Origin of the sequence: Comamonas kerstersii, from assembly GCF_002056725.1 — a bacterium.
In the GTDB taxonomy this organism is placed as follows: Bacteria; Pseudomonadota; Gammaproteobacteria; order Burkholderiales; family Burkholderiaceae_C; genus Comamonas; species Comamonas kerstersii.
In genome coordinates this window covers 2,475,407-2,530,517 of sequence record NZ_CP020121.1, presented here as the reverse complement: position 1 = coordinate 2,530,517, position 55,111 = coordinate 2,475,407, and the positions used below count along the sequence as shown (strand labels likewise).

The following is a 55,111-nucleotide window of genomic DNA, read 5'->3' as shown; positions in this document are numbered from 1 at the left end:
GCCTGGGCGGCAGCGCATCTGTTCGCCTCCCTGCTGCTCACTATCACAGGCATCTACACCGTGCAGCAGGCACTGCGTTAATGGAAGGGCCCGCCCTCTTGCTGCCGTGCAAGCGCTGAAAGCTCGCTGCAATCTGCGAAGATCAGCACCTGTTTCCGTGAAAGTGCGACTGGATATCTATGGACTCAAAAACCTCTTTGCATGCGCGTTCTCTGGCTGAAGATCTGGCTCCCCTGAATGCACCTGCAGCGGTGCGTGACACCACCACGGCCGACCCTCTGCTGCCCGATGCCTACCGTCTGGCCTTTGCCGACCCCGAATTCATGGCTCGCCGTGAGGTACGCGGCATCCGCTTCCAGCTGGAACTGCTCAAGCCTGATCTGGGGCAGAAAGCCCTGGGCATTGAGCACACGGTTGTCGTCTATGGCAGCGCACGTTTTGTGGATGCACAGGCGGCTCAGGCTCGCCTTGCCGAGGCCCAGGCCAGCGGTGATCCTGCAAAGATCAAGGCCGCAGAGCGCGACATGCGCAATGCCACCCGCTATGAAAACGCCCGCGCCTTTGCACGCATGGTGGCCGAGTACAGCGAACGCCACCCCGAAGACCAGCGCCTGTATATCGCCACAGGTGGCGGCCCCGGCATCATGGAAGCTGCCAACCGCGGCGCCCACGAAGCAGGTGCCATGAACGTAGGCCTGAACATCCTGCTGCCGCACGAGCAGCAGGGCAACCCCTACATCACGCCTGAGCTGTGCTTCAAGTTCCACTACTTTGCACTGCGCAAGATGCACTTCATGATGCGTGCCAAGGCGCTGGTGGCCTTCCCCGGTGGCTTTGGCACCATGGACGAACTGTTCGAAGTGCTGACCCTGGTGCAGACCACCAAGGTCAAGGCCGTGCCCATCATCCTGTTTGACAGCCAGTTCTGGAAGCAGCTGTTCAACTTTGACCTGCTGGTCGAAGAAGGCATGATCTCGCCCCAGGACGTGAAGTTGTTCCACCTGGTAGACACGCCCGAAGCGGCATGGCAGGTCATCAAGGACTTCTACCAGCTGCCTGATTAATCCAGCAGCAAGCCCCCTCGCAAAACAGGCAGCCCAAGGCTGCCTGTTTTTATTTCTGTTTCTATTTCTGCTGCAACGCCTTGGCTGCCTGATGCTTGAGCGCCGGCAGATCCTGCTGTCCCAGCAGCCATGGCAGGCGCGAACAGGCGCCGACCACGCCGCCAACCGCCCAGAACAGAGCTCCCACACCGACGACAGTGCCAATAGAGCCAAACAGCATGGGCATGAGCACGCTGGAGCCGTTGATGGCCATCATGCGCAGGCCCAGTGCCTCGCCCTGGCGGTGCGCTGGCGTGACCATGTGGATCATGCTCATCACCATGGGCTGCACCGAGCCCAGCACAAAGCCCAGACACACCGAGCAGGCCATCATGGCCAGGGCGCTGGGCATCAGGGGATAGATGCAGAACAGCATGCAGGCGCCGATCATGGCAGTCATGACTACCTTCCACTCGGTGATGCGCTCAGACACAAAAGGAATCAGCAGGCGCACGGCAGCAGCAGCGATCGCAAATGCACCAAGGATGGAGCCAATCGCCGAGGCAGACAGACCGCGTTCATGCCCCAGAATCGGCACAACAAAGGTATGCACATCCCAGCATGAGGACAGCGCCCAGTTCATCAGCAGCAGGCGGCGAAAGCCCTGACTTTGCAGCATGTCCCAGGCTGTACTTTTCTTGCTGCCTGCAGGCTTGGGCTCTGGCTTGGTTTCCTGCAGGGTACGCACCCACAGCCAGGCACTCAGCGGCAGCAGTGCCAGCAGCAGAAAAGCTGCGCGAAAGCCCACATCGCTGGCTGCCTCACCGCCTGCATAGTCAATCAGCAAGCCAGCCAGAAACGGCCCCAGAAAGTTGGAGGCCGCTGGGCCAATGGCCAGCCAGCTGAACATCTTGCGCAGCATGACCTGGTCTTTGGCCTCGCGCCCCACATGGCGCTGCAGGGCGATCAGAGCCGAGCCAGAAGCTCCCCCGCTGCACAGCGCCGCAAAGCACAGCACGGGGTAGATAGGGAACATTACCGCCGCACCTGCGCCGATGCTGGCGACCGTGACGCTGATGGCCAGCGGCCGCTTGAGGCCGTGGCGGTCGGCATAGCGCCCGGCAGGCAGGGACAGAAACACCTGCGTCAGCGCAAACAGAGCCAGCAGAAAACCGACGGCCGCCGGGCTATAGCCTTCGCGCAGCGCCAGCAATGGCGTTGCCATGCGCATGCCCGTCATGCAGGCGTGCACGGAGATTTGCGCCAGGATCAGGCGCAGCAATGTCCAGGTCACTTGACTGTTACTCGTCGTCTAAATCAGCCGCTGCAGTTGGCGTATCGAGGCTGTGCAGCGGCAATGAGGAGGAATGGGCAACTGCATCCGGCAGCTCCTGTACGGTGCGCAGACGACGCTGGATGGCACGCGTGCGCACATCCACCTGCTCAAACTTGCGGGCCGCCGCATCAATCGACTTGCGCGTGGCCTCTACCACTTCACCAAACTTGGCAAACTCGGTCTTCACCTGGCCCAGCACGCCCCACACCTCGGAGGAACGCTTTTCAATGGCCAGCGTCTTGAAGCCCATCTGCAGACTGTTGAGCATGGCCGCCAGATTGGCAGGCCCCGTAATCACTACGCGGCTGTCATTTTGCACCGCTTCCACCAACCCTGGTCGCCGCAGCACTTCCGCAAACAGCCCTTCCGAAGGCAGGTACATGACGGCGAAATCGGTGGTGAATGGCGGGGACACGTACTTGGCAGCAATCTTTTTGGCCTCGTTGCGGATGGAACTTTCCAGCGCATTGCCCAGCGCCACCATGGCCACTTTGTCGCCCGCATCCCAGGCGTCCTGCAGGCGCTGGTAGTGCTCGACCGGGTATTTGGCATCGATCGGCAGCCACACGGGGTGCTCACCATCGCGCCCCGGCAGGCGAATGGCAAATTCCACGAGTTCATCACTGCCCGGCACGGTCTTGACGTTGCGTGCGTACTGCTCGGGCGTGAGCACGTTGTCAATGATGGCGCCCAGCTGCACTTCGCCCCAGGTGCCGCGCGACTTCACATTGGTCATCACGCGCTTCAAGTCGCCCACGCTGCTGGCTAGCGACTGCATCTCGCCCAGCCCCTTGTGCACCTGCTCGAGCCGGTCGCTGACCAGCTTGAAAGATTCGCCCAAGCGCTGCTCCAGCGTGGCGTGGAGTTTTTCGTCCACCGTGCGGCGCATTTCTTCGAGCTTGGCAGCGTTGTCCGACTGGATACTAGCCAGCCGCTCGTTCAAGGTGCCGCGCAGCTGCTCGGCCGTCTGGTGGTTGTCCTGGTTCAGACGCTGCAGCTGCTGGGCCAACGCCTGCTGCAGCGCCGTGAACTGCTGCTGCAGCTCCACGCGGCTTTGGCGTGCTTCACCCAGCTGGCGTACCATGTGGCTGTCCACCAGCTGGCGCAGGCTGTCTGCGGCGGTGGCCTGGTTCTGACTCAGGCTGTGCACCAGCCCCTGCACCTGCTGGCCCATGGCGACCAGCGCGCCATCGTTCTTGCTCAGCGCCATCTGTATGTGCTGCTGTGCGCGCTCGACCAGCTCCAGGCGCTCCAGCAGATCCAGATCGGCAGGCACGGGCCGGGGGCGCAGCCACATCAGAGCCAGCAGCGCCACCACCACCAGCAGCAGAACAAGCACTGCCCACAGTAAAACCTCCACAGCAACTCCTTGAACCATAGCTGCCAGCGCTTGCTATTGCTTGTTTTCAGATAGTTTTCTATCTGAAATGCTTATATATTCAGCGCTAGCAGCTATTGTTTTTATGCAACCCAGCGCACAGCGCGCGCCCTGCCATCCGGCGTATTGACCGGCGTGCGCGGTGCCTGCCCGCCCAGTACGGCAACCAGATTGTCTGCCGCCAGCTGTGCCATCCGGATGCGCGTAGGCACGGTGGCGCTGGCGATATGCGGGGTCAGCACCACATTGGGCACGGTCAGCAGATCGGGATGCACCTTGGGCTCGCCCTCGAACACATCCAGGCCTGCAGCGGCAATGCGCTGCGCCTTGAGGGCCTGCGCCAGCGCTGCATCGTCCACAATGCCGCCGCGTGCAATATTGATCAGCGTGGCCGTGGGCTTCATCAGCGCGATTTCTGCCGCTCCAATGGTGTGGTGGTTCTCTGGCGTGTAAGGCAGCACCAGCACCACATGGTCGGCCGTGCGCAGCAGCTCTTCCTTGCTCACATAGCGGGCCTTGCACTCGGCTTCCAGCTCGGGCGTAAGACGCGAGCGGTTGTGATAGATCACCTGCATGCCAAAGCCATGCGTGCCGCGCTTGGCAATCCCCTGGCCGATGCGGCCCATGCCGATGATGCCCAGCGTGCTGCCGTGTACTTCGCAGCCCGTGAACATGTCGTAGCTCCACTTGCTCCATTGGCCAGCGCGCAGGAAATGCTCGCTTTCCGTGATGCGCCGGGCTGTCGCCATCAGCAATGCAAAACCAAAGTCTGCCGTGGTTTCGGTCAGCACATCAGGCGCATTCGTGCCCTGCACGCCAGCGGCAGTCATGGCGGCGACATCAAAATTGTTGTAGCCCACCGCCATATTCGCCACCACTTTCAGCTGCGGGCAGGCAGCCAGCAGCTGCGCATCGATGCGCTCCGTGCCCGTGGTCAGTACACCATCCATGCCCTGCAGCCTGGCGATGAGTTCATCATGGCTCCAGACGGTATCGTCTTCATTCGTCTGCAGCACAAAGTGCTGCTGCAAAAATTGGAGCACCTGCGGTGGAATCGCACGTGCCACCAGCACACGGGGTTTGGAAGTTGTCATAGCGTCAGAACCAGATCAGCGTCATCACCACAAACAGCGGCAGCAAAATGCAGCCGGACCACAGCAGATAGCCAAAGAAGCTGGGCATGGCCACGCCACGGTCTTCGGCAATGGCCTTGACCATGAGGTTGGGCGCATTGCCGATATAGGAGTTCGCCCCCATGAACACAGCACCGGCGGAAATGGCAATCAGCGTGGGGGCCATGCTGCCCATCAGCGTCACAGGGTCACCGCCTGCGGTATTGAAGAACACCAGATAGGTGGGCGCGTTGTCCAGGAAGGAAGACAGCGCACCGGTGGCCCAGAAGTACATGGCGTTGTTGGGCGAACCATCGGGCTCAGTCACGGCACGCACAATGGCGGCAAACGGGCCATCCACCCCAGCCTTGAGCATGGCGATGACGGGAATGATCGTCAGGAAAATGCCCGCAAACAGCTTGGCCACTTCCTGCATGGGGCCCCAGCCGAACTGGTTGCTCTCATGCACCGCCTTGGGCGTGAGCGCCAGCGACACCAGCGCCACCACAATCAGGCCCACATCACGCACCAGTCCGGGCAGACCGACGGGCGTGCCTGCCACGTCAAACACCACGTCCGACTTCCACATGCCGCTGAGCAGCACCAGGCCCACCACGGCGCCCAGCAGGATGAAGTTGAACTTGCCATCAAAACCCAGGGCCTCGCGGGCCTGATCGCTCACAGGCTCTGGCAGCTTGTTGTCGTCATGGCGGCTGATCCAGGTGTCCAGCACAAAGAACATCAGCAGCAGCACACCGACCAGAAACAAGGCATGGGGCCAGATGTGCAGCAGCGTCCAGCTGAAGTCCACACCCTTCAGAAAGCCCAGGAACAGCGGAGGATCACCCAGCGGCGTGAGCGAGCCACCGGCGTTGGAGACGATGAAGATGAAGAACACCACAATGTGCACCACCTTGCTGCGGTGTGCATTGGCGCGAATCAGCGGGCGAATCAGGAGCATGGAGGCACCCGTGGTGCCCATGAAGCTGGCCAGCACTGCACCAAGTGCCAGAATGCCGGTGTTCAGCAATGGCGTGCCCGTGAGCGAGCCGCGAATGTAAATGCCGCCTGCCACCACATACAGCGCGGTGAGCAAAATCACAAATGGCAGGTATTCGGCCAGCAGCGCATGCACAAAGTTCACGGCTGCCGCACCCGCGCCATGCGTGATGACCAGCGGAATCAGAAAAGCCAGCGACCATGCGGCCGTTACCTTGCCAAAGTGGTGGTGCCAGAAATTGGGCAGCAGCAAAGGCATCAGCGCAATCGACAGCAGCAAGCCCGCAAAAGGCACGGCCCACAGCACGCTCAGGCTGGCGCCATCGAGCTCGGCCGCCTGCGCCAGCGCGGGCAGTGCCATACACAAAACTGCTGCAGCAGCAGATCGCACACACTTCATTCGTTGGTCTCCTCTGGAATCTCAAACACCTGGCGCAGATAGGCCAGGTACTTCTGGTCGTCACACATGCTCTTGCCGGGTGTATCCGACAATTTGGCCACGGGCTGACCATTGCAGCGCGTCATCTTGATGACGACCTGCAGCGGCTCATAACCCAGGTCATTGGTCAGGTTGGTACCAATGCCAAAGGCCAGCTGGCAGCGCCCATGAAAGCGCTGGTACAGCTCAATGGTGCGGGGAATGGTCAGCGCATCGCTGAAGATCAGCGTCTTGTTCAGCGGATCGACGCGGTTTTTGCGGTAGTGCTCCAGCATGCGCTCACCCCAGACAAAGGGGTCGCCGCTGTCATGGCGCGCACCGTCAAACAGCTTGCAGAAATACAGGTCAAAGTCGCGCAGAAAGGCTTCCATGCCATAGACATCCGACAGCGCAATGCCCAGATCGCCCCGGTACTCCTTGGCCCAAGCTTCCAGTCCGAAGATCTGGCTGTCACGCAGCCGGGGGCCCAGCGCCTGGCAGGCCTGCAGAAACTCATGTGCCATGGTGCCCAGCGGCGTAATGCCCAGACGCATGGCATACAGCACATTGCTGGTGCCGGCAAACTGCCCCGGTCCGTGGCCCGGCTCCGGGCGCTGAGCACCCGTGCCCAGCTTGGCGCACAGCACGCGCAGCACTTCTTCATGCCAGGCTCGGCTGAAGCGCCGGCGCGTGCCGTAGTCGGCAATTTTCAGGCCTTCCAGACCTTCACCGCGCAGCAGCGCGATTTTCTCGTCCAGCCGCCTGCGCCCTTCCATGAAGTCGGGCACGGGCTGGGTATTACGGAAATACACCTCGTTGACGATGGCCAGCACCGGAATCTCAAACGGGATCACGTGCAGCCAGGGGCCCTTAATGGAAATATCAATCTCGCCGTTATCCAGCGGTGTGATCGTGATGTATTTCTCGTTGAGCCGGAACAGGCTCAGAAAGTCCACAAAGTCGCTTTTGACAAAGCGCAGCGAACGCAGATAGGCCAGCTCCGCTTCCTGAAACTGCAGCTGGCACAGCGCGCGCACCTCGTCACGGATTTCCTGCACATAGGGCGCAAGCTGCACGCCGGGATTGCGGCATTTGAACTTGTATTCCACCTGCGCGCCCGGAAACTGGTGCAGCACCGCCTGCATCATGGTGAACTTGTACAGGTCGGTATCGAGCAGACTGGTAATGATCATGGGTGTGCGCGAAAACGAAAGGCACAGTGTAGGTCAAAGCACAGGCGCCCCAGGGTTTGCTGCCTGTGCCAACCAAGCCGTTGCCCCCTGCGAACATCGCAAGGGGTTCTGATGAAGAACGTCTAGTCTGCCTTGGTGGCCACGCCAGCCGAGGCAAAGCTGGCCATCTCGCGCAGGATGGCGCAGGCCGAAGGCAGCAGCGGCCAGGCAGTGGCAGCGCCCGAGCCTTCACCCAGACGCAGCTGCCAGTCCAGCAGGGGCTGGGCGTTCAGTGCCTTGAGCATCAGATCATGCCCGGGTTCGCCCGAGCGGTGGGCATAGACACAGCGCTGCAGCACCGCTGGCTGCAGGCGGCTGGCCACCAGCACGGCCGATGTGGTGATAAAGCCATCGACCACAATCACGCGGCGCTCGGCCGCGGCCTGCAGCACAGCGCCGACCATGGTGGCAACTTCCAGCCCGCCCATGGCGGCCAGCACTTGCAGCGGTTCGGTCACATCCGCATGCTTGGCCAGCACTGCTTCCAGCACAGCAATCTTGCGCTGCACGCCTTCGGCATTCAGGCCCGTGCCCATGCCGGTCACCTGCGCCACAGGAATGCCACACAGCCTGGACAGCAGCAGCGAAGCTGTCGAGGTATTGCCAATGCCCATTTCACCGAGCAGCAGCGCATTGCCGGGCAACTGTTTGACCAGCTCCACACCATTGCGAATGGCCAGCGCGCATTCCTGCGCCGTCATGGCGGGCCCCTGGCTGCAGTCCTGCGTGCCATAGGCCACCTTGCGGCGCCACAGGCGGGGCTGTCCAGCCTTGGGCAGCTTGTCGTGCGGGTCCTGTTCACGCACGGCAAAGTCGCGTGCCACACCGCAGTCCACCACGTTCAGCGCCACCCCATGCTGGCGTGCCAGCACGCTCACGGCCGCACCTCCAGCCATGAAGTTTTCCACCATCTGCCAGGTCACATCCACGGGATAGGCCGACACACCGCGCGCCGCCAGGCCATGGTCTGCCGCAAACACCACCATCTGCGGCTGCTGCAGCACGGGCTGGTCCGTGCCCAGAATGCAGGCGATGCGGTGGGCCAGCTGCTCCAGCACGCCGAGCGATCCGACTGGCTTGGTTTTCTCATCAAGCAGGGTCTGCACATGGGCAGCAAAACCAGCATCGTGGATGCAAGCAACTTCAGGGATCACGCAGGACATATCAACACACCTCATACAAACAAAATGGCGCCACGGCGCCCAGACTGAAGTATGCAACTTGCAAGCCAGGTCTGAAGCACGGCAGCTCAAAACCCACGCACAAAAAAACCCGGCCATGCCGGGTTGCGCAGGTGCAGCACGCCATCAGCGGGCAGGTTTTTCCGGGTGATGTGCCTTGTGCGGCGCATGGGCAGGAGCATGGGCAGGAGCATGCCCCGGTGCATGGTGGTGGCCTGCCGCTGGCGCTGTCTCTGTGTACTTGCGCAGCACACCACCGCCTTCCACGCTGCCTGTCACCTGTGCATGGTGCACACGTGCCACACAGGAGCGGCGATCTTCTTCGGTCTTGAACACATCGCAGCGCTTGAGGGCATTGCGCTGGTACTGGTCCATGCTTTCTCCATGGCCTGCACCACGGCGGCGCTCAGCCGCAACGGCTGCTGCTTCGTGCTTTTTCGGGCTGGCGTACTTGTTCGAGCCCTTGTGCTTGGTGCCGTGCTTAGGTCCGTGCTTGTGCATCTGCTTGGCCGGGTGGTGTGGCTGCGCATGTGCGGCTGCAGGTGGCGGCGGTTCCGGGGCAGGCTGTGCCTGTGCCAAGGCCAGCGAAGCGCCCATCACAGCCAGGGCACCCAGCGACCAGCGAAAAGCGGTATTCCATTGCTGCTTCATGGGTCAGTACTCCTTGAACATGAGAGATGGGACGAGCATCCTGCACTGCCATGAAAGCATGTATCGGTGCAAGACCTCAGTGGCTGAAGTCTGCAACCTACACAAAAAGCATGTGCTTACCTTTTGTAAGCAAACCAGTCTTCAACCCCCAAAGCCATGCGCGCAAACACCTGATCCAGCGACGGTGCCTGCGCCCCCCACAGCGCCTGCAGCATGGCCGCGTTTTCCAACATGCCATGCCAGTACGTACCCCAGACATTGCCCTGCGCACTTTGCCAGACCATGCCGGGCACGGGTTCATCAGCACGCTGTGCCTGGCCCGCCTCCATGTCCGCACGCAGCTGGGTCTGGCCGTGGTGAATTTCATAGACCTGCAGCTGCAGCCCATTCAGCGCCGACCACACCCCGCGCAGCGGTGGCAGCTGCACCTTTACACGGCGCACGGTTTTCTCCGGCGCAAACAGCGTCACCAGCGGCAGCAGGCCCAGGCCAGCGGCATTGCCATCCACGCCGTGCAGGTCAATCAGCGCCTCGCCCAGCATCTGCAGGCCGCCGCAAATGCCCAGCACGCGCCGCCCGGCATGTGCATGGGCCACCACGGCCGCATCCAGCCCCTGATGGCGCATCCAGGCCAGGTCGGCCGCCGTGGCCTTGCTGCCAGGCAGAATCACCCAGTCGGCACCCGCCAGATCTGCCGGGCTGCGCGCCCAGACCACGCGCACGCCAGGTACGCTGCGCAGCGGCTGGAATTCGTCATGGTTGCTCATGCGCGGATAGGCCACGATGGCCACCGTCGTGTGAATGGAGCCCTGCCCCGTGCTGCGTGCATCGAACACCCCATCTTCCTCAGGCAGGCCGTGGCCACACTGCATGGGAATCGTGGCCACCGTGGGCACGCCCGTGCGTTCCTGCAGCATCTGCGGCGCGGGAGCCAGCAGGCCTGGGTCACCCCGGAACTTGTTGAGCACAAAGCCACGGATCAGCGCCTGCTCCTGCGGTGGCAGCAGTGCCCAGGTGCCGTACAAATGGGCAAAGGCTCCGCCTCGGTCGATATCCGCCACCAGCAGGCAGTGCGCATCGCAATGCCGCGCTACACGCATGTTGACGATGTCGCTGTCGTGCAGATTGATTTCTGCTGGCGAGCCTGCGCCCTCGATCACCACCACCTCATATTCCGCACGCAGGCTGTCCAGCGCTGCGGTGATATGCGGCCACACCTGCGCACTGCGCGCACGCCAGGGCAGCGCTGAGAGCTGGGCATTCACCTGCCCCATCAGCACCACCTGGCTGCGCGTATCCGCCTCTGGCTTGAGCAGCAGCGGGTTCATGCGCACATCGGGCTCCACACCACAGGCCAGTGCCTGCAGGTATTGCGCTGTGCCGATCTCGCCCCACTGTCCATCAGGCGTAGCCACCACACGTGCGTTGTTGCTCATGTTCTGGGCCTTGAAGGGCGCCACCTTGTAGCCCTGGGCGCGATACCAGGCACACAGCGCCGTGCTGACCCAGCTCTTGCCTGCATTGCTGCTGGTGCCCAGCACCATGACGCACAAGGCCTGGCGCTGGCCCGGTTGGGGCAGAGGGAGTGTCGTCATATTGATTCCTTTAGGACCAGTTCCTGCCACGCCTGCTCCAGCACCCGCTGCGATGCAGGGGGCAGCACAGCTAGGCGCACGCAGCCCGGCAAACCAAAACTGGTAGCATCCCGCAGCTTGATGCTCTGCGCGCGCAAGGCGGCCAGCCACTGCGGCATGGCAGTGTGCAAATGCTCTGGCCAGCGCGCGACAAAATAGTTGGCCTGGCTACCCGGCAGCACCTGCCAACCCAGCCGTTTGCACAGCTGCAACTGCTGGCTTTTCCAGTCTCGCAGCTGCACCAGACTGGCTTGCAGCCATTGCTGCACCTCGGGTTGCGTCCAGGCCTGCAGCATGGCCACGCCATGCGCCCCCACCACCCAGGAAGGGGCCAGCAGGCGCAGCGCAGTCAGCTCCTGCTCCGTCACATGCTCCGGCGCAATCGCATAGGCGGCACGCACGCCCGTCATGCCCAGCGCCTTGTTCGGCGTCCACATCTGCCAGAGCTGGTCCAGCCCTGGCAGCGCTGGCGCGGAGTCCAGACGCAGCGGTGCATAGGCGCAGTCCAGTACACGCCAGGTGCCGGGCGTTGCAGGATGCGCTGCCCACTGGGCCAGCACTGCATCTTCTTGCCCCAGCGGGCTGGACGGCGCGCAGGCCCAGTGCAACCCTGTGCCGAGGCGCTGCGCTGCACGATCTGCCAGCTGCAAGCCCCAGACCTGAGCGGCCTGTGGATAGTCGCCATAGTGGTGGGCCGGAAAACTCACGCAGGATGCGCCCTGGCGCAGCGCATGCATGGTGATGCGGTGGATGAATTCGCTGGCGCTGCCCGCCATCACCACGCGCCGCGGCTCCACGCCATGGAACTGCGCCAGCTGCTCGCGCAGCGCGGTATAGGTGGGGTCCGGGTACTGTGCTCTGTGCGCGGCCTGCAAGGCTTCTACGGCCAGCGGGCAGGGTCCACAGGCATTGCGGTTGGTCGAAAAATCATGCGCCGGGATGCCCAGTGCATCCGTGCCGCCATGCACGCCTATCTCAGCCATAGACCACCCCGCCTGCAGCCAGCAGCACCACCGCGCTGCACACGGCCATCACAAGCACCACACGCCCAGCCAGCTGCACACTGCGCTGCAGCTGCGCCGTCTGCGGCACCTGCCCTGCGGGGTTGAGCACATAGACCCCGGGCTTGCCCAGCCGCACACCCAGCGCCTGCGCCATTGCGCCCATGGGCCAGCCGCCATTGGGCGATGGGGTCACAGCCGCATCGCGGCGCAGCGCAGCCCAGGACACACCACGCGCCACCAGCGCCAGCAGCAAGGCTGTGAAGCGCGCAGGGATCCAGTTCAGCACATCGTCCGTGCGCGCCACCCATTTGCCCGCCCATTGCCAGTGGCGGCGCTGCGCACCCTGCCCGCGCCAGCCGGGGTAGCCCCACATGGCATCGGCCGTGTTGGTGAGGCGATAGACCGCCGCCCCCGGCAGGCCCAGCAACGCAAACCAGAACAAGGGGGCGATCACGGAGTCCGAGAGGTTTTCGGCCAGCGTTTCGATGGCGCTTTCGCGCACCACGCCTGCATCCAGCTGCGCGGTGTCACGGCTGACCAGCCAGGACAGGCGCTCACGCCCTGCTGCCAGCGACTGTTGCAGTGCGGCTTCCACGGCCAGCACTTCGTCGCACAGCATGCGCCAGGACAGCAGCGGCTTGAGCAGCACACCCAGCACCACGCCTTGCATCCACCACGCCGTAAACAGGAACAGCCATTGCAGCGCGGCATAAACTACAAAAAAGAGAGCTGCTAGCGCAAGCCATGCAAGCATTCCAGATAGAAAAGACTTGCAATCCCTTGATTTATCGGCGCTAGGCGCTATGCATTTACCAATTCCACCCAGCAGCTTGCCCATGAGCACCACGGGGTGCAGCCACACGGGCGGCTCACCCCAGAGGCGATCCAGCAGCAGTGCCACCAGCACGGCCAGTGCGGCCACCATCAGCTGCTGCGCACCCCAGGCCTGCCAGATGCTTTCCGTGCTCCACAACTGGCACAGCCATGCCACAGGGCTGATGGCCTGCACCAGCGCCCCGATGCCATCGAACCAGCTCATGGCTGCGCAGGCGGATTGTTGGTGACGGCGGGCTGGCCCCAGCGCTCGTCAAACAGCATGTCTTCCAGCGGTGCGCGTGCGGCCCATTTTTCCTGCTGCAGCATGGGCTCGGCGTAGTAGGCCTGCACGGGGCCCAGGCACAGCACGGCCAGCGGGTAGCTGCCTGCGGGCATTTCCAGCAGCTGGGCGAGCGCCACGGGGTCGTAGATCGACACCCAGCCCATGCCCAGCCCTTCGGCCCGCGCGGCCAGCCACATGTTCTGGATGGCGCAGGCGGCAGAGGCCATGTCCATCTCGGGCATGGTGCGGCGGCCAAACACATGGGCTTCGCGCCCCGGCGGCAGGCTGACGATCAGCACCTCGGCCGCGTCCAGCACGCCCTGCACCTTGAGCTGCATGAAGTCTTCTTCACGCTCTCCCAGCGCCTTGGCGGTGAGCACGCGCTCCTGCTCAACCAGCGCATGAATACCTTCGCGCATGGCACGCGAGCGAATGCGGATAAAGCGCCAGGGCTGCATGAAGCCGACGCTGGGCGCATGGTGCGCGGCACGCAGCAGACGCAGCAGCACCTCGTCCGGCACCGTGCCCGGCACAAAGTGGCGCATGTCGCGCCGCTCGTAGATGGCGCGGTACACGGCCGCTCGCTCGGCCGACGAAAACGGTGTGGCCGCAATGGTGGCGTACTGGTCCAGATCGTGGGTCTCGCTCATCCCGTTCCCCTTTCAGTCTTCAATGCCGCGTTGCGCAGGAATGCCTGCCTGAAAGGCGTGCTTGATCATCTGCATCTCGGTCACCGTGTCCGCGATGGCGATGAGCTCCTGCGGGCAGCGGCGGCCCGTGAGGCACACATGCACGTCTTTCGGTCGTGCCTGCAGGGTATCGAGGACTTCCTGCAGCGGCAACCAGCCATAGATCAGGGGATAGGTCACCTCATCGAGCACGACGAGGAAATACGCGCCCGAGAGAATGGCCGCCTTGGCCTTGTCCCAGCCCTCACGCGCCAACTGCGCGGAGTGGTCCAGGTCCTTGCTCTTCCAGCTGAAGCCGTCGCCCAGCCCTTCCACGGGCAGGCCCACGCGCTCTGCCAGGCGGTGCTCGCCAAAACGTGCCGTGGGCACTTTCATGAACTGGAAAACCTTGACCGCCTTGCCCCGGCCCAGCGCACGGAACGCCAGCCCGAAGGCGGCCGTGCTCTTGCCCTTGCCGTCACCGGTGTTGACGATGACCAGGCCGCGGCGTTCGCCCTCGGCCTTGTCGTAGGGCTTTTCGCTCGGTGGTGTTTCAATTTGCATAGCTGTCTGCGCTTTTAGCATCGGCCTTAGCGGCCATTTTTGTTCTTCATCGATGGGGCATGGCCTGCCGTGGGCAGCGCCATCCACATGCCGTCGATCTCGCGGATGCGGATGCGGTGCTCGAACACCGCCTCCAGCGCCGCATGGGTGGCTGCATCCTGCGTCGCACCCTGGTGCAGCACACGCCCGGCCTGCATGACCACCATGTGGTCGGACTGCAGCGCAATGCCCAGCTCATGCAGCACGCTGACCACGGTGTGGCCGCTGGCAACCTGGGCCTGCACAGTGTCCATCCAGGCGCTCTGGTGCGGCGGATCCAGATTGGCCAGCGGCTCGTCCATCAGCAGCACCTGCGCCTGCACGGCCAGCGCACGCGCCAGCAGCACGCGCTGGCGCTCACCGCCGGAAAGCTCCGCCAGCGACCGATGTCGCCAGTCCCAGGCCTGCGTCATCTGCAGGCATTGCTGCACCACAGTGTGGTCCTCAGCATTGGGGGCAGCCAGCCAGCTCTGGTGTGGCAGGCGGCCCAGCATGACCACGTCATAGCTGCACACATCCTGCGTGGTGTTTTCGTTTTGCCCCATCCACGACAGCATGCGTGCGCGCTCGCGGCGTGGCCAGTCCTGCAATGCGCGACCCATCAGCTCTATCTGCCCCTGCCACGCGCTGCGCGGCAGCAGCCCGGCCAGCGCCCGCAGCAGCGTGGACTTACCCGCCCCATTGGGGCCCACAATGGCCGTCCACTGCTGTGCAGGCAGCTGTACATCCAGGCCATGCAGCAAGCGCTGGCGACCGGCTGATACCTGCAGCTGCCGGGCCTGCAGTGCCACAGGCAAAGCGCTCTTCATGTGCCCCTCCCCTGCCGCGCAGCGTGGCCACGGTGCATGAGCCACAGCAGATAGCTGCCACCCAGCAATGCGGTCAGCACGCCTACGGGCAATTCCTCTGGCGCCATGACCCAGCGCGCCAGAATGTCGGCCAGCAGCAGCAATACGCCGCCCATCAGACTGCTGAGCAGGCAGCTGCGTGCCTGCCCTGCGCTGACCATGCTGCGCACCAGATGCGGCGCAGCCAGCCCCACAAAGGCAATCAAGCCAGCCTGTGCCACAGCCGTGCCCGTGGCCAGTGCCATCACCACAATCAGCCCTGCACGCATGGGTGCCAGCGGCAGGCCCAGACTGGCTGCTGTGGATTCGCCCAGGCTCAGCCCATCGAGCACCCGCGCCAGTCCCCAAGCCGCCAGCAGGCACACCAGCAGCGCCCCCAGCATCAGACCGCAGGACTGCCAGCCTATAAAGGCGGTACTACCCAGACCAAAAGCTTTCATGGGCTGCAGGATGTCCGGATAGCGCAGCTCCAGCATGTCACGCATGGCGCTGAGCACCACGCCCACCACCACCCCGGCCAGCAAAAGGCGCAGACTGTTTTGCACGCCCTGCGCCAGCATCAGCGCCAGCAGCACGGCAATGCCAGCACCCACAAAGGCCATGCCCGTCATGCCCAGGCGCTGCATCCATTCCATGCCCATGGCGGTCGAGCCGCCCAGCACCATGGCGACCGCACCGCCCAGCGAAGCGCCCGAGGCGCTGCCCAGCAGATAAGGATCGGCCAGCGGGTTGCGAAACAGCCCCTGCGCCACCGCACCTGCCAGCCCCAGCAATGCGCCCGCCAGCCAGGCGCCCAGCGTGCGCGGCAGGCGAATGTCCCAGACGATCTGCCAGGCCACAGGGTCCTGCTGCATGTGCCACACGCTTTCCCAGCCGGTGCTGCCCACACTGGCACCGATGCCCATGGCGCCCACACTCAGCAGCAGCAGGCCCAGCGCCAGCCAGGCACTGCGCCGTTTTTCACGAAACAAGCTGCTGTTTTCTTGAAACAAGCTGCTGTTTTCTTGAAACAAGCTGCTGTTTTCTTGAAACAAGCTGGTGTTTTCACGCGACATGGCACTGTTATTCATGGCCACGGCGAGGTGCTTTCTCACGCACGCAGCGTGCAATCAGTGCGGCGGCTTCGTCCATGCGCGGCCCGGGGCGCACGATCACATCGGACTCTCTTGCATCAAAAGTACAGATGCGCTGCTGCTTCACAGCCTCCAGCGACTGCCAGCCCGGGTAGGACGAGGCAGCCTGCATGCTGTGGTTGACCATCAAAATCACATCAGGCCGCGCACGCACGATGAACTCCGGGTTCACGCGCGGAAACGGCCCCATCTCCTGCGGCACCACATTGCCCAGTTGCATGCGGCTGAGCATTTCCCCGATAAAAGACGATGGCCCCGCCACATACGGCCCACGGCTGACTTCAAAGTACACGCGCGCACCCTGCACTTCTGGTGGCAGGGACTGCGCCGCTGCCTGCACCCCGTTCTGCATACGCTGCCACACGGCCTGCACCTGCTGCGGTGGCTGGCCCAGCACCACGCCCACGGAATGCATCACGCGCAGCACATCGGCCGACGTACGGGGCTCCAATGCCACCGTGCGCAGGCCCAGCGCCTCCAGACGCTCGCCCACGCGCGCCGAACTGGACAGCAGCACCACATCGGGCTTGAGCGCCACAATGGCTTCCACATTCGGGTCCAGCCCACCGCCCACCACGGGCAGCTTGCGCTGCAAGTCTTCAGGCCAGTTGGAATAGCGGTCCACCCCGACCAGCTTGTCGCAGGCCCCCAGCGCGCACACGGTCTCAGTCAGCGAAGGCAGCAGGCTCACAATGCGCTGTGGTGGCTGACTCAGCACCACGCTACGGCCGCGCTCATCCTTGAGCGCCTCAGGCGGCACATCGGCAGCCTGCACACTGCCCAGCAGGCCCAGCCAGCAGGCTGCCAGCAGGCTGCAGCGTCGTATATAGCGCTTCATTTGAGCTGCAGTGGCAGGCCAGCTGCCATCAAAGTCACGCGACTGCATGCCTGCGCCACGTCCTGGTTCAGGCGGCCCAGTGCATCTACAAAGGCACGTACCTCACGCCCCATGGGAATCACGCCCATGCCAATCTCATTGCCCACCAGCACCACCGGCCCGGGGCACCGAGGAAACACTTCCAGAAAAAGAGCACGCTGCGCGCTCCAGTCCTGCGTCAGCGGCTGGTTTGGCTCAAATTCCACGCCTTCCATGGGCATCATCCAGTTGGTGAGCCACAGCGTCAGGCAATCCACCACCACCAGCGTCTGCGCATTGCTGTGCTGCTGCAGCGCCTGGGCCAGCAGACGTGGCGCTTCCACCGTCTGCATGCCTGGCACGCGCTGTGCACGGTCTGTCTGGTGGCGTGCGATGCGCACGCGCATTTCCTCATCCCAGGCCTGACCCGTAGCCAGATACACGGCGCGGCGACCAGCACTGCCTGCGATCCAGTCGCGCGCGGCCAGCTCTGCACGGCGCGTCTTGCCGCTTTTCTGGCCGCCCAGAATCAGTTCCTGCCAGGGCCCGTGATTCACAATATTCATAGAAATGGCTGTCTGAGCGCACATACCATGGCTTCAACTGCTGCGTCAGCAGTCTGCGGACCCGCTGAAAACATCCAGAGCCGATGAAAGTGCATGCACATCGTGTAGAAGATCACCCGCGCCAGCCTCCCCGCCAGCCATGGGCAAAACAATAGCCGCCTGCGCGTGCTACACCTGATGTTGGCCGGTATCCGGGCTGGTTCGTCAAGACCATCGCCTTCCCAAATGCTTGTTCAAGGCATTCAGTGGCTGCGTGGATGGCTGGGTGCCAGATCTGACACCAGGAACTCACCGTTGCGGGGGCAGCGCAGGCTAGATGTACGCGAAGGATTCGCCGCATCGCCCTGCTTCCCGTTGAACTGCACACTTGTGAACCAAGTTGCGAGCACCAACATTGAATCCGCTGATTTTAGCGGTCCACACCACTCCCCCACTGGATACACAAAGTTACACCCCAATGAAAAACCAAGGCAAGCTGCGTACAAAGCCATGCAAGTTCGCAGATATGCTCACCGATCTCACCTAGTTTTGCATTCTCGCGAAGAGTGGAGTCCTACAATTAGAGCAATCCATGACGACACCATCGATCCTTGCCCCCATTACCGAGCGTGTAGAGCTGCTGCTGGCCAAGCACGAAGCGCTGGAGCACGCCAATCGCCTGCTCACCGAAGAGATTCAAGCCCTGCAAAAAGAGCGCGACTCGCTGAGGTCACGCCTGAAGGCCGCGCGTGCACGTGTGGATGAGTTGATCGAGCGTCTGCCAGAAAACCGGGAGGCACGATGAGCAAGCTGGACGTCACGATTCTGCATCAGGACTATGTACTGACCTGCCCTGACGGACAGGAAGCACAGCTCCTGGAGGCCGTAGAGCGCGTGGATCAGCAGTTCCAGAAAATGCGTGACTCCAGCAAGCTGCGTGCCCGCGAGCATGTGGCGGTGCTGCTGGCTGTCAATCTGGCGTTTGAAAATCTGAAACTGCGCGAACAGCTGCTCGACCTGCAGCAGCAGCTGTCTTCTCAGCTGAGCAATGAAGATGGCGAACGCCTGCAGACGCTGGAAGCACTGCTTGCGCAGGAGCAGGCACAGGCCGAACAGCTGCTGCAGCGCCTGGATCAAGCACTGGGGACTGAGCCCAGTTCTGCTGACGAAGCACAGGCACAACCTTCTCTAGACAATGACAATGGTGTGGAATTGCCTGCAGCACCACAAGAACCGCAGTAAAATTGCACCCGTCTGCAACCCGCCGGGCTTTATATTGCCTTGAACCAATGCTCATTGAGCACGGGCTTGATACATTGCCTAGCAAGCGTGATCGTCTCGCGTCAGATGAACCCAACGTTAGGTTGCTCTCGCCCACCTGAACCCCCGGTTCAGGTTGACGGCCCGGTGGCTTTGCAGACACCTTCATCGGCAGTTCCGCCAACCTCCCCCCCCCCGCTTCTTTAGCTTTAGCTTTCGATCTGGCCTAACGGCACCACAGTGATGGCTTGTAAATCAGATCCATCCACAGTGCCCACAACGACACCAGCACCAGCATGCCACCTGCTGCACGCGTGCCCCACGCACTGCGAAAACGGCTGACACGGCCACTGAGCCAGCGCCATGCATAAGGCGCAGCCAGCAGCCACAGCGCCCCACCCAGACCAAAAGCCACCATACTCAAGCCCCCCGCCAGTGGCGAAGCGCTCAGCGCCGCCACCAAAATGGCGGAATACAGCAAGCCGCAGGGCATCAAGGCCCAGCACATCCCCGCCAGCACCACACCGCCTCGCATGGCCAGTACAGGCTGGACCTTGCTCCAGGCCATGCGCCCGGCACGCTCCAGCCACAGCGGCTGCTGCCCCTGAAACAGCATCAGAAGGCCCCAGGCCAGAATGGCCAGGTGCATCATCACCCACACAGGATGCAGCATGGAGGTGCGGTCTGAAAACCAGGCCACCTGCTCCATGGCAAACGCAGCCACTGCTCCCAGCACGCCATAGCCCAGCAAGCGACCTGCGTGAAACTGCGTGGCACTCCATACAGGCCATGCAGCAGGTTGAGGCAACGTCGCATGCATCTGCACCGCCTTGCCATGCCCTTGAATCACGGCATGGCAGGGTGCTGCGCACATAGCAAGACAATGGGGCCCACCCACGAGCCCCATGAAAAATGCAGTCCACAAAAACGAAAGTGTCATAAAGATCAGATGATCCGCGAGAATCTCGCGCGATCACGTGCTTCTTGCAAATAGCGGTCAAACACCAATGCTACGCCACGCACGAAGAACCAGCCCTTGGCCGTCACGCGGATGCAGTCGTCCAGAATCTCCACCAGACCTTCTTCTTCCTGCGTCCTCAGTGCCTCAATCTCGGCAGCGAAATACTTGCGAAAGTCAATGAGCCATGCACTGTTGATGGACTCATACTGCACCTCGCCCTGACACATGATGGCCATGATCACCGCACGGCGCAGCATGTCATCACGCGAAAGCGCCAGGCCACGCACGATGGGCAGACGCCCCTGATCGAGCAGGTCGTAATACTCTTCCAGCGTCTTGGCATTCTGGCTGTAGGTGGCCCCTACGCGACCAATGGCCGAAACACCCAGTGCAATCAGATCGCAGTCAGGCTGTGTGCTGTAGCCCTGGAAGTTGCGATGCAGGCGACCCTGGCGCTTGGCTACGGCCAGTGAATCTTCAGGCAGGGCAAAGTGGTCCATGCCCACGTACACATAACCAGCCTCCATGAAACTGTCCAGCGCCGCAGCCAGCATATTGACCTTGTCCGCTGCTGCAGGCAGATCCGCCTGAAGAATGCGACGCTGAGGCTTGAAGCGCTCGGGCAGATGTGCATAGGCATACAGCGCAATACGATCAGGGCGCAGCTCGGCCACTTGCTGCAGCGTTCTAGCGAAGGACTTTTCATTTTGCTTGGGCAGGCCGTAGATCAAGTCCACATTGATCGACTCAAAGCCCAGCTCACGTGAAGCGGCCACCAGATCAAACACCTGCTCGGCAGGCTGCTCACGGTGCACCGCTTTTTGTACATCCGGGTCAAAGTCCTGCACCCCAAAGCTCAGGCGGTTAAAGCCCATGGCCTTGAGGGCGGCCAGACGCTCACGTGTCACAGTACGTGGGTCAACTTCAATGGAGTACTCACCCGCTTCATCAAAGACAAAGCGCTGGCGCAGCATGTCCCACATCTGCACCAGTTGCTCGTCCGAAAGAAATGTCGGCGTTCCACCACCTATGTGAAGCTGGCTGACCAGCTGACCTCTTCCACAATGGGCCAGATGCAGATCCAGCTCCCGCTCAAGATACTGTAGGTACGTGACCGCACGCTCGTGGTGCTTGGTGATGATCTTGTTGCATGCACAGTAGTAACACAAAGAGTTACAAAATGGGATGTGCACATACAGCGACATTGGCGACTTGGCCGCTGCAGAAATTTTGCGTTGCTTTAATGCCAAGATATAGTCGCTATCACCAAATGCCTCAACGAACCTGTCCGCAGTAGGATAAGAGGTGTAACGAGGTCCTGGCACGTCATAGCGACGCAAGAGTTCCGGGGTGACTGCAGTCATGTTTTCTTCCTTAATGCTGCAACTGTGCAGCAAGATGGCATGCACACTCTTGACATGAATCAAGCACTCACCATAAGGGAAGTGTCAGAATTTGACTGAAATCATTCGAGATACATAGCAAGCGCCCGATAGTCCCCGTTTATTGACATCCAACTTTTAATTCTGGCCTTTACACCCGTGTCTACCTCGTGTTCAGGCCTTGCGTACATGACTCCACCAACCATCAAAGTAACCTGCTCCAATTGCAACCTGCGTGAACTGTGCATGCCCGTCGGTTTAAATGACCAGCAGCTGCAGCGCATCGACGACATTGTGGCTACGCGCCGCAAAGTCAAGCGCGGGATGACACTGTTCCGCAACGGAGAGCCTTTCACGTCGCTGTATGCCATCCGCACGGGCTTTTTCAAGACATGCGTAGCCACCGAAGACGGACGCGATCAGGTCACAGGTTTCCAGATGGCGGGAGAGATCATCGGGCTCGATGGCATCGTCAATGACCACCACACCTGCGATGCAATCGCACTGGAAGATGCCGAAGTCTGCGTGATGCCCTTTGACAGCCTCGAAGAGATCTCGCGCGAGGTTACAGCCCTGCAGACGCACGTACACAAAGTGATGAGCCGCGAAATCGTGCGCGAGCACAGCGTCATGCTGCTGCTGGGCAGCATGCGCGCCGAAGAGCGTCTGGCGGCCTTTATTCTGAATCTGGTGCAGCGCCTGCATGCACGCGGCTTCTCCTCGTCAGAACTCATTTTGCGTATGACCCGCGAGGAAATTGGCAGCTATCTGGGTCTGAAGCTGGAAACCGTCAGCCGCACTTTCTCCAAGTTTGTGGATGAAGGCTGGGTCGAAGTGAAGCAGCGCCACGTTCGAATTCTGGACACTGCCGCCCTGCAGCGCCTGGTCAACAGCCAGCACGACTGCAACAAGCAGCTGTAAACTCAGCCAGCCTGCGCTCTCACACACCCAAACGCCCACTGCATGCTGTGGGCGTTTGCTTTGGGTGCGATGCCAGAGCATCTACACCGCATAAAAAATAGCGGCTAGCGCTTGATTTATCAGTATTTCAGATACAAAAGTATCTCAAACACCCATAAAACAAGCGCTAGCCGCTCCTCTTTTTAAGAAGCTGCAAGTATCACTTGGGTGTCAGATCAGGCAAATCTTCATCAGGTGTAACAACATGGTTGCGCACGGCGCCTGCAGGCGCCAGGCTTTTTTCCAGCTTCTGGTTGATATTCAGCCCCTCCTGGTAGTAGTTCGGATCCACCACAGGGTCAGCGCCATCCATGGCAATCATGGCCGTCACAACGCCTGCCACCACGACGATGGCAGGGCCTGCCAGCACCATCCATACATGGCCATACTTCCACCACGGACCGGATGCTGACTCCACTTGTTTTCCTAGCTGGGACATTTCGAACACTCTCTTCCTTCAACAGAAAGTGTGCACAGCAACGCCATGCACACTACAGGATCATTTTTAGCGCGGCACGAGGAAGACAGATTTCTCCGTCACATGCCCTTGGCCACTTTGCGCTGCGATATCAAACTCAATGGCGTGTGAGCCAGCGCTGGCCGCACCGTAAGGAATCTGCACTCGCACCGCTACGCCGCGCGTCTGTGCAGGATCAACCTTGACGGTCTGCCCTTCCACCAGCTCAATGCCTTGAATACCCTGCACCGACACCTTATAGGTCTGCGCTTGCTCGGTCGCGTTCATCACCTGCAGACGATACACATTTTCGAGCTTGCCGCCTGCAACAATGCGTGCCAGTGAAGCGCGGTCACGGATGACGTCCACCTTCAGCGGTTCTCTGATGGCCAGACTGATGGCCATGGCCGCTGCCAGTGCCAGCAAAATGCTCGAATAAATCAGCACCCGTGGACGTGCAATGCGTTGCCAGATCTGTGCGCTCTTCCAGCCTTGGTTCACCGCATTCTGGGTGGTCAAGCGCACCAAGCCACGTGGATAGTGCATGTTATCCATCACGCTGTTGCATGCATCGATGCACAGGCCGCAGCCAATGCACTCGTACTGCAGGCCGTTGCGGATATCAATACCCACAGGGCAGACCTGTACACACAGCTTGCAGTCAATGCAGTCACCCAGTCCTTGCGCCTTGTAGTCCACATCTTTCTTGCGGGGGCCGCGCTGTTCACCACGCTGTGCGTCGTAGCTCACAATCAGCGTGTCCTTGTCGAACATGGCACTCTGAAAACGCGCATAGGGGCACATGTACTTGCAGATTTGCTCGCGCAGATAACCAGCATTGCCGTAGGTGGCAAAGCCATAGAACAGCACCCAGAAAATCTGCCAGCCGCCTTGCAGCGCCAGCAGTTCACTGCCCAGCGTACGAATGGGAACGAAATAACCCACGAAGGTAAAACCCGTCCACAGGGCAAAGGCAATCCACAAAAACTGCTTGAGCGATTTTTTCCAGATCTTCTCGAAGCCCCATCCACCTTGGTCCAGGCGAATACGTGCACTGCGGTCACCTTCGACCTTGTGCTCTATCCACATGAAAATTTCGGTGTAGACCGACTGCGGGCATGTAAAACCGCACCACAGACGCCCGGCAACAGCTGTAAACAGAAACAGTGACAGCGCGCTAATGATCAGCAGGCCTGTCAAATAGATAAAGTCCTGCGGATACAGCACATACCCAAACAGGTAAAAGCGCCGCGCCCCAAGGTCAAACAGCACCATCTGGCGCTCGCCCCAGTTCATCCAGGGCAGCCCATAGAAGATCAACTGCGTCAGCCACACCATGACCCAGCGCCAACTCATAAATGTTCCACGGATGGAGCGCGGGTATATCTTTTTATGCGCTTCAAAAAAAGACACCATTTTTTCCTGGCTTTCCGCTTTGATAGGTATCGTTTTATGCGGTTTTTTTTGCTCGGAACTCATGAGCTGCACTCCCTATATCGCACCATAGAAAAAGGCGGCACACCGTGCCGCCTTCCATACTCTCTCACAGATTAATTACCTGCTGTAGCGGGTTTGTTCGACAGTCCCCAGACATAAGCTGCCAGCACATCGATCTGTGCAGGTGTCAGCTTATTACTCTGGGCAGGCATTTCATTCATCTTGCCATTGGTAATGATGTCGATGATGGCCTGCTCGCCCCAGCCATGCAGCCAGACGTCGTCTGTCAGGTTGGGGGCACCCAGCATGGTGTTGCCCTTGCCGTCCATGCCGTGGCATGCTGCACAGATGGTGAACTTGGACTTGCCTTCTGTAGCTCTCAGTGCGTCGTGGGGGCTGCCAGACAGGCTCAGCACATAGTGCGCCAAATTGCGAACATCTTCCGCTGTACCGATGGCTTCTGCCTGGGGAGGCATCATGCCGATGCGGCCGTTGGCAATGGTTTCCTTGATGTTCTCAGGTGCACCGCCATGCAGCCAGTCGCCATCCACCAGATTGGGGAAGCCCTTGCTGCCGCGTGCATCCGAGCCGTGGCACTGCGCACAGTTGTTCATGAACAGGCGCTCGCCAATGGCCATGGCCTGTGCATCACCCACCATCTCCTCAGGAGTCATGGCGGTAAAGCGTGCATACAAAGGCTCCAGCTGGGCATTGGCCTTTGCCATCTCGGCTTCATAGGCACGATTCTGGCTCCACTGCAACTGACCGCCATAAGAGCCCAGTCCGGGATAGGCAAACAGATACAGCAGCCCAAACACGATGGTGATCACGAACATCCAGACCCACCAGCGGGGCATGGGGTTGTTCAACTCGCGCAGGTCCTCGTCCCACACGTGGCCAGTGGTATTGTCACTGTCAGACACTACTTTCTTACGAGCAGTGATGATCAGCAAAATGAGGCAAGCCAGAATGCCTGCAACAGTAATGCCTGCGACGTAGACCGACCAGAAGTTATTTACGAAATCGCTCATGGGATATTCTCGTTCTGGTGAATAGATCAGTCTTGTTGAAATGGCAGCTGGGCCGCTTCATCAAAACGCGCCTGGTTGCGGCGGGCGTATGCCCACCACCAGATGCCAATGAAGCACACCAAAGAAACCAGCGTTGCCACAATGCGCATGGTGGTGATATCCATAAGACCCATCCTTCCTACTTAATCGCAGTACCAAGACCTTGCAGGTAGGCGATCAGAGCCTCCATCTCGGTCTTGCCCTTGACCTGTTCAGCCGCACCGGCGATTTGCTCATCGGTATAGGGCACGCCCACCTTGCGCAAGGCGCTCATACGCTGCGCCACCACGGTGTGGTCCACCATGTTTTCGGCCAGCCATGGGTACTCAGGCATGTTGGACTCGGGCACTACGTCACGTGGATTCATCAGGTGAACACGGTGCCATTCATCGCTGTACTTGCCGCCCACACGCTGCAGGTCAGGACCTGTACGCTTGGAGCCCCACTGGAAGGGGTGGTCGTACACGAACTCACCCGCCACCGAGTAGTGGCCGTAGCGCATGGTCTCGGCACGGAAGGGACGGATCATCTGCGAGTGGCAGTTGTAGCAGCCCTCACGGATGTAGACGTCACGGCCCATGAGTCGCAGAGGCTCGTAAGGCTCAACGCCCTGCACCGCTTCCGTCGTGGACTTCTGGAAGAACAGTGGAACGATTTCCACCAATCCACCCACGGCGACCACCAACAAGGTCAAGACAATCAGCAAGAAGTTGTTGGTTTCGACCTTCTCGTGGGTGAAGCCTTTGTTGTTTGCAGACATTATTCTGGCTCCTCGTACTTAGGCGTGAGCGGGGTTAACGGCAGGCACTTCGACCTTGACGGAGCGACCCGAAGCCACAGTCTTCGCCACGTTCCAAGCCATGATCAGCATACCGATCAGGTACAGCAGACCACCCACCGTACGGATCACGTAGAAGGGATAGGACGCCTTCACGCTTTCCACAAAGGTGTATGTCAAAGTACCGTCTGGATTAATGGCGCGCCACATCAGGCCCTGCATCACGCCGGAGATCCACATCGCAGCGATGTACAGCACGATACCGATGGTGGCCATCCAGAAGTGCAGCTCAATCGCCGACTTGGAGTACATCTCTTTCTTGCCGAACAGACGGGGCACCAGGTAGTACAGAGAACCCATGGTGATCAGACCCACCCAGCCCAGAGCACCGGAGTGCACGTGACCCACAGTCCAGTCTGTGTAGTGCGACAGTGCGTTCACAGTCTTGATGGACATCATGGGGCCTTCAAACGTAGACATGCCGTAGAAGGACAGGGACACGATCAGGAAGCGCAGGATAGGATCTTCACGCAGCTTGTACCAGGCACCGGACAGGGTCATGATGCCGTTGATCATGCCGCCCCAGGAAGGAGCCAGCAGAATCAGGGAGAACACCATGCCCACAGACTGTGTCCAGTCGGGCAGCGCGGTGTAGTGCAGGTGGTGAGGACCAGCCCACATGTAGGTGAAGATCAGTGCCCAGAAGTGCACGATCGACAGGCGATACGAGTACACAGGGCGGCCTGCCTGCTTGGGCACGAAGTAGTACATCATGCCCAGGAAGCCTGCGGTCAGGAAGAAGCCCACCGCATTGTGGCCGTACCACCATTGCACCATGGCATCCTGCACACCAGCGTAGGCCGAGTAGCTCTTCATCCAGCCTGCAGGAATTTCTGCACTGTTGACGATGTGTAGCAAGGCGACCGCAATGATGAAAGCACCAAAGAACCAGTTGGCCACATAGATGTGCTTGACCTTGCGAATGCCGATCGTGCCGAAGAACACAATGGCATAGCTCACCCAGACCACAGCGATCAGGATGTCAATAGGCCACTCCAGCTCCGCATATTCCTTGCCGGTGGTGTAACCCAGTGGCAAGGAAATGGCTGCCGCCACAATCACCAGCTGCCAACCCCAGAAGGTGAAAGCAGCAAGCTTTGGCAAGAACAACGTGGTCTGGCAGGTACGCTGCACCACGTAGTAACTGGTTGCAAACAAGGCGCTGCCGCCGAACGCAAAAATCACCGCATTGGTGTGCAATGGACGCAGGCGCCCAAAGCTAAGCCATGGAATGCCGAAGTTCAGCTCCGGCCAAGCCAGCTGGGCAGCGATAAAAACGCCAACCAGCATGCCGACCACCCCCCACACAACGGCCATGATTGAAAACTGCCGCACTACGGCGTCACTGTAGTATGCAGTACTGTTTTTTAGAGTATCCATCGGGCACCTCTTAATATGCAGTCGAGAGTGTTTACTGTTATGGTTTTCACGTTGTTGACAAACATCAATCGTCTCTAAGAATGCGTTCTGCCTCTTGGTCGACGCTTTCAAACTGCCCCCGGTATATCGCCCACCAAAGCCCTCCGGCAATGACGAGCACCAACACCACGGACAACGGAATCAAAAGATAAAGAATATCCACACCATCCCCTCTTCAAGCCGCCGCTGCTGCAGGCTCTGGCGTTTGCTGAGCCAGCGCTACTTGCGGCGAAGCAAGCTCCAGCTTCAAAGGCTTGGCCAGCCGCGCTGCATTGAGCACCACCAGCAAGGAGCTCAGCGCCATACCCAACCCTGCCAGCCAGGCTGGCATCCACCCAACCATGGCCAAAGGAATGCAGACAGCGTTGTACAAGGCTGAGCCCAGCAGATTCTGGCGAACAATGCGCACCGTCTTGCGAGAGAGCATGACGGTCTTTTGCACAAATTCCAGGTTGTCACTCACCACCACAAAATCCGCACGCGATTGCGCAAGTGGCACCGCTTTGCCAAACGCAAAAGACACGTCTGATCCAGCCAGCACAGGCCCGTCATTCAGACCATCTCCCACCATGCACAACTTGCGGCCTGCTCGCTGCGCAGACTGAATGGCATCTAGTTTCGCCTGAGGAGAGCATTCAGCGCGATAGTGGCTAATACCCAGTTGCTTTGCAATGGCCGCCACGGCCTGCTCACTGTCGCCGGAGAGCAGCTGCACCTCAACGCCTCGTGACTGCAGCAGACTGATCACACTGGCAGCTTCGCTGCGCACGCCTTCGTTAAGCTCAAAGAAAGCAAGCGACTGGATCTCACCACTTGCTTGCTCCCTGGCCAGATACACGGCTTGTCCATGGCTTTGCAAGGCCTGTGTGGATGCAAATCTGGCTGAACCCAAGCGCACTGTCCAGACCTCGTCAGAGGTCCCCTCGCCCACTGCCCGCACCTGGGCCTTCAGCCCCTGGCCACTGATTTCCTCGCATGCGAGCACTTCCCAACGCACTGCCCATGCCTGGCCAAAACCTGCCACTGCCCTGGACACTGGGTGGCGCGACTGGGCTGCAATGGCTGCAGCCAGCCCCTTGTAAGCCGGCATCAATGAGTCATCGAGCAGCTCCATGCGCGAGACCTGCATGCCGTCACGCGTCAAGGTGCCCGTCTTGTCAAAGACCAGCGTATCAATACCTGCGAGACTCTCGATGCCCTGCAGATTGCGTACCAGCACACCATGACGCGCCAAAGTACCCGCTGCTGTCAGCAAGGCCACGGGGGTTGCCAGCGACAAGGCACAAGGACAGGTCACAATCAGCACCGCTGCTGCAATCATCAGTGCCTGTCCGGGGTCGGTACTCCACCAGTACATGGCTGCGGCGCCCGCCAGCAGCAGGACCACCACCAGGAAAGGCGCGGCCACCTTATCCGCCAGCTGCGCCAGACGTGGCTTCTGTGTAGAAGCACTTTCCATCAGGTCCACGATCTGCGCAAATTTTGTCTCTGCACCCAGCTGCTCCACCTGCACTTCCACAGGCGCTGACAGGTTGTAGCTACCTGCGATGACCCGCTCACCCACAGCGCGAGAAACAGGGCGTGACTCGCCCGTCAACAGTGCTTCATCTGCCTGCGTGCGGCCGGAGAGGATGACACCATCAGCAGGAAAAGCTTCACCGGGCAGCACACGCACCACGTCTCCCACAGCAATGCGGCGCAGCGCAACCCGCTCGAACTTGCCATCCGCCCCACGCTTTTCGATACTGTCCGGCAGGCGATTCAGCACGGCATCCAGAGCCCCTGCGGTGCGATCACGCAAGCGAATCTCCAACCACCTGCCGATAAGCAGGAAGCAGACAAACATGGTCAGCGAGTCATAAAACACTTCCTGACCAAAAACGCCATAGGGGTCAAACGTGCCTATTGTGCTGACGACAAAAGTGATCAGCATGCCCAGTGCCACAGGCAGGTCCATGCTGACGCGGCGATGCTTCAGATCGCGCCATGCGCCGCTGAAGAAGGGGCCGCAGGCAAAAATCAGCATGGGAATGCAGATCACCCAGGACGCCCAGCGCAGCAGGCGCTCATATTCCATCACCAGGTCACCGGGCTGCGCTTCGTAGGCTGGCCACGCGTACATCATGACCTGCATCATGCAAAGCGCGGCAAGCAGCCAGCGCCACAAAGCCTTGCGGTGCTGCGCCATGCGAAGTTCTCGTGCCTGTGCGTCTCTGGCTGGCACTGCCTTGTAGCCAGCCTTGCCTACCGCAGCCATCCAGACCGATGGCTTGACCTGATCGGGTGCCCAGACCACCTTGGCACGGCGGGCAGCTGCGCTGACTTCAACCCGCAGCACACCGGGCACAGCACGCAAGGCATCTTCAATTGTGAGTGCACAGGTGGAGCAGTACATGCCCTCCAGCGCGATCTGTGAGTCCCAGACATTGGCGGTATCCATGTCCCCGGCCTCCGCTCCCACAGGCTTGCCAAAGCTCTCCCACTCCGCAGGATCATCCAGCAGGCTCAGCTCATTGTCAGATGTTGGGAGATTCGCATGCAATGCACGCTGCTCCGCCGCATGCAGGGCCTGTGAGGGGTCTTGGGACATGGGGCGAGATTATCTATGAATTCCCCGGAAAACTTTGACTTGAATCAAGACTAAACAGATCGTGCAATTTATGCTAAAAAACAAGTTTCGTCCGCATCAAATAAATTGGAGATACCTATGTACGAACGCATTCTGGTCGCCACCGACGGCTCGCCTTTATCTGAAAAAGCTGTGAGCCATGCAATGGATCTGGCCAAATTATCTGGTGCGACTGTGATCGCTGTAAAAGTGATTCCTCGCTATCCCCGCAGCTATCTGGAAGGTGGCGCGACCGTGGATTTATCGGAAATCAAGCGCATTGAAGCCCAATGGACTGAGCAAGCGCAGGCGGTGCTGAACAAAATCAAGGCTGAAGGCAAAGCGCAAGGCGTTACAGTGAAAACCAGCGTTGCCAAGTCGGATCTGATTGCCGAATCCATCATTGCAGCTGCTGAAAAGCAGAAAGCGGATTTGATTGTTATGGCTTCGCATGGCCGCAAAGGCATCAAGCGCCTGCTGCTGGGCAGCGAAACTCAGCACGTACTCACTCACTCCCAAGTCCCTGTTCTGGTGCTGCGTTAATGCCTTATTGCTGTCACAAACAGCGCTGAATAAAAAAGGATCCTTGCAGGATCCTTTTTTATTACCTATTAGATTTTTTAAAACCATTTGTTTTATTAAAAACGCGGTTTTCTTTTTTCCAGAAAAGCTGCAATACCCTCTCTGTGTTCGGCAGTGGCCGCGTAGCCATAGGGATCCGGCATGCCTGTACCCGCGGCACAATGCCGCATTGTCTGTTTGTTCAGGCGTGCTGCCTGCGGAGCCAGGCTGGCAATGCGCTGTGCGAGTTGCACAACGTATTGCTCCAGCAAGTCTTCAGCCACAGGGGCTGCACACCAGCCCAGCGCCGCCATCTCCTGCGCCGAAAAAACTGCAGCCTCCAGCAGCATGCGCTTGGCCGTGTGCTCCCCCACAGAACGTGCGACCAATGCCAGCTCCTTGGGAGCCATGGGAAAGCCGAGTTTCGCAATCGGTGCACCAAACTTGGAGTGCTCTGTCACCACGCGGATGTCGCTGCAGCATGCCATTTCCACGCCCGCGCCCATGCAGGCACCAGTGATAGCAGCCACAACAGGCACATCGCAGTCGAGCATGGCCTGCAAGCCACCCCAGACATCTTGCTCATGAAAGCCTGCAAGCTGCTGGGCATCAAACCGAAAGCCCGGGTATTCCGAAATATCGCCACCCGCACAAAAAGCCAGGCCCTGCCCCTTGAGCACTACGCAGCGCACATCCATGTTGTGCTGCAGCTGTAAAAACACCGTGCGCAGCTGTCGCCACATGCTGCGTGTCATGGCATTGCGTCTGTCGGGGTTCGCAATCTCCACCAGCCAGATGCCCGTGTGATCACCTTGTGCCGCCTGCCATGGCATTGCTGTCACTTGTACGCTCATGCTGCCCCTTCAGCCCTGTCACGTTGCAGGAAGTTCCCAATGCCCATGCCCTTGAGGCGCTGGGCCCAGTCCGAGGTGTCTTGCTGCACAAAGCTGGCAAATGCATCGCCGTAGACTCCCGACCATGCAATGCCCAGAGCTGCCAGATCAGCCTGCAACTGCGCATCCGCACCCACGCGGCGAAAGACCTGCTCCACAGCCTGCGCACGGGCTGACGAGAGCTGGCTCGGCGCAAACATGCCATGCCAGGTGCCACAATCCTGCAGGGCATGCACCCCCATCTCCTGCGCGCAAGGCACATCAGGCAAGACACTGACGCGCTCTGAGCCCGTCACGAGCAGCGCCTTGAGTCGCCCGGAGCGAATATGGGGCAAGCATGAAATCAGGCCGTCGATCATCGTATCCACCGTGCCATTGAGCAAATCCTGCAGCGCCGGACCTGACCCACGAAAGTGCACAAACTCAAAACGCAGGTCTTCCTGAAAACGCACAATTTCAGCCGCGATATGGCTGGAGGAACCCACGCCAGCCGTCCCCATACGGTACTGCTTGGACTTGCGCGACATGTCCACCAGCCACTCCATGATCGTGCGCGAGCGCAAGCGTGCCGGGTTCACCACCAGCACCTGCGGCACATCAGCGACCTTGACCAAGGGGCGCAAATCTTCAATCAGGTCAAAGTCATCGTCTTCCACCAGCGCACGGGCTGCTGCCAGGTGACTGCCGCCGATAAACAGATGCTGCCCATTGGCCTCTGCCTTGGCGGCAAAGCTCGCACCCTGCAGCCCACCTGCGCCCCCCAGATACTGCAGACGCAAGGGCTGGCCGGTAGTACGTTCAAAAGAGCGCGACAGCAGCTTGCCCAAAATGGCGCTGCTGCCCCCAGCCGGAAACGGCACCACCAGATGCACAGGCTCCGTAGGCCACGTTACACCTGAACGCTGCCCCACCTTGGTCTGTGCCCACACCGGTGAGGCCACTGCCAAAGCCGCTATCCACTGCAGATATGCACGCCGCTCCAACACCACTGTTTCCTTTACGCTTTGCTTGATGACCTATCGCCTCAGGCAATGGCCTGATTGCGTTTGCCTGCCCACAGCCATATGGCTGCACCACCCACAATCATGGGCACGCACAGCCACTGACCCATGCTCATGCCCAGCGACAGAATGCCCAGATAGGCATCAGGCTCACGGAAATACTCGGCAATAAAGCGGAACACGCCATACCCGAAGACAAAGGCTGCTGCAACCTGACCGGGCTTGCGCTCTTTTCTGGCATAGATCCACAGCAGCACGAACAGCAGCAGACCTTCCAGCAGAAACTGATAGATCTGCGAAGGGTGGCGCGGCAGCATGGAGCCGCTTTGCGGAAACACCATGGCCCAGGGCAGATCAGGGCTGGCAAAGCGCCCCCAGAGTTCACCATTGATGAAGTTGCCAATGCGTCCTGCTGCCAGCCCCGTAGCCACACAGGGCGCGACAAAATCCATCACCTGCAGCAAGGGGCGTTTGCGTGTGCTGGCAAAAAACACCATGGCCGCAATCACGCCCAGCAGGCCGCCGTGAAAACTCATGCCGCCTTCCCAGACGGCAAACACTTCCAGCGGGTGGCTCAGGTAATACGCAGGCTTGTAGAACAGGCAGTAGCCCAGACGGCCGCCCAGGATGACGCCCACCACGCCATAGAACAGCAGGTCTTCAATATCGCGCCGCACCCAGGCCTGCTCGCCCTGCAGGCGGTTGAACGGTGGGTGCTTGAGGCGGCGTGTACCCAGCCACAGAAACAAGCCGAACGCGGCTAGATAAGTCAGGCCATACCAGTGGATAGCAACAGGCCCCAACTGCAGGGCCACAGGATCAATGTGCGGGTACATCAGCATGGGCTGCATTGTGCCGCAGACAGGCAGCCCCCAGCAGAGCATGGGAGACACACGACGGCAGCAATCGCGAATGATTCTGCGTTTCGCATCCATGCAATTCGTATTGGAGGGCTTTGTGTGCCCCGCATTTGTCAGGCGGCAGCACATGCCCTGATACTGTGGTTGTTTTCACTTCTGCGACCAATACAACTATGCAAGGCCATCCTGAAGTCATCGCATGCCTGAATGAACTGCTGCGCGGCGAACTGGCTGCTCGTGACCAGTACTTCATCCACTCACGCCAATACGAAGACCAGGGCTTTATGCGTCTGTACGAACGCATCAACCACGAGATGGAAGAAGAAACACAGCACGCCGACGTCATCCTGCGCCGCGTGCTGTTCCTGGGTGGCAAGCCTGACATGCGCCCCCACGCCTTTACACCCGGCGATACAGTGGAAGACATGCTGCGCAAGGATCTGGCCGTGGAATACCAGGTGCGCGACAACCTGCGCGCGGCCATGGTGCTGTGCGAAAAGCACCAGGACTTTCAGTCCCGTGACCTGCTGCTGGCACAACTCAAGGACACGGAAGAAGACCATGCCTACTGGCTGGAAAAGCAGCTAAACCTGATTCAGATGCTGGGTCTGCCCAACTATCTGCAGGCACAAATGGGCACTGCAGCCTGAGGCTGCTGCCCCAAAAAACTGAAGCGCCCACATGGGCGCTTTTTTTATGACGGAAGCACAGGCGGCCTACTGTGCATCTGAGATACCCCGCGACTGCACCAGCTGCTGCACATGTGCTGCGGTCTGCTGCACCATGCGCTCCAGATCTGCGCCGCTGCCCCCCATGGGCGTGACACCCTGCCTGGCCAGCTGCGCCTGTAGCTGCGGTTGCTGCAGTGCGGCGTTGGCAGCCTGATTCAGGCGCTGCACGATGGCATCCGGCGTGCCAGCAGGCACTACCAGACCGAACCAGGTGATGGCCAGCTCGTTCAGCTGGGGGTAGCCCAGCTCTTTGAGCGTAGGCACCTGCGGCAAATCCGCCAGACGCTGCTGCGCCGCCACGGCAAATGGCTGCAGGCGCCCAGCCTGGATGTGCGGCGCTGAAGACGGATACTGGTCACTCAGCACCTGGGTCTGCCCGGCCAGCACACTTTGCACCACCGGCCCCATACCCTTGAAAGGAATGTGGCGCAGCTGCAGGCCCAGCTCCGCATTCAGGGCTTCCAGAATCACATGGCCAATGGAGCCTACGCCGGAGGAGCCCACCGTCCAGCTGTCACCAGCCTCACGTGCCTGCGCCACAAACTGCGCGAAGTCCTTCACCCCCATGCCTGGCACCATGGAAAACACGGAAGGGATGGACGCCAGAGGCAGCACCATCTTGAAGTCACGCAGCGGCTGCACACGCGCCGTGTTGAGCACCACAGGATTTACCGCCAGCGTGCTGATAGAGCCCAGCCCCAGCGTCAACCCGTCAGGCGTGGCATGGGCCACCGTTTCTGCACCGATCATGCCGCCTGCACCGGCTTTGTTCTCCACATACACGGTCTGGCCCAGCTGCTCCTGCAGGCCTTGCGCAAACAGGCGGGCGACGATGTCGGTGGAGCCGCCTGCCGCAAACGGCACCACCAGCCGCACAGGGCGCTGCGGATAGGCTGCAGTCTCTGCCATGACCCAGCTGGGGCAGATCAAGGCGCTGGCGGCCAGGGCACACCACGCACGACGACGGAACAGAGTTGGTAGCGTCACAAAACCTCCGGCACAAAACCATCAAAAAAGTGAGCTTTTAGCGCTTGATAAATAAGGATTTCAGATAGTTTTGTATTTGAAATCTTTACCTGACAAGCGCTAGCAGCTCTTAAAAAAAGCTGCAATATATGCCGCCTGACCCGGCCTGCTCCATGCACCATGAAAAAAGCCGCCTTTCAAGGCAGGCTTTTATACAGCTGGAGATGCTCAGTCGTCCAGCTTGGACAGATCGCGCACTGCGCCAGTGTCCGCCGACGTCACCAGTTTGGCATAGGCCTTGAGGGCTGCCGACACCTTGCGGGGACGTGGCTTGGCAGGCTTCCAGCCCTTGGCGTTTTGCTCCGCACGGCGGCGTGCCAGCTCTTCATCGCTGACCAGCACGTTGATGCTGCGGTTGGGAATATCGATGCGGATGCGGTCGCCGTTTTGCACCAGACCAATCGCACCACCAGCGGCAGCTTCGGGCGAGCAGTGGCCAATCGACAGGCCTGATGTACCGCCCGAGAAGCGACCATCGGTCAGCAGCGCGCAGGCCTTGCCCAGACCCTTGGACTTGATGTAGCTCGTGGGGTAGAGCATTTCCTGCATGCCGGGGCCACCCTTGGGGCCTTCGTAGCGCACGACCACCACATCACCGGCCTTGACCTTGTCGCCCAGAATGTTCTCTACGGCTTCGTCCTGCGACTCGACCACATGGGCGGGGCCTTCAAACACCAGGATGGATTCATCCACACCGGCCGACTTCACCACACAGCCCTTTTCGGCAATATTGCCAAACAGCACGGCCAGGCCACCTTCTTTGCTGAAGGCATGCTCGTAAGAGCGGATGCAGCCTTCGGCACGGTCCAGATCCAGGCTGGGCCAGCGGGTGTTCTGGCTGAATGCAGTCTGGGTAGGAATGCCAGCGGGGCCCGCCAGGTAGAAATGCTTGACGGCTTCGTCCTGGGTGACCATCACATCCCACTTGGCCAGCACTTCAGCCATGGTGCCGCCAGAGACAGTGGGCACATCGGTGTGCAGCTTGCCCGCACGCGCCAGCTCACCCAGGATGGCCATGATGCCGCCTGCGCGGTGTACGTCTTCGATGTGGTACTTCTGTGTATTGGGCGCCACCTTGCACAGCTGGGGCACCACACGCGAGAGGCGGTCAATGTCCGCCATGGTGAAGTCAATCTCCGCTTCCTGGGCAATCGCCAGCAGGTGCAGGATGGTGTTGGTGGAGCCACCCATGGCGATGTCCAGCGTCATGGCATTTTCAAACGCCTTGAAGCCCACGGAGCGTGGCAGCACGGATGCGTCATCCTGCTCGTAGTACTGGCGGGCCAGCTCCACGATGCGGCGACCGGCTTGCTTGAACAGCTGCTCGCGGTCGGCGTGCGTAGCGACCACCGTGCCGTTGCCCGGCAGGGACAGGCCCAGCGCCTCAGTCAGGCAGTTCATGGAGTTGGCCGTGAACATGCCCGAGCAAGAACCGCAGGTGGGACATGCCGAGCGTTCGACCTGCGCCACCTGTTCATCGCTGTAGTTCTTGTCAGCAGCAATCACCATGGCGTCCACCAGGTCCAGCTTCTTGAACTCAATGACGTTGGTGGAAGGATTTGCCAGCTTGGTTTTGCCCGCTTCCATGGGGCCGCCCGAGACAAAGATCACAGGGATGTTCAGGCGCATGGCGGCCATGAGCATGCCGGGGGTGATCTTGTCGCAGTTGGAGATGCACACCAGCGCATCGGCGCAGTGGGCGTTGACCATGTACTCGACCGAGTCCGCAATGATGTCGCGGCTGGGCAGCGAATACAGCATGCCGTCGTGGCCCATGGCAATGCCATCGTCTACGGCGATGGTGTTGAATTCCTTGGCCACACCGCCTGCGGCCTCGATCTCACGTGCAACCAGCTGCCCCAGGTCCTTCAGGTGGACGTGGCCGGGCACGAATTGTGTGAACGAATTGGCAATGGCAATGATGGGCTTGTCAAAGTCCCCATCTTTCATGCCGGTGGCGCGCCACAGGGCGCGGGCACCGGCCATGTTACGGCCGCCGGTAGAAGTCTTGGAGCGATATGCAGGCATGTGGGTGCGTGTTATGGGTTGCAGTGGTTGTCTCAGTCATCTGGGCGCCAGAGCGCTTGTCTTCATTATGAACCACCGCTCACGCCCCACAGCGGTGCGGCAACCAGCATGTAGCCTTCGCGGATTGCGAAGACTACAGCCGGGTTACGCCCTAACGCTTGCGCCGCGTGCCCAGTATCTCGCGCTGCTTTTCGATGCGCTGCTTGCGCTGGAGCTCCATGCGCTCCATGGCTTTGCGTGTGGTCAGCCCCGAGCGATCGGCATAGGTAAACCAGGCCGCGCACAGTGCATAGCCCCCCACAATCCACCACCAGGACATGGCAGAAATGCCCCAGACGTCCACCACCTCCAGATGCGCCAGCACCCGCAACAATGCCAGCAGTGTTACTGCACTCAACAGCCACATGATCTTCCCTCTCCTTGTGTCTTGGCTTTCAGGCTTACCGGGAACAGGGGCAAGCGTTCGCACCATGCATGTCTCTACAATGCAGGCTCCGTCGTCCCTGTCATGAGAAAAGTGTAGCGATGAAGCGTTCTTTAATCACTATTGCGCTGACCCTTGGCTGCGTAGCACCGGCCATGGCCGATATGGCACTGGCCAAGACCCGCAGCTGCATGGCCTGCCATGCCGTAGAGAAAAAACTGGTGGGCCCGTCTTTCAAAGACATCGCCAAGCGCTATGCGGGCCAAAGCGATGTAGCGCCCCAGCTTGCCAGCAAAATCGTCAAAGGTGGCAGCGGCGTATGGGGGCCAGTGCCCATGCCTGCCAACAACCAGGTCAGCGAAGCGGAATCGCACAAGCTGGCCGAATGGGTGCTGAGCTTCCAATAAGCATTGCGCTGTTGTTGCGCTGTTGATCTGCGCACACACGGGCTCCTACAAAAAATCCACCTTGCGGTGGATTTTTTTATAGCTGGCAGCGCTTGCTGCAACTGGTTTTCAGCATTAAACAACCTGCAAATACTGATAAATCAAACGCTAGCAGCTATGGATGCAATAGCACCCATAGCCATTCCAAGCTTACAGATCGCCAGAGCGGGATTCAGGGCGTGTCACACCCAGAGTATGGCTGCTGCGCAGTTGCTGCTCCAGCTGCCCCACATAGGCTGCGGTGGCGTTGTCGCTTTCCTGGGCACGAGACTGCAGATGAGACTCCAGCATGTCGATGCGCTCAATCAGCCTGCGCTCTTCCTCACGGTGCAGGTTTTCCATGGCAATGCGCAACTCCGTAAAGCGCGAGGCTTCGGCCTTGTCTGCCAGCTCACGCTGCGCCGCCATTTCCTTGGCATGGGCGCGCGACTCCAGCAGCCAGGTGCCCTGCATGGTCACGACATAAGCAATAAAGGCAGCAGCCATCAGCGCGGTCAGCACCAGCAAGATCAGCCCCAGCGGGCCTTCCACCGTGGTAAAGCCCAGCGACATGGGAACGCTCTGGGCCAGATAAGAAAAGTTGAAAAAAGCCAGCGCCCCGATCAACACGATGATCAGGACCAGCAGGGCAACACGAGACTTCATGGCAATTTCCTTCAATGCAATTGGCACATGTTGTACCTCAAAAAGATGGGCATCTTCGTCCGCAAGCAGCGCCAATCGCTGCAAATCAGTTTCCTACAAAGCAGCTGCTCTTGCGGGCCCCCAGAAAGCGGTGGTGTTCCCTGCCTAAAACGAGGCTAAAGCCAGCCTATGACGCATGCGCAAGGCCTTCACCTACAAGGCACCGTCAGCCTGACGTCAACACTACAACTTGTTTCAATTTGGAGGTGCGACCTTGCGCACACACCACTACCCCACCTGGCTTGCCGGTCTGGCATGCGGCCTGACGCTCTCTACCGCAGCTCTCGCACAGACGGCAGGCACTCCCCAGGCAGCACCTGCTGCTGCAACGGCAGCACAGCCCCAGCTGCCTGCGCCCAACCCCGAGGCGGCCCAGGCCGTACAACGCTCCATAGCAGCACTGGTCCAGGCAGCCAACACCCAAGGCCCTTTGCTCACGACCAAGGAGTTCACCGACAGCTTCAACGAAAAAATCTCTGCCGCACAGTTGCAGCAGGTGCTGAGCCAGATGCACCAGATCGTAGGCAACTGCAGCCTGGCCGGTCAGGTGCCAATTCCGGTGTCCATCGTGGGCAGCTACCTGCTCAACTGCGACAAGGCCTTTGTTCCGGTTGAGCTGGCTGTGGAAGAACAGCCCCCCTACCGCATCCATACGCTGCTGATTCGCCCCAGCTACAGCAAGCTCTGACCAGCGCTGATACAGCAAAACTCAGCACGTTGCACAAGTGTGTGAAGCGCTGATGCAAAAAAACAGCACCAGTCCCAGACTGCCCCCTACAATGCATCGCAACTTGGCACACATCATGCAAAGCCAAGGTTCTCACAACATTGGAGACTGGTATGGCAAAGAAACTTCTGGGTTTGGCTTTGTTGGCCGCTTGTGCATCTGCAGCACATGCTGCAGACCTCAAAGTCGCCATTGACCCCACCTACGAACCGTTCACCTACAAAACGGCAGACGGCACCCCCACGGGCTTTGACGTAGACATCGCCAACGCGGTGTGCAATGAAATCAAGCGCAAATGCGTGTTCGTGGAGCAGGTATGGGACAGCATGATTCCCGGCCTGCAGGCACGCAAGTACGACGTCATCGTCAGCTCGCTGTCAATTACCGATGAACGCAAGCGCGTGATCGACTTTTCTGACCGCTACTACAAGACACCGAGCGCCATCGTGGTGAAAAAGGGCACGGAATACACCGGCCCTGCATCGCTCAAGGGCAAGCGCATTGGCGTGCTCAAGGGCAGTACCCAGGAAAAATGGGCCATGGGTGAACTCAAGCCCGCAGGCGTGACCATTGTTCCCTACGAAGCCCAGGACCAGGTCTATCTGGACATCAATGCTGGCCGCCTGGATGGCACCGTGGCCGATAAGGTGGAAGTGCACGGCGGCTTCCTGCGCAAGCCCGAAGGCAAGGACTATGGCTATGTCGGCCCTGACCAGTACGACGAAAAGTACTACGGCGAAGGGATTGGCATCGGCATGCGCAAAGGCCAGAAAGAGCTGAAAGAGCAGATCAACCAGGCCATCAAGACCATTCGCAGCAATGGCACTTACGACACCATTGCCAAGAAGTACTTTGACTTTGACCCCTACGGCCACTGATCCTGCAACGCTGCACTGCCCACTGTCGGCCCTTCTGACAGTGGGCAGTGTTTTTTGGACACACATCGCGCATGAGCGACTATTTCCTCCTCATTCTCCAGGGAGCGCTGCTGACCGTGGCAGTGTCAGTGGCGTCCTTGCTGGTCTCCACCGTGCTGGGGCTGCTGGGTGCTACCGCCAAGCTCTCTGGCAAAAAACCACTGGTGTGGCTGGCCACGCTCTACACCACGGTGATACGCGGCATTCCCGAACTGGTGCTGATGCTGCTGATCTTTTATGGCGCAGCCATTGGTATCAACAACTTTTTTGAGTCCATAGGCTCGGACTTTGTGCTGGACCTCAACCCCTTTATTGCGGGTGTTGCCACGCTGGGCTTTATCTATGGCGCCTACATGACCGAGACCTTTCGCGGCGCCATCATGGCTATCCCCCGCGGTCAGATGGAAGCAGCCTGGGCCTTTGGCATGGGGGCTACGCAGACTTTTCTGCGTATTACCCTGCCGCAGATGGTGCGCTACGCCCTGCCCGGCTTTACCAACAACTGGCTGGTGCTGATCAAGGCCACGGCGCTGGTGAGCCTGATTGGTCTGCACGACATGACTTATCTGGCCAAGCAGGCCAGCGCTGCCACACGTGAGCCCTTTATCTTTTTGCTGTTTGCGGCAGGCCTGTATCTGGTGTTCACCAGCATCTCACTGTGGCTGCTCAAGCGCCTGAATGCACGCTACAGCCTGGGCACAGAGAAGGTGCAGTTATGAGCTGGGACATCATCTTCCAGGCCGACACACTGGCCATGTACGGCCGAGGCCTGATCGTCACCCTGTCGCTGCTGCTGTCCAGCCTGGCCACAGGTGGCATCCTGGCCTTGCTGTGTGCACTCGCATTGACCAGCGGCTATACCGTGCTGGAAAAAGTCGTCGGTGCCTTTACCTACTTTGTGCGCGGCACGCCACTGCTGATTCAGGTCTACCTGATCTACTACGGACTGGGGCAGCTGGAGTGGATTCAGGCCCGCTGGGACGAGGTCTGGCCCTGGACGCACTTCAAGGAGCCGTTCTTCTGCGCCCTGCTGGCCTTTGCGCTCAACACCGCAGGCTATACGGCTGAGATGCTGGCAGGTGCCATCCGCGAGACCAATCCCGGCGAGGTCGAAGCCGCCCGCGCCATGGGCATGAGCAGCTGGCAGATCCGCTGGCGCATTGTGCTGCCCAGCGCGCTGCGCCGCACACTGCCGCCCTACTGCAACGAGGCAGTGATGATGCTGCACTCCACCAGTCTGGCCAGCGTCGTGCCATCGCTGACCGATGTCACTGCCGTGGCCAGCCGCATCTACTCAGACTATTACTTGCCGTTCGAGGCCTATCTGACCGCTGCCGTCATTTATCTGTGCGTGACCTTTGCGCTGATTGGGTGCTTCCGTCTGCTCGAAAAACGCTACATGGCCTATCTGGCACCCCGTACGTACTAAGCCTTCATGACCTCTACTGCATACAAACTCCAAGCCGAAGACATTCACAAGCGCTATGGCAGCAACCAGGTGCTCAAAGGCGTATCGCTGACCGCCAGAGCCGGAGACGTGATCAGCCTGATTGGCAGCTCCGGCTCCGGCAAATCCACGCTGCTGCGCTGCATCAACTTGCTGGAAAAACCCCAGCAAGGCCGCATCGTGGTGGCCGGTGAAGAGTTGCAGCTCAAGCCCGGGCGCAATGGTGAACTGGAAGCCGTCAACCCCAAGCAGCTGCAGCTCATGCGCACCAAGCTGGCCATGGTGTTTCAGCACTTCAACCTCTGGGCACACAAGACCGTGCTGCAAAACATCATTGAAGCGCCCGTGCATGTGCTGGGCGTCCCCAAAGATGAAGCCATTGAACGCGCCCGCAAATACCTGCGTCTTGTGGGACTGGAAAACAAGGAAGACGCCTGGCCCAACCATATGAGTGGTGGCCAGCAGCAGCGCGTGGCCATTGCACGCGCACTGGCCGTTGAGCCAGAGGTGATGCTGTTTGATGAGCCCACCTCCGCCCTGGACCCCGAGCTGGTGGGCGAGGTGCTGCGCGTGATGCAGCTGCTGGCGCAGGAAGGGCGCACCATGGTGGTTGTCACCCACGAAATGGGCTTTGCACGCGAAGTCTCTAACCACGTGGTCTTTTTGCACCAAGGCGTGATCGAAGAGCAAGGGAATCCGCGCGAAGTGCTGCTGCATCCCAAGAGCGAACGCCTGGCTAAATTCCTGTCCGGCAACCTCAAGTGAGCGCAAATTTCAGGGTCTACCCGGAGACAACCAACATTTGCTCACAAATTTTCTTGATCTGGCACATCAAAAAACGGGAACATTTTCCGTTTTGTCACAATCGAAAAGTAGCATGTGCTTTGCATGACCAACTGGTTGTGCTTTTCACTGCTGAAGAAGAAGGGAGATAAATATGACAAACACACACACCCTCACCATCGACCGTTTCACCTTCGAGCCCAAGGCATTGCCCGAAGCCAATGGTCACTATCAGGCGCATCTGACCGTTGACAGCGGTAACGGCGTTGGCCGTACGTTGCGCTTTTTCACCTTCACGCCCTTGTTTCAGTCGGCAGACCGCGCTATCGCCTATGCCAAGCAGCAAGCGCATGAATGGATGAAGCAAAAGGCGCTGGCCTGAAACACCCCGCCAGCATTTCTCAACCCGGGCTCTCAGGCCCACAAAAACAAAGCGCTGTTCTCACAGCGCTTTTGCTTTTTGAGGGCGTCACACGAACACAGGTTCAGGCTCGAGCTGGATGCCAAAGCGCTCATAGACACTGGTCTGAATGGCGCGCGCCAAAGTCATGACCTCTCCCCCCGTCACGCTGTGGCTGCCAGTCCCTCGGTTGACCAGCACCAGCGCCTGTTTTTCATACACGCCCGCATTGCCCACCGTCTTGCCCTTCCAGCCACAGGCATCAATCATCCAGCCCGCAGCCAGCTTGATGGAGCCATCAGGCATGGGGTAGTGCACGATCTTGGGTTCGCGCGCGATGATGTCGCGGCACTGGTCTTCTGTCACCGTGGGGTTCTTGAAGAAGCTGCCCGCGTTGCCAATGACGGCAGGGTCTGGCAGCTTGGCACGGCGGATGGCACAGACCCAGTCAAAAATCTGCTGGGCCGTGGGGTGGGCCACGCCTTCTTCCTGCTGCTTGCGCTGCAGGTCCAGATAGCCCAGCTCAGGTTTCCACAACTTAGGGAGCGCAAAGCGCACATGGGTAATCACGGCGCGGCCTGCCAGCCCCATGCCCTGAGCCCTAGCCACCGGCGTGCCAGCTGGCGCTGCAGGGGCATGCTTGAAGACAGAGTCCCGATAACCAAATGCGCATTGCGCAGCATTGAGTGTGAAGCTGTCACCGCTGACCAGATCCACTGCATCCAGCTCATGAAAGCGGTCCTGCAGTTCTACGCCATAGGCACCGATGTTCTGCACCGGAGCTGCTCCCACCGTCCCCGGAACCAGTGCCAGATTTTCCAGACCACCGTAGCCCTGCTCTACCGTCCACTGCACCAGGTCGTGCCAGCGCACACCGGCACCCGCCTGCACAATCCAGCTGCGATCTGTCTCACCCACCAGCGCCATGCCGGGGATTTCCATCTTCAGGACGACGGCATCGACCACATCGCCCTTGAGCACAATATTGCTGCCACCGCCCAGCACAAAGACCTTGCGGCCCTGATAGTGTGTGCTGGCCATGAACGCCTGCACATCTGCACTGCTGCGAATGCGCACCAGCGTGTCTGCGCTGGCCACAATGCCAAAGGTGTTGCAGTCCTGCAGGGGGGTATTTTTCTCGACTAACATCCGGTCAATTGTCGCACTGCGCCTGCCAGCATGTCTGCAGCCGCATGCAACTGCCCTACTCGACCATTCTTTTGAGAAAGACTTTCTATGCCATCTTTTGACACCGTACTTGAAGCCGATTTCGTAGAAGTAAAAAACGCCGTTGAGAACGCTGCCAAGGAAATTGGCACCCGCTTTGACTTCAAGGGCACATCGGCCGCCATCGAACTCAAGGACAAGGAAATCACCATGTTCGGCGATGCCGAATTCCAGCTGCAGCAGGTGGAAGACATTCTGCGCAACAAGCTGACCAAGCGCAGCGTGGACGTTCGCTTCATGGATGTGCAGACACCCCAGAAGATTGGCGGTGACAAGCTCAAGCAGGCAGTGAAGATCAAGAACGGCATTGAGTCTGACCTGGCCAAGAAAATCCAGAAGCTCATCAAGGACAGCAAGATGAAGGTGCAGGCCGCCATCCAGGGTGATGCCGTGCGCGTCACAGGTGCCAAGCGCGATGACCTGCAGGCAGCCATGGCCCTGATCCGCAAGGAACTGCCTGATCACCCCCTGTCATTCAACAACTTCCGCGACTGACCATCGCTGCATGACACTGGCTGCGCCGGTATGGCCAGCCTTGTCGTGCACAGTGCTGCATAGGTAGACTGGGTGCTTTGCTCACCCCGTCTACTTTTTTTTCGCCATGACTTTCCCCATTCTGCGCAGCACGCTGGTGCTCTGGTTCACAGCCTTTTTCGGCACAGCTGCCGTGCATGCACAGTCTGTGGCCATGACAGGAGTCATGGGCAGCAAGGCGCTGCTGGTCATCAACGGCGGTGCCCCCAAGGCGCTGGGGCCTGACCAGAGTCATCAGGGCGTACGCCTGATCGCAGTGCATGGCGAGCAAGCCACGATTGAATACCAGGGCCAGCGCCAGACCGTCCGCATGGGGGCATCGCCCATCAGCATCGGGCAACTCGCACCGGCCGGTCAGCGCAAAGTGGTGCTGCGCGCTGATAACCACGGCCACTTTCGCGGCAATGGCTTTATCAATAACAAAGCCATGCACTACATGGTGGACACAGGTGCCAGCGTGATTGGCATTGGCATCACCGATGCACAGCGTCTGCGTCTTGACTACAGCCAGGGCGAGCGTGTCACCTTACGAACTGCCAATGGCAATGCACAGGGCTGGCGCATCAAGCTCGATTCCGTGCGTGTAGGAGACATCACACTGCACGGCATACACGCCGTTGTCAGCCCACAGCCCATGCCACATATCTTGCTGGGCAACAGCTTTCTCTCGCAGCTGCACATGACACGCCAGGGCAATGAAATGGTGCTGGAGCGGCGCTAAGCACTGATCGCCTGATGGGGGCTGGCGCATTCACGCATGCAGTCCGCCACCATAAAAGCGCTGCCACACATCCAATGGCACCTGTCTAGCGCTTTTGCGAAGTAAACACACACGCCAATGGCGATTGCTGCGCACATAAAAAATTCAGGGTTTACCCGAATATCAGCACGCAGATTGCGGAAAATATTGCGTAAGCAAAGTTTGCTTGCACCCGGCATGGCTCTTGCGAGCGTGGCGGGTTTGTTCACGTCTTACTTTTCCGCGAACTCTTATGCGCCCCACTAGCACACTTCTTCGCCGCACCGCCATTGCTCTGGGCTGTGCGGCCACCTTCGTTGCTGCCCACGCTGCAGACCCCATGAAGGTAGGCTTTTTCTACATCGGCCCCGCAGACGGCGCTGGCTGGTCCCACGCCCACGAACTGGCTCGCCAGGAAGTGCAGAAGAAGTTTGGCGACAAGGTGGAAACCATCTTCGTGGAAAACGTGGCGGAAAACGATGCCGAACGTGTGACCCGTGACCTGGCCGCCCAGGGTGCCAAGGTGATCTTTGGTGGTGCCTTCGGCTTCATGAACGGCATGGAGCGCGCTGCGCGTGACTTCCCCGATGTGGCCTTTGAACACGCCACCGGCTACAAGATGACCAAGAACATGGGCATTTATGACATCCGCACCTATGAAGGTGCGTGCCTGAACGGCACCATCGCAGGTCACCTGTCCAAGACCAACACCATCGGCGTGGTCGCTCCTGTGCCAATTCCTGAAATCGTGCGCAACATCAATGCTTTCACGCTGTGCGCTCAGGAAGTGAACCCCAAGATTGAAACACGCATCCTGTGGGTCAACACATTCTACGATCCCCCCAAGGAAGCAGAAGCAGCCAAGACCCTGCTGAACCAGGGCGTGGACGTGCTGATGCAGAACACCGACTCCCCCGCTCCTTTGCAAGTGGCCAAGGAAGCAGGCAAGGTGGGCTTTGGCTGGGATACCGACATGGCACAGTGGGGTGGCGATGCGCAGATGGCTGCAGCCCGCCTGGACTGGAGCGTGCACTACAACAAGGTCGTGGCCGACAAGATGGCAGGCACCTGGAAGCCCGGCAATGTATGGCTGGGTCTGAAGGACGGCGCCATCCACTACGACCGCTTCAGCAAGAACCTGCCCGAGCACGTGCGTGCTGCGGTAGAGCAGCGCCGCCAGGACATCATCTCTGGCAAGCGCCCCGTATTCAATGGCCCGCTGCTGGACCAGTCGGGCAAGCAGCAGACACAGGCTGGCGACATGCCTGATGCTGACAAGCTGAAGATGAACTTCCTGGTCAAGGGCGTGATCGGCACACTGGGTTAATCCCGGCCATCCCCTTGCATCCGCAAGCCTGAAAGGAACTCACCTGCCTTTCAGGCTTTTTACATGCTGGACTTTGCTTTTGGAGACATTCGCCATGACGACTCTTGCAGCCTACGAGGCGCGCCACTACCCCGCTGGACAAGCGTTTGAAACACCTGCTGACCGCTACGCCGTACGCCTGAGCGATGGCAGCCACCTGGAACTGCCCCTGCGCGTACTGCCCACGGGCGACAAGGCCATTGCCCTGCTGATGACCAACCAGTGTGACTTCGCTGTTGAGGATGCCCTCGCTCCCCTGATGGCACAGGCAGCCCAGGAATTTGCCCCAGATGTGATCGCAGCTGTGCCCACCATGGGCCTGGACTACGCCCGCCTGGTCGCACGCGGCCTGGGCCACCCCCACTATGTAGCGCTGGGTCACTCGCGCAAGTTCTGGTATGACGAGGCGCTCAGCGAATCCACCACCTCCTCCACCAGCACCAAGGGCAAACAGGTCTATCTGGACCCCGCGCTTGTCGAGCGCATCAAGGGCAAGCGCGTGGTGCTGGTCGATGATGTGATCAACACCGGTGTGAGCGCCGTCTCTGCCATCCGCCTGCTGCAGCGTGCGGGCGCCAATGTGGTGGGCATGGTGAACGTGCTCAGCGAAGGCCATGCCTGGCGTGCCGTGGTCAACGAACTGGAAGCCGGCTGGGAGCAACGCGTCAAGACGGTAGGCCATATCCCCATGTTTGAAGCGGATGGCCAGAGCTGGAAGCCTATGGCCGACACGCTCTAAGCCACCACGCCCCCATCATCTGGCCGTGCAGTAGCGCATACTCACGGCCTTTCCAGTCTCTCGTGATCCCCATGCAAGCACTGCTCGACGCCATTGCCCAGTTTGAAATGCCCACGGATGCCAGCCGCATCTTCCACGGACGCGGAGGCCGCTACCCGGGCTGCGAGCATCTGGTGCTCGATGCCTTCCCTCCCGTGCTGGTGCTGACCAGCTTTCAGCCGCTGGAAGAAGCTGCACTGGCTGCAGTGGGCGAAGCACTGCAGGCACGCTGGGCACACATTGGTGGTAATCAGCCACTGAACTGGGTCTACCAGATGCGCCAGCCCGGTGCCAAAGCGGAAACACGGCTGATGGCAGGCTGCGTGCCGGAACCGCACACCGTCACCGAAGCCGGGCTGCAATACCGCGCCCATGTGCTGCGCGGGCAGAACCACGGCATTTTTCTGGACATGGCCGAAGGCCGGCGCTGGGTGCGTGAACATGTAGCAACACACCCTGAACACCGCTATGGCCTCAAGGTGCTCAACCTGTTTGCCTACACCTGTGCGTTCTCGGTGGTGGCACTGGATGCAGGTGCTAGGCAGGTATTGAACATGGACATGGCCCAAGGAGCACTGGCCACCGGTCAGCAGAACCACCAGCTCAATGGGCTGACAGGCGCCAGCTTTCTGGCGCACGACATCTTCAGCAGCTGGGGCAAGATCACACGCAGCGGCCCCTACCACCTGATCATCATTGATCCGCCCAGCTACCAGAAAGGCAGCTTTGTCGCGACCAAGGACTACGCCAAGCTCATGCGCCGCCTGCCCGCACTGCTACGCCCCGGTGGCCATGTGCTGCTGTGCCTCAATGCGCCGGAGCTGAACACTGCCTTTCTCAAAGACCAGATGGCAGACATCGCCCCCGAGCTGGAGTTTGTCGAGCGCGTCGCCAACCCTGCGGTGTTTGCCGATGTGGATGAAGAACGCAGCCTCAAGGTACTGGTCTATCGCACACCTGACACCCAGCCCTGAGCAAGATCTTTTTCTGCCTTCTCAGACAGGCCATTAACAAAAATGGCCTGTAGCGCTTATGCAGCAAGCGCTGATAGCTATCAAAATTTTGATCGCATAGCCCGCACAAGCCTAGCCTGCACTTTGCCTGTCTGCCCAAGGCCGTGCTTCGCTCTGTGCGTTGGGTACATAGCGCTTGAAAGTACTGACCAAGCATCGCCGTTGAACAGGCGAGGCCCATCTGCGCACGATGCTTCACTTTGAATTCTTCCACAGAGCTTGGAATTTAAAGCCAGTGAGCACATACATTCAATGCTCCTGAAATCAGAGCGATTCAATAAGTTTTACTTGTGTTAATAAATGTAAATATCTACGCTGCACCGCACTGAAACCCAGTTCGACGTGAAATGTTCGAAAAACTAAGAAAAACCAAATGGAATCTAGGAGCCAAGCTTTCGCTGGCAACCTTGCTGACGGTGGCTGTCATCATGGTGGTGCTGATGTTCGTCATCAATATGCGCGTGACCAGCACCATCCAGCAGCGCGCCGAAATGGACATGCAGCAGAGCATGGACATGGTCTATGGGTTCCTCGCCAGCAGCGATCAGGACTTGCGGGAACGCACCCAGAAAATCACCAAGGTTTTCCAGAGTGAACACGCACGCAGCGCCCAGACGCTGGACGTGGGCGACCGCAAGGTGCTGCTGCTCAATGGTGCCTCCGCCAATGGCGACAACGCCCTTTTGGATCGTTTCCAGACCTTGACGACCGCTGCCAGCACGGTGTTTGTGCTGGATAACGGCAAATTCAAAAGCATTGCCAGTACCGTCGAGCTCGAAGATGGCAACCGCGCCGTAGGCGCCACCATTCCTGAAGAACTGGAAGCACACCAGCTCCTCCTCCAAGGCAAGGAATACCTGGGTCTGATCAAGCTGTTCGGCAAGGAGTTCATGGCGCACTACAGCCCGCTGCACGATGCCAACAAGCAGGTCATTGGTGCGGTCTTCATTGGCATGGACTTCAGTGCCTTCCTGGAAAGCATCAAGAAAACCCTGCGTGAACTCAAAGTGGGCAAGGACGGCTACTACTTTGTCATGCAGACCAGCGGCCCACAGCGCGGCACCATTCTGGTTCACCCCCGCGTGGAAGGCGACAACCTGTGGGAGCGCCAGGACGCACAGGGGCACAAGTACATCCAGCACATGCTGGGCCACGATCGTGGCACGCATATTTATGACGTGCTGAACAAGGACCAGTCCATCCGCACCATGATGACCACCTTCAGGCGCTTTGCCCCGTGGGACTGGACCATTGCCACCAGCGTGAATGAATCAGAAATTCTGGAAGCAGGCAAACAGCTGCAGCTGATCTTCATCGTGCTCGGCCTGCTGAGTATTGTCACGCTGACAGGTGCCATTTACTGGGTGCTGCGCCGCACTGTGGTCATGCCGCTGTACAAGGGTCTGGAAGTCACCGAAGCGCTGGCCAAGGGCGACCTGACACAGCGTGCCCCCGTGCACAGCGAGGACGAGATTGGCAAATTGCTGCAAGCCATCAACCGCACGGCCGATTCGCTCGATGGTCTGATCCGCACCGTGCAGCAAAAGGCCAATGGCGTCACGCTGGCCAGCGAAGAAATTGCACGCGGCAATGCCGACCTGGCCAACCGCACGGAAAGCTCAGCCAGTGCACTGGAAGAAACGGCTGCGGCCATGGAAGAGTTGGGCTCCACCGTCCGCCACAATGCAGACAATGCCACGACGGCAGACACGCTGGCACGCCAGGCCCAGCAAGTGGTCAACAGCAGTGGTCAGACGGTGACGGCACTGGTGGAGACCATGTCTGGCATCAATCAGAGCAGCCAGCGCATTGCCGACATCATTGGCGTGATTGACGGCATTGCCTTCCAGACCAACATCCTGGCTTTGAATGCCGCGGTAGAAGCTGCCCGCGCCGGTGAACATGGCCGCGGCTTTGCCGTGGTGGCCAGCGAAGTGCGCGCACTGGCCGGTCGCAGCGCCGAAGCGGCCAAGGAGATCAAGACCCTGATCCAGAACAGCCTGGACGAAGTGCATTCGGGCAACGCACGCGCCACAGAAGCAGGCAACTCCATGCAGCAGGCGATTGAGGAGATCAACAAGGTCTCTCGCGTGATCAGCGAAATCAGCCACGCCAGCACCGAGCAAAGCAATGGCGTGGGCCAGGTCGCAGAAGCCATCACCAGCATGGACCAGGCCACCCAAAAGAATGCGGCGCTGGTCGAAGAAGTCTCTGCCGCCGCACAAAGCCTGTCCGTCCAGGCCAATGAACTGCTGCAGGCCGTCGCCATCTTCAAGTTGCGCAATCAGGGCATGCATAGCTCACAGCTGCGGGCTGGCAACGCTGCACCTCAGGAGCCCCGACTGCTACCCTGATGGGCTGCCGCACCACCACCTGCAAGGAGTGCCATGGGCACTCCTTTTTTTATTCCGATCAAAATAGGCCTCCAAGGCCCATCACGCCTGCGCAAGCAGCTATTAATTATGAATATTCCACCTATTGATCCCATGCTCTCTCACTGTCTGCAGCGCTTTGCCCAGCTCGATGCTGAGACCGTGACACCCGGGCTGAACTATGTGCAGCGCCGCCGCCTGATGAGCGAACTGCAGGCACGCCTGCTGCGCACCCGGGCCCTCCCCCACATTGCCGTTCAGAACCACTACATCACAGCAGCAGGCCAAGAGATTGCCGTACGCAGCTACGCACCCACCCAGCATGACAGCGGCCAGACCCTGCTGTGGCTGCATGGCGGGGGCTGGATGGTGGGCAGCCTGGACACCCACGACGACCTGTGCGAACACCTGGCCCACTACACCGGTCATACGGTGCTGAGCGTGCACTATCGCCGCACGCCAGAGAACCCTTTCCCCGCAGCTGTGGATGATGCCCAGGCCGTGCTGCAATGGCTGTATCAGATGCGTGGCGTGCTGCCGTTTGCGCGCGAAACGGTGCTGCTCGGTGGTGATAGTGCAGGTGGCCATCTGGCCCTGGCCACCGCCGTCAGCGCCGTGCAGATGCCTTGCCCCCAGCAAGCACAGATTCAGGCCCTGCTGCTGTTCTACCCCTGCCTGCTGCCCGGGCAGGACAACGCCAGCATGCGCAGCTTTGCACAGGGCTATGGCCTGACGGACACGGCCATGCACCAGTACTGGCAGGCGCTGGGTGGCGAAGCTGAGCCCTTGCGTACCCCCAGCCTGTGCGCCGTGGCACTGCCGCTGCTGCCACCCATGGTCATCATGACCGCCAGCCACGACATCCTGCGCGACGAAGCCGAGGACTTTGCCTACCAGATGCAGGCACTGCCGCACGGGCCACAGGTGCTGCTGCAGCGCGCAGAAGGCACGGTGCATGGCTTTGCACGCATGCTCACCGCCAGCCCTGCGGCGCGTCAGCATGTGGAAGCCGCGTGTCAGCTGCTGAGCCGCTGCGCAAAAACCAGCAGCTGAGCACACCTTCTGCAGCAGTTACCTGAATATGCATGCATATGCCCGCACGTTACGCATGGTTTGAGACAAGTTTCCGTAACCTGCAGGCTTTTTTCATATTCGCCAGCTGTTTCTGCCTCATTTTTCAAGCCGGATGACAGCATTTAGAGGCAGAAAATCAGAAGCAATTAAATGCAGTTCAAAGCAATTTGCTTGTAGTTTTTCTACTTTTGGCGTGCATAGAATGAAAAAACCAAAGCGTCCGAGACGCTGCTTAACCGTGAATGCACACCATGAACCAAGCTCTAACACGCAAACATTCCGAATCCATTGCCATGGCTGCCCTGTTTGCGGCCCTGCTCGCCGTAATGGGGCTCATCCCCAAGATTGACCTGCCGCTGGGCGTACCCATCACCATCCAGACCCTGGGCGTCATGCTGGCAGGTTGCCTGCTGGGGCCCTGGCGGGGCTTGCAGGCCATGCTGCTGTTCATGGTGGCCGTGGCTGCCGGTCTGCCTCTGCTGTCGGGCGGCCGAGGGGGACTGGGCGCCTTTGTTGCCCCTACTTCCGGCTATTTCATGGGATGGGCTGCAGCAGCCTTTGTCACCGGCCTGCTCATGGGAATGCTGCCCAAGTCCACGCCGCTGCGCGCTGCAGGCAGTGCCTTCGTGGCTTCGGCCGTGGGCGGCATTCTGGTGCTGTACGCCTGCGGCATCATCGGTCTGATGTTTTTTGCCAAGCTGTCGCTGGCCCAGGCTTTCTGGGGCAACCTGATCTTTATCCCGGGTGATCTGATCAAGTGCGCACTCACCGCCCTGGTCGTGCACAGCATTGCCCGCGCCATGCCAGACTGGCGTTTTGGTGGAAGATCTTTATAAAAGTTAATAGCACCTAGCGCTGAATCTACAAGGCCTAGAGGCTGAAATAAGTTGTAAAAATACTTGTTACATCTTGGGTGCAGGCGTAAGCTTTCTGCTTGCCTGCACTGCCCACAAAAGCTTTGCTGCATCAGCCTCTTTTGTCCTGAGCCATGCGCCATACCCTCTCCGTACTCACAGCCACCTGCATCCTGGCCCTGAGCCAACCTGCCTGGGCCTCGGCGTTTGACCGTGAATCCCAGCAACGTGCGCGCACGGTAGCAATGCGCCTGTCGCGTGAAGTACGCGTGCATGCAGCGCAAACCCTGTCCCAGTGGCAGGCCCAGGCTGCCAGCTCGCCACGCCGACTGCTGCCGCTCAACCGCATCCTGTGCGCAGCACAGCTGTGGCTACAGCAGGAAGGGCAGGCTCTGCTGTCCAGCGTCGTCCACGCTACCCCCATCATCAGAGCCGCGTGGCTGCGCCCCAGCACGTGGGCGGCAGAGCGTTTTTCCCCTGCGCTGGACGCAGCCATGGTCGAGCGCTGGCTGCAAGCCTGGCTCAAAAGTCGCCAAGAGGTATAGCTGGCGACAGGATTCATGCACGCCATGCACTAACATCGCGCCCCAAAAGCAGCCACAGTCTGCTGACAGGGAGTTCGATTCATGCACCACACCCCGCACCAGGCTTTGCCGCGCTGGTACTTTGGCTGGAACATTGTTGCCGCCGCCACCGTACTGACGCTGCTGACCGTCGGCATGCGTCTGGGCATAGGCCCATTGTTTCTGCCCATGGCCCATGACCTGGGTTTTAGCCGCAGCCTGCTGGCCAGCATCGTGGCAGCAGGCATGCTCTGCTATGGCCTGGCCATGCCACTGGCAGGCTGGCTGTCCAGCCGCGCCAGCACACGCATCACCTTGCTGCTGGGCACGGCCATTCTGGTGCTGTCCACCCTCTGGGCCGTGAACACCCGCAGCGCGGCGGGCATTTTCTGGAGCTTTGGCGTCTTCATGTCGGTGGGGGCCGCCTTTACCAGCCCTGTGGCCCTGACAGGTGTCATCAGCTGCTGGTTCAACCGCCGCCGTGGCATGGCATTGTTTTTCCTCTCCACCGGCTCTATGGCGGGCATTGCCGTCATGACACCTGCACTGGGCTGGGCCCTGCAGCACTGGAACTGGCAGCAAACCCTGCTCGGCTTTGCCGCCGTGTTCACCTTGATCACCGTGCCTGCGGCCTTGTTCATCATCCGCGATCAGGCACCAGACCATGCGGATGCACCACTGCCCGACCACCATGGTGCCCCTGCTGCACCCCGCGTTGCACCGATGGACCAGCTCAGCATCCGGCAAGCCATGGGCACTGTCACGTTCTGGAAAGTGACGTTCGGCCTGTTTGCCTGTGGCTTTAGCATGAACCTGATGGGCACGCACTGCATGCCCATGCTGCAGGACCATGGCTTTGATGCCAGCACCAGCGCCTTTGGCATCGGCTTGATTGGCCTGGTCGCCATACCCAGCACCATGGTGCTGGGCCGTATTGCAGACCGCATGGAGCGCCGCAAGCTGCTGAGCGCCATCTACGGTGTGCGTGGGCTGGGCTTTGTTGGCCTGCTGATCGTAGGTACCGCCTGGCAGCTGTATGGGGTAGCGGCCATTGGCGGCGTAGTCTGGGCTGGCAGCATTGCGCTGTCTTCCGCCATCCTGGGCGACGTCTACGGCGTGCGCAAAGTGGGTGTGCTCTATGGCTGGTCTTACCTGGGCCATCAGGTCGGGGCCATGATCAGCTCCTGGCTGGGCGGCTGGGGCTATGAGGCCTACCACACCCACTGGCTGGCCTTTGGTGCTGCTGCTGCGCTGCTGTTTGCGGCATCGGCCGTGGTGCTGCGCCTGCCCAATCGCTCATCAAATTCATAGCAAAAACAGGCTCTAGCGCCCATGCAGCAAGCGCTAGCAGCTATATTTTTATATTTATGACTTCACCGGACACGCTGCCGCAAAGCGGTAGCTGCTGAGCGCCAGCCCAGTGATACATATCTGCGTGACCGCACAGGCCAGCGCTGGCACCTCGCCAAAGCCCACCAGCATGGTGCCTACGGCGCCCATCGCCATCTGCGCAAAACCGTACAGCCCCGCT

General features: G+C 59.9%; 60 protein-coding genes and 1 riboswitch (2 of these 61 cut by a window edge). Of the genes, 24 read left to right on the top strand and 36 right to left on the bottom strand.

Features of this window, described 5'->3' with window-relative positions:
- Both crcB and B5M06_RS11845 read left to right on the top strand, forming a co-directional pair.
- Positions 1-81, top strand: partial view of a fluoride efflux transporter CrcB gene (gene crcB / locus B5M06_RS11850; protein ID WP_054067611.1) — the end only. The gene continues 294 nt to the left of window position 1, outside the view; only the last 81 of its 375 coding nucleotides appear in the window; the start codon falls outside the window, past its left edge; its stop codon occupies positions 79-81.
- A 98-nt stretch (positions 82-179) separates the two neighbouring features.
- Complete coding sequence (locus B5M06_RS11845; protein ID WP_054067610.1) at positions 180-1,064, top strand: LOG family protein; 885 nt, start codon at positions 180-182, stop codon at positions 1,062-1,064.
- 61 nt (positions 1,065-1,125) lie between these two features.
- On the opposite strand, the gene B5M06_RS11840 is transcribed toward B5M06_RS11845, so the two are convergent.
- The 16 genes from B5M06_RS11840 to cobU all read right to left on the bottom strand — a co-directional run bounded on the left by B5M06_RS11840 (position 1,126) and on the right by cobU (position 17,761).
- Complete coding sequence (locus tag B5M06_RS11840; RefSeq protein WP_054067609.1) at positions 1,126-2,337, bottom strand: MFS transporter; 1,212 nt, start codon at positions 2,335-2,337, stop codon at positions 1,126-1,128.
- A 7-nt stretch (positions 2,338-2,344) separates the two neighbouring features.
- Positions 2,345-3,757, bottom strand: a complete 1,413-nt coding sequence (locus tag B5M06_RS11835) for a DNA recombination protein RmuC (protein WP_054067608.1) — start codon at positions 3,755-3,757, stop codon at positions 2,345-2,347.
- A gap of 83 nt (positions 3,758-3,840) precedes the next feature.
- The gene (locus B5M06_RS11830; protein WP_054067607.1) at positions 3,841-4,851 is read right to left on the bottom strand and encodes a 2-hydroxyacid dehydrogenase; all 1,011 of its coding nucleotides are present in this window, start codon (positions 4,849-4,851) and stop codon (positions 3,841-3,843) included.
- Positions 4,852-4,855: 4 nt separating this feature from the next.
- Positions 4,856-6,268, bottom strand: a complete 1,413-nt coding sequence (locus tag B5M06_RS11825; protein ID WP_054067606.1) for a sodium:proton antiporter — start codon at positions 6,266-6,268, stop codon at positions 4,856-4,858.
- Entirely contained in the window at positions 6,265-7,479 is a 1,215-nt protein-coding gene (gene pncB / locus B5M06_RS11820) for a nicotinate phosphoribosyltransferase (RefSeq protein ID WP_054067605.1), read from the bottom strand. The genes B5M06_RS11825 and pncB overlap by 4 nt, the downstream gene beginning before the upstream one ends.
- A gap of 122 nt (positions 7,480-7,601) precedes the next feature.
- Positions 7,602-8,681: a nicotinate-nucleotide--dimethylbenzimidazole phosphoribosyltransferase gene (gene cobT, locus B5M06_RS11815; RefSeq protein ID WP_114070960.1), complete on the bottom strand. Its 1,080-nt coding sequence runs from the start codon at positions 8,679-8,681 to the stop codon at positions 7,602-7,604.
- Between the two features lie 144 nt (positions 8,682-8,825).
- On the bottom strand, positions 8,826-9,350 hold the full coding sequence (locus tag B5M06_RS11810) for a hypothetical protein (RefSeq protein ID WP_240183915.1): 525 nt from the start codon (positions 9,348-9,350) through the stop codon (positions 8,826-8,828).
- 116 nt (positions 9,351-9,466) lie between these two features.
- Positions 9,467-10,945: a cobyric acid synthase gene (locus tag B5M06_RS11805; protein WP_054067603.1), complete on the bottom strand. Its 1,479-nt coding sequence runs from the start codon at positions 10,943-10,945 to the stop codon at positions 9,467-9,469.
- Entirely contained in the window at positions 10,942-11,967 is a 1,026-nt protein-coding gene (locus tag B5M06_RS11800) for an aminotransferase class I/II-fold pyridoxal phosphate-dependent enzyme (protein ID WP_054067602.1), read from the bottom strand. The genes B5M06_RS11805 and B5M06_RS11800 overlap by 4 nt, the downstream gene beginning before the upstream one ends.
- Complete coding sequence (cbiB, locus tag B5M06_RS11795) at positions 11,960-13,027, bottom strand: adenosylcobinamide-phosphate synthase CbiB (RefSeq protein WP_054067601.1); 1,068 nt, start codon at positions 13,025-13,027, stop codon at positions 11,960-11,962. The genes B5M06_RS11800 and cbiB overlap by 8 nt, the downstream gene beginning before the upstream one ends.
- A complete protein-coding gene (bluB, locus tag B5M06_RS11790) occupies positions 13,024-13,737 on the bottom strand; it encodes a 5,6-dimethylbenzimidazole synthase (RefSeq protein WP_054067600.1) in 714 nt (237 codons plus the stop codon). The genes cbiB and bluB overlap by 4 nt, the downstream gene beginning before the upstream one ends.
- Positions 13,738-13,749: 12 nt before the next feature.
- The gene (gene cobO / locus B5M06_RS11785) at positions 13,750-14,319 is read right to left on the bottom strand and encodes a cob(I)yrinic acid a,c-diamide adenosyltransferase (protein WP_054067599.1); all 570 of its coding nucleotides are present in this window, start codon (positions 14,317-14,319) and stop codon (positions 13,750-13,752) included.
- Between the two features lie 26 nt (positions 14,320-14,345).
- A complete protein-coding gene (locus B5M06_RS11780; protein ID WP_054067598.1) occupies positions 14,346-15,167 on the bottom strand; it encodes an ABC transporter ATP-binding protein in 822 nt (273 codons plus the stop codon).
- Positions 15,164-16,177 carry a FecCD family ABC transporter permease gene (locus B5M06_RS11775; protein ID WP_240183914.1) on the bottom strand — a complete coding sequence of 338 codons (1,014 nt, stop codon included), beginning with the start codon at positions 16,175-16,177 and terminating at the stop codon, positions 15,164-15,166. Before B5M06_RS11775 ends, B5M06_RS11780 begins: the two co-directional genes overlap by 4 nt.
- Before the next feature lie 91 nt (positions 16,178-16,268).
- Entirely contained in the window at positions 16,269-17,177 is a 909-nt protein-coding gene (locus tag B5M06_RS11770) for an ABC transporter substrate-binding protein (RefSeq protein WP_054067597.1), read from the bottom strand.
- A complete protein-coding gene (gene cobU, locus B5M06_RS11765; protein WP_054067596.1) occupies positions 17,174-17,761 on the bottom strand; it encodes a bifunctional adenosylcobinamide kinase/adenosylcobinamide-phosphate guanylyltransferase in 588 nt (195 codons plus the stop codon). Before cobU ends, B5M06_RS11770 begins: the two co-directional genes overlap by 4 nt.
- A gap of 165 nt (positions 17,762-17,926) precedes the next feature.
- Positions 17,927-18,169: riboswitch (cobalamin riboswitch) on the bottom strand.
- Positions 18,170-18,332: 163 nt separating this feature from the next.
- Here cobU and B5M06_RS11760 point away from each other — a divergent pair.
- Together B5M06_RS11760 and B5M06_RS11755 are read left to right on the top strand one after the other, a co-directional pair.
- The gene (locus tag B5M06_RS11760; RefSeq protein WP_054067595.1) at positions 18,333-18,545 is read left to right on the top strand and encodes a DUF5320 domain-containing protein; all 213 of its coding nucleotides are present in this window, start codon (positions 18,333-18,335) and stop codon (positions 18,543-18,545) included.
- Positions 18,542-18,982, top strand: a complete 441-nt coding sequence (locus tag B5M06_RS11755; RefSeq protein WP_054067594.1) for a cell division protein ZapA — start codon at positions 18,542-18,544, stop codon at positions 18,980-18,982. Before B5M06_RS11760 ends, B5M06_RS11755 begins: the two co-directional genes overlap by 4 nt.
- A 244-nt stretch (positions 18,983-19,226) precedes the next feature.
- Here B5M06_RS11755 and B5M06_RS11750 read toward each other — a convergent pair whose 3' ends face one another.
- The gene (locus B5M06_RS11750; RefSeq protein ID WP_058879840.1) at positions 19,227-19,940 is read right to left on the bottom strand and encodes a sulfite exporter TauE/SafE family protein; all 714 of its coding nucleotides are present in this window, start codon (positions 19,938-19,940) and stop codon (positions 19,227-19,229) included.
- 5 nt (positions 19,941-19,945) lie between these two features.
- The gene (gene hemN, locus B5M06_RS11745; protein ID WP_054066959.1) at positions 19,946-21,325 is read right to left on the bottom strand and encodes an oxygen-independent coproporphyrinogen III oxidase; all 1,380 of its coding nucleotides are present in this window, start codon (positions 21,323-21,325) and stop codon (positions 19,946-19,948) included.
- A gap of 207 nt (positions 21,326-21,532) precedes the next feature.
- Here hemN and fnr point away from each other — a divergent pair, with 207 nt between their 5' ends.
- Positions 21,533-22,264, top strand: coding sequence for a fumarate/nitrate reduction transcriptional regulator Fnr (fnr, locus tag B5M06_RS11740; RefSeq protein WP_054066936.1), 732 nt, complete (start codon positions 21,533-21,535; stop codon positions 22,262-22,264).
- A gap of 199 nt (positions 22,265-22,463) precedes the next feature.
- On the opposite strand, the gene B5M06_RS11735 is transcribed toward fnr, so the two are convergent.
- From B5M06_RS11735 to B5M06_RS11700, 8 genes are all read right to left on the bottom strand, one after another.
- Positions 22,464-22,742: a FixH family protein gene (locus B5M06_RS11735; protein ID WP_054066935.1), complete on the bottom strand. Its 279-nt coding sequence runs from the start codon at positions 22,740-22,742 to the stop codon at positions 22,464-22,466.
- A 66-nt stretch (positions 22,743-22,808) separates the two neighbouring features.
- A complete protein-coding gene (ccoG, locus tag B5M06_RS11730; protein WP_054066934.1) occupies positions 22,809-24,239 on the bottom strand; it encodes a cytochrome c oxidase accessory protein CcoG in 1,431 nt (476 codons plus the stop codon).
- Between the two features lie 71 nt (positions 24,240-24,310).
- Entirely contained in the window at positions 24,311-25,228 is a 918-nt protein-coding gene (ccoP, locus tag B5M06_RS11725) for a cytochrome-c oxidase, cbb3-type subunit III (protein ID WP_054066933.1), read from the bottom strand.
- A 26-nt stretch (positions 25,229-25,254) separates the two neighbouring features.
- Positions 25,255-25,392, bottom strand: a complete 138-nt coding sequence (locus tag B5M06_RS11720; protein WP_054066932.1) for a CcoQ/FixQ family Cbb3-type cytochrome c oxidase assembly chaperone — start codon at positions 25,390-25,392, stop codon at positions 25,255-25,257.
- A gap of 14 nt (positions 25,393-25,406) precedes the next feature.
- The gene (ccoO, locus tag B5M06_RS11715; protein ID WP_054066931.1) at positions 25,407-26,027 is read right to left on the bottom strand and encodes a cytochrome-c oxidase, cbb3-type subunit II; all 621 of its coding nucleotides are present in this window, start codon (positions 26,025-26,027) and stop codon (positions 25,407-25,409) included.
- Positions 26,028-26,045: 18 nt separating this feature from the next.
- On the bottom strand, positions 26,046-27,485 hold the full coding sequence (ccoN, locus tag B5M06_RS11710; RefSeq protein ID WP_054066930.1) for a cytochrome-c oxidase, cbb3-type subunit I: 1,440 nt from the start codon (positions 27,483-27,485) through the stop codon (positions 26,046-26,048).
- 64 nt (positions 27,486-27,549) lie between these two features.
- Positions 27,550-27,687 carry a cbb3-type cytochrome oxidase assembly protein CcoS gene (gene ccoS / locus B5M06_RS11705; protein ID WP_054066929.1) on the bottom strand — a complete coding sequence of 46 codons (138 nt, stop codon included), beginning with the start codon at positions 27,685-27,687 and terminating at the stop codon, positions 27,550-27,552.
- 12 nt (positions 27,688-27,699) lie between these two features.
- Positions 27,700-30,114 (bottom strand): heavy metal translocating P-type ATPase, encoded by a 2,415-nt coding sequence (locus tag B5M06_RS11700; RefSeq protein ID WP_077393533.1) that lies wholly within the window; start codon positions 30,112-30,114, stop codon positions 27,700-27,702.
- Positions 30,115-30,231: 117 nt separating this feature from the next.
- Here B5M06_RS11700 and B5M06_RS11695 point away from each other — a divergent pair, with 117 nt between their 5' ends.
- Positions 30,232-30,675: a universal stress protein gene (locus B5M06_RS11695; RefSeq protein WP_054066928.1), complete on the top strand. Its 444-nt coding sequence runs from the start codon at positions 30,232-30,234 to the stop codon at positions 30,673-30,675.
- A 95-nt stretch (positions 30,676-30,770) separates the two neighbouring features.
- On the opposite strand, the gene B5M06_RS11690 is transcribed toward B5M06_RS11695, so the two are convergent.
- From B5M06_RS11690 to lgt, 3 genes are read right to left on the bottom strand one after another with little or no spacing between them, the layout of a single operon-like run.
- Positions 30,771-31,547 (bottom strand): enoyl-CoA hydratase/isomerase family protein, encoded by a 777-nt coding sequence (locus B5M06_RS11690; RefSeq protein WP_054066927.1) that lies wholly within the window; start codon positions 31,545-31,547, stop codon positions 30,771-30,773.
- On the bottom strand, positions 31,544-32,572 hold the full coding sequence (locus B5M06_RS11685; protein WP_162777436.1) for a Bug family tripartite tricarboxylate transporter substrate binding protein: 1,029 nt from the start codon (positions 32,570-32,572) through the stop codon (positions 31,544-31,546). The genes B5M06_RS11690 and B5M06_RS11685 overlap by 4 nt, the downstream gene beginning before the upstream one ends.
- Before the next feature lie 38 nt (positions 32,573-32,610).
- On the bottom strand, positions 32,611-33,429 hold the full coding sequence (lgt, locus tag B5M06_RS11680; RefSeq protein ID WP_205245374.1) for a prolipoprotein diacylglyceryl transferase: 819 nt from the start codon (positions 33,427-33,429) through the stop codon (positions 32,611-32,613).
- A gap of 191 nt (positions 33,430-33,620) precedes the next feature.
- On the opposite strand from lgt, the gene bfr reads away from it, so the two are divergent.
- Entirely contained in the window at positions 33,621-34,097 is a 477-nt protein-coding gene (gene bfr / locus B5M06_RS11675) for a bacterioferritin (protein WP_054066925.1), read from the top strand.
- Positions 34,098-34,163: 66 nt separating this feature from the next.
- Here bfr and B5M06_RS11670 read toward each other — a convergent pair whose 3' ends face one another.
- The 3 genes from B5M06_RS11670 to B5M06_RS11660 all read right to left on the bottom strand — a co-directional run bounded on the left by B5M06_RS11670 (position 34,164) and on the right by B5M06_RS11660 (position 37,638).
- Positions 34,164-35,165 (bottom strand): Bug family tripartite tricarboxylate transporter substrate binding protein, encoded by a 1,002-nt coding sequence (locus tag B5M06_RS11670; RefSeq protein ID WP_054066924.1) that lies wholly within the window; start codon positions 35,163-35,165, stop codon positions 34,164-34,166.
- Positions 35,166-35,372: 207 nt separating this feature from the next.
- Entirely contained in the window at positions 35,373-37,232 is a 1,860-nt protein-coding gene (gene ilvD, locus B5M06_RS11665) for a dihydroxy-acid dehydratase (protein WP_054066923.1), read from the bottom strand.
- Between the two features lie 151 nt (positions 37,233-37,383).
- The gene (locus B5M06_RS11660; protein WP_162777435.1) at positions 37,384-37,638 is read right to left on the bottom strand and encodes a TIGR04438 family Trp-rich protein; all 255 of its coding nucleotides are present in this window, start codon (positions 37,636-37,638) and stop codon (positions 37,384-37,386) included.
- A 119-nt stretch (positions 37,639-37,757) separates the two neighbouring features.
- Between B5M06_RS11660 and B5M06_RS11655 the strand changes: the two genes are divergently transcribed.
- A complete protein-coding gene (locus B5M06_RS11655) occupies positions 37,758-38,063 on the top strand; it encodes a c-type cytochrome (RefSeq protein ID WP_054066921.1) in 306 nt (101 codons plus the stop codon).
- A gap of 189 nt (positions 38,064-38,252) precedes the next feature.
- Here the strand turns inward: B5M06_RS11655 and B5M06_RS11650 are convergent, their stop codons facing one another.
- On the bottom strand, positions 38,253-38,747 hold the full coding sequence (locus tag B5M06_RS11650; protein ID WP_054066956.1) for a hypothetical protein: 495 nt from the start codon (positions 38,745-38,747) through the stop codon (positions 38,253-38,255).
- 253 nt (positions 38,748-39,000) lie between these two features.
- On the opposite strand from B5M06_RS11650, the gene B5M06_RS11645 reads away from it, so the two are divergent.
- The 6 genes from B5M06_RS11645 (at position 39,001) to B5M06_RS11620 (ending at position 43,042) form a co-directional block, all read left to right on the top strand.
- The gene (locus B5M06_RS11645) at positions 39,001-39,474 is read left to right on the top strand and encodes a hypothetical protein (protein ID WP_054066920.1); all 474 of its coding nucleotides are present in this window, start codon (positions 39,001-39,003) and stop codon (positions 39,472-39,474) included.
- A 152-nt stretch (positions 39,475-39,626) separates the two neighbouring features.
- Positions 39,627-40,391, top strand: coding sequence for an ABC transporter substrate-binding protein (locus tag B5M06_RS11640; protein ID WP_054066919.1), 765 nt, complete (start codon positions 39,627-39,629; stop codon positions 40,389-40,391).
- 71 nt (positions 40,392-40,462) lie between these two features.
- Positions 40,463-41,149, top strand: coding sequence for an ABC transporter permease (locus tag B5M06_RS11635; protein WP_054066918.1), 687 nt, complete (start codon positions 40,463-40,465; stop codon positions 41,147-41,149).
- A complete protein-coding gene (locus B5M06_RS11630) occupies positions 41,146-41,859 on the top strand; it encodes an ABC transporter permease (RefSeq protein ID WP_054066917.1) in 714 nt (237 codons plus the stop codon). The genes B5M06_RS11635 and B5M06_RS11630 overlap by 4 nt, the downstream gene beginning before the upstream one ends.
- A gap of 6 nt (positions 41,860-41,865) precedes the next feature.
- Complete coding sequence (locus B5M06_RS11625; protein ID WP_054066916.1) at positions 41,866-42,642, top strand: ABC transporter ATP-binding protein; 777 nt, start codon at positions 41,866-41,868, stop codon at positions 42,640-42,642.
- Positions 42,643-42,814: 172 nt separating this feature from the next.
- Positions 42,815-43,042: a hypothetical protein gene (locus tag B5M06_RS11620; protein WP_054066915.1), complete on the top strand. Its 228-nt coding sequence runs from the start codon at positions 42,815-42,817 to the stop codon at positions 43,040-43,042.
- Positions 43,043-43,129: 87 nt separating this feature from the next.
- Here the strand turns inward: B5M06_RS11620 and murB are convergent, their stop codons facing one another.
- The gene (murB, locus tag B5M06_RS11615; RefSeq protein WP_054066914.1) at positions 43,130-44,209 is read right to left on the bottom strand and encodes a UDP-N-acetylmuramate dehydrogenase; all 1,080 of its coding nucleotides are present in this window, start codon (positions 44,207-44,209) and stop codon (positions 43,130-43,132) included.
- Positions 44,210-44,296: 87 nt separating this feature from the next.
- Here murB and B5M06_RS11610 point away from each other — a divergent pair, with 87 nt between their 5' ends.
- Positions 44,297-44,782, top strand: a complete 486-nt coding sequence (locus B5M06_RS11610) for a YajQ family cyclic di-GMP-binding protein (RefSeq protein ID WP_054066913.1) — start codon at positions 44,297-44,299, stop codon at positions 44,780-44,782.
- Positions 44,783-44,888: 106 nt separating this feature from the next.
- Positions 44,889-45,542: a retropepsin-like aspartic protease family protein gene (locus B5M06_RS11605; RefSeq protein ID WP_054066912.1), complete on the top strand. Its 654-nt coding sequence runs from the start codon at positions 44,889-44,891 to the stop codon at positions 45,540-45,542.
- Here the strand turns inward: B5M06_RS11605 and B5M06_RS17035 are convergent.
- A complete protein-coding gene (locus B5M06_RS17035) occupies positions 45,539-45,790 on the bottom strand; it encodes a hypothetical protein (protein ID WP_130932679.1) in 252 nt (83 codons plus the stop codon). The genes B5M06_RS11605 and B5M06_RS17035 overlap by 4 nt on opposite strands.
- A 23-nt stretch (positions 45,791-45,813) precedes the next feature.
- Between B5M06_RS17035 and B5M06_RS11600 the strand changes: the two genes are divergently transcribed.
- The 8 genes from B5M06_RS11600 to B5M06_RS11565 all read left to right on the top strand — a co-directional run bounded on the left by B5M06_RS11600 (position 45,814) and on the right by B5M06_RS11565 (position 54,891).
- Positions 45,814-46,887, top strand: coding sequence for a BMP family ABC transporter substrate-binding protein (locus tag B5M06_RS11600; RefSeq protein WP_054066911.1), 1,074 nt, complete (start codon positions 45,814-45,816; stop codon positions 46,885-46,887).
- A gap of 94 nt (positions 46,888-46,981) precedes the next feature.
- A complete protein-coding gene (locus tag B5M06_RS11595) occupies positions 46,982-47,665 on the top strand; it encodes a phosphoribosyltransferase (protein WP_077344886.1) in 684 nt (227 codons plus the stop codon).
- Between the two features lie 71 nt (positions 47,666-47,736).
- A complete protein-coding gene (locus B5M06_RS11590; RefSeq protein ID WP_054066910.1) occupies positions 47,737-48,678 on the top strand; it encodes a class I SAM-dependent methyltransferase in 942 nt (313 codons plus the stop codon).
- A gap of 455 nt (positions 48,679-49,133) precedes the next feature.
- Complete coding sequence (locus B5M06_RS11585; RefSeq protein WP_240184059.1) at positions 49,134-51,071, top strand: methyl-accepting chemotaxis protein; 1,938 nt, start codon at positions 49,134-49,136, stop codon at positions 51,069-51,071.
- 108 nt (positions 51,072-51,179) lie between these two features.
- Entirely contained in the window at positions 51,180-52,142 is a 963-nt protein-coding gene (locus B5M06_RS11580; RefSeq protein WP_054066909.1) for an alpha/beta hydrolase, read from the top strand.
- Between the two features lie 272 nt (positions 52,143-52,414).
- Positions 52,415-52,999, top strand: a complete 585-nt coding sequence (locus B5M06_RS11575; RefSeq protein ID WP_054066954.1) for a biotin transporter BioY — start codon at positions 52,415-52,417, stop codon at positions 52,997-52,999.
- Between the two features lie 152 nt (positions 53,000-53,151).
- The gene (locus tag B5M06_RS11570; RefSeq protein ID WP_054066908.1) at positions 53,152-53,562 is read left to right on the top strand and encodes a hypothetical protein; all 411 of its coding nucleotides are present in this window, start codon (positions 53,152-53,154) and stop codon (positions 53,560-53,562) included.
- A gap of 81 nt (positions 53,563-53,643) precedes the next feature.
- Positions 53,644-54,891 (top strand): MFS transporter, encoded by a 1,248-nt coding sequence (locus B5M06_RS11565; protein ID WP_054066907.1) that lies wholly within the window; start codon positions 53,644-53,646, stop codon positions 54,889-54,891.
- 54 nt (positions 54,892-54,945) lie between these two features.
- Here the strand turns inward: B5M06_RS11565 and B5M06_RS11560 are convergent, their stop codons facing one another.
- Positions 54,946-55,111, bottom strand: partial view of a multidrug effflux MFS transporter gene (locus B5M06_RS11560; protein WP_054066906.1) — the final stretch only. 1,034 nt of this gene lie beyond the right edge of the window; 166 of the gene's 1,200 nt are visible here — the last part of the coding sequence; the start codon falls outside the window, past its right edge — the gene reads right to left on this strand; its stop codon occupies positions 54,946-54,948.

Excerpts from the sequence above, each read along its gene's own strand:
- B5M06_RS11845 (WP_054067610.1), top strand. The coding sequence starts at position 180 with ATGGACTCAAAAACCTCTTTGCATGCGCGTTCTCTGGCTGAAGATCTG.
- B5M06_RS11835 (WP_054067608.1), bottom strand. The coding sequence starts at position 3,757 with ATGGTTCAAGGAGTTGCTGTGGAGGTTTTACTGTGGGCAGTGCTTGTT.
- B5M06_RS11830 (WP_054067607.1), bottom strand. The coding sequence starts at position 4,851 with ATGACAACTTCCAAACCCCGTGTGCTGGTGGCACGTGCGATTCCACCG.
- B5M06_RS11825 (WP_054067606.1), bottom strand. The coding sequence starts at position 6,268 with ATGAAGTGTGTGCGATCTGCTGCTGCAGCAGTTTTGTGTATGGCACTG.
- pncB (WP_054067605.1), bottom strand. The coding sequence starts at position 7,479 with ATGATCATTACCAGTCTGCTCGATACCGACCTGTACAAGTTCACCATG.
- cobT (WP_114070960.1), bottom strand. The coding sequence starts at position 8,681 with ATGTCCTGCGTGATCCCTGAAGTTGCTTGCATCCACGATGCTGGTTTT.
- B5M06_RS11810 (WP_240183915.1), bottom strand. The coding sequence starts at position 9,350 with ATGAAGCAGCAATGGAATACCGCTTTTCGCTGGTCGCTGGGTGCCCTG.
- B5M06_RS11805 (WP_054067603.1), bottom strand. The coding sequence starts at position 10,945 with ATGACGACACTCCCTCTGCCCCAACCGGGCCAGCGCCAGGCCTTGTGC.
- B5M06_RS11800 (WP_054067602.1), bottom strand. The coding sequence starts at position 11,967 with ATGGCTGAGATAGGCGTGCATGGCGGCACGGATGCACTGGGCATCCCG.
- cbiB (WP_054067601.1), bottom strand. The coding sequence starts at position 13,027 with ATGAGCTGGTTCGATGGCATCGGGGCGCTGGTGCAGGCCATCAGCCCT.
- bluB (WP_054067600.1), bottom strand. The coding sequence starts at position 13,737 with ATGAGCGAGACCCACGATCTGGACCAGTACGCCACCATTGCGGCCACA.
- cobO (WP_054067599.1), bottom strand. The coding sequence starts at position 14,319 with ATGCAAATTGAAACACCACCGAGCGAAAAGCCCTACGACAAGGCCGAG.
- B5M06_RS11780 (WP_054067598.1), bottom strand. The coding sequence starts at position 15,167 with ATGAAGAGCGCTTTGCCTGTGGCACTGCAGGCCCGGCAGCTGCAGGTA.
- B5M06_RS11770 (WP_054067597.1), bottom strand. The coding sequence starts at position 17,177 with ATGAAGCGCTATATACGACGCTGCAGCCTGCTGGCAGCCTGCTGGCTG.
- cobU (WP_054067596.1), bottom strand. The coding sequence starts at position 17,761 with ATGAATATTGTGAATCACGGGCCCTGGCAGGAACTGATTCTGGGCGGC.
- B5M06_RS11760 (WP_054067595.1), top strand. The coding sequence starts at position 18,333 with ATGACGACACCATCGATCCTTGCCCCCATTACCGAGCGTGTAGAGCTG.
- B5M06_RS11755 (WP_054067594.1), top strand. The coding sequence starts at position 18,542 with ATGAGCAAGCTGGACGTCACGATTCTGCATCAGGACTATGTACTGACC.
- B5M06_RS11750 (WP_058879840.1), bottom strand. The coding sequence starts at position 19,940 with ATGACACTTTCGTTTTTGTGGACTGCATTTTTCATGGGGCTCGTGGGT.
- hemN (WP_054066959.1), bottom strand. The coding sequence starts at position 21,325 with ATGACTGCAGTCACCCCGGAACTCTTGCGTCGCTATGACGTGCCAGGA.
- fnr (WP_054066936.1), top strand. The coding sequence starts at position 21,533 with ATGACTCCACCAACCATCAAAGTAACCTGCTCCAATTGCAACCTGCGT.
- B5M06_RS11735 (WP_054066935.1), bottom strand. The coding sequence starts at position 22,742 with ATGTCCCAGCTAGGAAAACAAGTGGAGTCAGCATCCGGTCCGTGGTGG.
- ccoG (WP_054066934.1), bottom strand. The coding sequence starts at position 24,239 with ATGAGTTCCGAGCAAAAAAAACCGCATAAAACGATACCTATCAAAGCG.
- ccoP (WP_054066933.1), bottom strand. The coding sequence starts at position 25,228 with ATGAGCGATTTCGTAAATAACTTCTGGTCGGTCTACGTCGCAGGCATT.
- B5M06_RS11720 (WP_054066932.1), bottom strand. The coding sequence starts at position 25,392 with ATGGATATCACCACCATGCGCATTGTGGCAACGCTGGTTTCTTTGGTG.
- ccoO (WP_054066931.1), bottom strand. The coding sequence starts at position 26,027 with ATGTCTGCAAACAACAAAGGCTTCACCCACGAGAAGGTCGAAACCAAC.
- ccoN (WP_054066930.1), bottom strand. The coding sequence starts at position 27,485 with ATGGATACTCTAAAAAACAGTACTGCATACTACAGTGACGCCGTAGTG.
- B5M06_RS11700 (WP_077393533.1), bottom strand. The coding sequence starts at position 30,114 with ATGTCCCAAGACCCCTCACAGGCCCTGCATGCGGCGGAGCAGCGTGCA.
- B5M06_RS11695 (WP_054066928.1), top strand. The coding sequence starts at position 30,232 with ATGTACGAACGCATTCTGGTCGCCACCGACGGCTCGCCTTTATCTGAA.
- B5M06_RS11690 (WP_054066927.1), bottom strand. The coding sequence starts at position 31,547 with ATGAGCGTACAAGTGACAGCAATGCCATGGCAGGCGGCACAAGGTGAT.
- lgt (WP_205245374.1), bottom strand. The coding sequence starts at position 33,429 with ATGCTGATGTACCCGCACATTGATCCTGTGGCCCTGCAGTTGGGGCCT.
- bfr (WP_054066925.1), top strand. The coding sequence starts at position 33,621 with ATGCAAGGCCATCCTGAAGTCATCGCATGCCTGAATGAACTGCTGCGC.
- ilvD (WP_054066923.1), bottom strand. The coding sequence starts at position 37,232 with ATGCCTGCATATCGCTCCAAGACTTCTACCGGCGGCCGTAACATGGCC.
- B5M06_RS11660 (WP_162777435.1), bottom strand. The coding sequence starts at position 37,638 with ATGTGGCTGTTGAGTGCAGTAACACTGCTGGCATTGTTGCGGGTGCTG.
- B5M06_RS11655 (WP_054066921.1), top strand. The coding sequence starts at position 37,758 with ATGAAGCGTTCTTTAATCACTATTGCGCTGACCCTTGGCTGCGTAGCA.
- B5M06_RS11650 (WP_054066956.1), bottom strand. The coding sequence starts at position 38,747 with ATGAAGTCTCGTGTTGCCCTGCTGGTCCTGATCATCGTGTTGATCGGG.
- B5M06_RS11640 (WP_054066919.1), top strand. The coding sequence starts at position 39,627 with ATGGCAAAGAAACTTCTGGGTTTGGCTTTGTTGGCCGCTTGTGCATCT.
- B5M06_RS11635 (WP_054066918.1), top strand. The coding sequence starts at position 40,463 with ATGAGCGACTATTTCCTCCTCATTCTCCAGGGAGCGCTGCTGACCGTG.
- B5M06_RS11630 (WP_054066917.1), top strand. The coding sequence starts at position 41,146 with ATGAGCTGGGACATCATCTTCCAGGCCGACACACTGGCCATGTACGGC.
- B5M06_RS11625 (WP_054066916.1), top strand. The coding sequence starts at position 41,866 with ATGACCTCTACTGCATACAAACTCCAAGCCGAAGACATTCACAAGCGC.
- B5M06_RS11620 (WP_054066915.1), top strand. The coding sequence starts at position 42,815 with ATGACAAACACACACACCCTCACCATCGACCGTTTCACCTTCGAGCCC.
- murB (WP_054066914.1), bottom strand. The coding sequence starts at position 44,209 with ATGTTAGTCGAGAAAAATACCCCCCTGCAGGACTGCAACACCTTTGGC.
- B5M06_RS11610 (WP_054066913.1), top strand. The coding sequence starts at position 44,297 with ATGCCATCTTTTGACACCGTACTTGAAGCCGATTTCGTAGAAGTAAAA.
- B5M06_RS11605 (WP_054066912.1), top strand. The coding sequence starts at position 44,889 with ATGACTTTCCCCATTCTGCGCAGCACGCTGGTGCTCTGGTTCACAGCC.
- B5M06_RS11600 (WP_054066911.1), top strand. The coding sequence starts at position 45,814 with ATGCGCCCCACTAGCACACTTCTTCGCCGCACCGCCATTGCTCTGGGC.
- B5M06_RS11595 (WP_077344886.1), top strand. The coding sequence starts at position 46,982 with ATGACGACTCTTGCAGCCTACGAGGCGCGCCACTACCCCGCTGGACAA.
- B5M06_RS11590 (WP_054066910.1), top strand. The coding sequence starts at position 47,737 with ATGCAAGCACTGCTCGACGCCATTGCCCAGTTTGAAATGCCCACGGAT.
- B5M06_RS11580 (WP_054066909.1), top strand. The coding sequence starts at position 51,180 with ATGAATATTCCACCTATTGATCCCATGCTCTCTCACTGTCTGCAGCGC.
- B5M06_RS11575 (WP_054066954.1), top strand. The coding sequence starts at position 52,415 with ATGAACCAAGCTCTAACACGCAAACATTCCGAATCCATTGCCATGGCT.
- B5M06_RS11570 (WP_054066908.1), top strand. The coding sequence starts at position 53,152 with ATGCGCCATACCCTCTCCGTACTCACAGCCACCTGCATCCTGGCCCTG.
- B5M06_RS11565 (WP_054066907.1), top strand. The coding sequence starts at position 53,644 with ATGCACCACACCCCGCACCAGGCTTTGCCGCGCTGGTACTTTGGCTGG.